Raw genomic sequence first — 41,720 nt, 5'->3', positions numbered from 1 at the left:
TACGAGAAGTACGGCGCCCGCGGTCTTCTGCGTGCCCGGGTACCCGGGCACGCGACGGCTCAGTGCGTCAGCGGCGGGCGCGGCGGCTGCGGGGCGTCCCCGGGCTCGTCCCTGATGACCTCACCCTGGACGACCTTGCCGTCGGGCTGGTGCATCCGGGCCTGCTGGAAGGCACCGCCCAGGGTGCCCGGGCGGGCCTCCCTGAGCTTGCGCTCGAAGGTGCGCTCGGCCGAGCGGCTCACGGCCTTCTGGACCGGCGGCAGCAGCAGGAGCAGGCCCACCGCGTCCGACACCAGGCCGGGGATCATCAGGAGCAGGCCGCCCAGCATCATCAGGCCGTTGCCCTCGCTGCCCGGCCGGGCCGCGTCGGGCATCTCACCGTTCTGCTGCTGTTGCAGCGCCTCGGAGAGCTTGCGGAAGGCCCGTCGGCCGGCCCGCTTGATGACGACCGAGCCGAAGACGATTCCCGCCAGCAGGACGAGGAAGACCACCAGAGCGCTGGTCGCCCCCGCCACCAGCGTGAGCAGCCAGATCTCCAGCACGAGCCACGCGGCGACGCCCAGCGGCAGGAACGTACGCAGCCGGGAGCGCTTGGGCCGGGCAGGGGGCAGGGGAGTCTGAGCGCCAGTCGTCATGCCTCCAGTGTGCCTGGCCCCGGCTCAGCACGGGATAAGGCCACCATCAGCTGTTTCTGTGCGCGGCTGTCCGGGAGCGGCGTGCGGCTACGGCTGCTTCGAGGGGCCTCCGCGGCCCGTGACCTTGCCGACCCGCTCCCCCACGCCCCACGCCGTGACGCGCCACAGCGCCTCGACGAGGATGTCGCGGCTCATCTTGGAGTCGCCGAGTTCGCGCTCGACGAACGTGATGGGCACCTCGACCACGTGGTAGCCGGCCTTGACCGCTCGGCGGGCGAGATCGACCTGGAAGCAGTACCCCTGGGAGGCGACATCGTCGAGGCCGAGGCCCTCCAGGGTCTCGCGGCGGAAGGCACGGTAGCCACCGGTGATGTCACGCAGCGGCAGGTCGAGCGCCAGCCGGGAGTAGAGGCTGCCGCCCCGGGAGATCATCTCGCGGGACTTCGGCCAGTTCACCACCCGGCCGCCCGGCACCCAGCGCGAGCCCAGCACCAGGTCGGCGCTCTTGAGGGCGGTGAGCAGACGGGGCAGTTCCTCGGGCTGGTGGGAGCCGTCGGCGTCCATCTCGATCAGCACGCCGTAGTCACGCTCCATGCCCCAGTGGAAACCCGCGAGGTAGGCGGCGCCCAGGCCCTCCTTGCCCTTGCGGTGCAGCACGTGGACGTGGTCGTCCTCCACGGCCAGCTCGTCGGCCAGCTTGCCCGTGCCGTCCGGGCTGTTGTCGTCGGCCACGAGCACGTGTGCCACCGGGACGGCCTTGCGTACCCGGCCGACGATGCCCTTGATGTTCTCCGCCTCGTTGTAGGTCGGGATGATCACCAAGGCCGTGCCGAGCGGGCCGAACTTCCTCACCCGGGCTCCTGCCGCGAGGGTTCCGTCGCCGTCGTTCACCACTGCCCCTTCATGTCCATACGCAGGGGTCCACCATAGTGGGCCCGGCCTGCGATGACGTGACAGGACGTTCGAATCGTGGCGTCGAATCCGCAAGACGCGGGGATGAGCGCGCCTCCGGGTGCGCGCGTACGGCGGATGGGGGCCCGGCGCCCTTCGGGCCGGCCTGGGATCCGCCGGCTGCGGATCGACCGAAAGCCGTTGTCTACTGAGCGCCCGGGCCCCACCCGGGTCACACCTTCCCGACCGGCCGGAACGTTCCCTCGGCGCTGCGCCGGCCTGAGCCTGGCTCCCAGTGGCGGTGCCCCGGTGCGGCACACCGTCCCTGACCCGGCGGCACCGCGGCGAGTGCTCGGACGTTCCCCGGTCGGGTGTCCGGTGGTGGACCCGGCCGAACCTACCGGCCCCCTGCGGCCGCCTGTCAACAGCCGTTCGACCTGCGCATCCTCCGGCATGCCCTGGTCAGAGCAGAGGATGCGCAGGTCGCGCGCCGGGGGCGCGGCGCACGGCCCTCATGCGCGCCACCCCCGTAGATCACTCGCCCGGCCGTACGAAGACCGTGCGTCCGCCCACCACGGTCCGCAGGCAGACGGGCAGGTCGTGGCCCGGAGTGAGGTCGGGCAGCCCCGGGGTGCCGGAGCGGGGATCCGTCGACCAGCGGGCGACGCGGTCGTCCGGGGCCTGGACGACGAGTTCGCCGGTGCGCCAGACGGCGTAGTCGGCGGGGGCGCCCGGGACCAGAACGCCCGCGTCGTCCCGTCCGACGGCCCGCCAGCCGCCGCGCGTGTGCGCCGTGAACGCGGCGCGCACGGAGACGCGGTGCTCCGGCGTGCGGTGGAAGGCGGCGGCCCGGACCGTGCCCCACGGGTCGAGCGGGGTGACCGGGCTGTCGGAGCCGAACGCGAGCGGGACACCGGCGCGCAGCAGGGCCGCGAAGGGGTTCAGAGCCCGCGCCCGCTCCTTCCCGAGCCGCTGCGCGTACATGCCGTCCTCGCCGCCCCACAGGGCGTCGAAGGCGGGCTGCACGGAAGCGGTGAGTCCGAGCTCGGCGAAGGCGGCGACGCTCTCCGGGGTGAGCATCTCGGCGTGCTCGACGCGGTGCCGGGCGGCCCGGATCCGGGCGAGCCCGAGCGTCTCGGCGGCGGCGCGCACGCCCTCCACCACGGCGTCCACGGCCGCGTCGCCGATGGCGTGGAAACCGGCCTGCAGACCTGCCTCGGTGCAGGCCTCGACGTGCGCCGCGACCGCGGCGGCGTCCAGGTAGGCGATGCCGGTGTGCCCGGCATCGGCGTACGGCTGGTGCAGACAGGCCGTGTGCGAGCCGAGGGCGCCGTCGGCGAACAGGTCTCCCGCGGCGCCGGCCGCGCCCAGCTCCCGCGCCTTGGCGACATCCTGCTCGGCCCAGTAGCCGACGACCCGCGGCCCGGGCTCCTCCCCCGCGAGGCGCAGCAGCCCGGTGAAGTCGTCCTCCGAGGAGATCTCCGGACCGGCGCACTCGTGGAGCGTGCCGATCCCGAGCGAGACCGCGCGGGCGAGGGCGGCGCGCTGCGCGTCGGTGCGCTGCCGCGGCGTCACGGCGGCGAACGCCGCGGCCCGTACGGCGTGATGGGCGTCTGCGGTGAGCGGACCGTCCGCACGGGTGACATCGGGAACGAGGTCGAGCAGGGCCGTCGTGACGATCGCCGAGTGGACGTCGATCCGGCTGAGGTAGAGAGGCCGGTGGCCGGTGGCCTCGTCGAGCTCGGCCCGCGTCGGGGGCCGGCCACCGGGCCAGCGGGCGGCGTCCCACCCGTGCCCGAGCAGCACCGGGTCGTCCGGACGGGCGGTGGCGAATTCACGTACGAGGGCGAGGGCGGCGTCCAGGGAGGGCGCGCCCGACAGATCGAGACCGGTCAGGGCGAGACCGGTGGCAGTGGTGTGCACATGCGCGTCCGTGAACGCCGGAGTGACCAGTGCCCCGTCGAGGTCGACGACCCTGTCGACCCCTTCCGCGAAGGCGTCAGCGGCCCCCTCGGACCCGACCCAGGCGATCTGTCCCCGCTCCACGACCATCGCGGTGGCGAACGGGTCGGCAGGGCTGTGCACCTCTCCGCGGCGCAGCAGAACGGTCTCGGGCGGGGTACGGGAGTCACTCATGAGCACAGTCTCACAGGCCCGCTGTAACGCCCTGCAAAGGGGCGAGGGGAGCCGCGCGATCAGCCGCACACGGCCCGCAGCCGCCGCTCCACCCGTCAGATCCTGGGCGGCCGTGCCTCGTACGGCGTGGACAGCACCACCGTCGTCCGTGTCGACACCCCCGCCAGCGACCGCAACCGCGCGAGCAGCTCCTCCAACTCGTGCGGCGTGGCGACCCGCACCTTGAGGATGTAGTTCTCGTCGCCCGCGACACTGTGGCACGCCTCGATCTCGGGCACGCCGGCCAGCCGGTCAGCGATGTCGTCCGGCGCACTGGGATCGAACGGTTTCACCGAGATGAAAGCCGTCATCGGCAGTCCCACGGCCTCCGGGTCGACGACCGCGGCATAGCCCCGGATGACGCCCCGCTGCTCCAGCCGCCGCACCCGCTGATGCACGGCCGACGTGGACAGCCCCGTGGCCTTGCCCAGGTCGGTGTAGCTCATCCGCCCGTCCTTGACGAGCAGCTGCACGATCTGTCGGTCCAGCTCCTCCATGGCGCAAGAACCTACAGTGCCGTTGATCTCCTCGGATACCTGAGCGGCCCAGGTCATGCCCGGTTCGTGATGTGGCCGGAAGCCGACGGCCGGCGGCCCGGGGGACAAACCCGCCGCAGTGGACACCCTCACGGGGCATGTGACGAACGCCACAGAGCTCGAACAGTCTCCGTAATGTTCTCGTGATTACCGCCCAGGGGGGACGGGAAGTGCTTGCTGTGGTCGAGGCCGCAGTGCCTGATACGGCCCAGTCCGAGGGGGAGAACCCAATGCAGAGTCTTAAGCGCCCTGGCCGCACCGCACCCAAGCGGCCGCAGCTCGTCGTCGAGCCCGAGCCGGAGGGTGTCGAACCCGACTCCTTCGACGACGAACTCGACGCCTACGACACGTTCGAGATGTTCCGGGTCGTCTGCCCGGACTGCGCGCAGTCCATCGCCCTGCTGGCGGACGAGGAGGTTCTGCCGGAGCACGCGCTGTGCGCCTCACCGTGGAACCCCTTCGGACTCACGGTCTGCGCCGGAACCGGTCGCAGGGCCTCCGACGCCCGCCCCGCGGACGAGTCCGTGGAACCTCAGGAGCAGGACACCGCCCTGCTGTTGACGCTCCCTCAGGGGCTCGACTGGCGGACCCAGCCCTTCTCGCACGTCGGCGGCCCGGGCTCGCGCCCCATCAGGGTGCCGGTCATGCGCCGCCAGGCGGCCTGAGCGCGGGCTCTCTCCGCCCGCTCGCCCCACTCCCGTAGCTGCCCCGCACCACGGCTCGCAGGAGCGCCGTGGTGCGGTTCAGTGCGCCCGGAACCGCGCGCGGCACTGAACGAACGCCCGATTCCACCATCCGGTGACCTGTCCGGGCCCTGCCGCGTTGCCCTGGTATGACCCCCATCTCCTCAGCGACCGGGCGTCAGCGCCTCCTGTACGTCCCGCCGCCCGCAGAATCGGTTCGGCCGGCTCCGCCCCGTTATCAGGACCCGCCGATCTACCGCGACCTGATGCGGACCTGGGCCGAGGGCGGCCGCACCCTGCCGGGCCGGCACGACCCGGAGTGGATGCGGCTCGCGGCCCCCTGGCGGGGCCTCGACCAGTTCAGCGTCCCTCTGGACCCACGAGATGGCGGGCGATGACCATCCGCTGGATCTGGTTGGTGCCCTCCACGATCTGCAGCACCTTGGCCTCGCGCATGTAGCGCTCGGCCGGGAAGTCGGCGGTGTAGCCGTATCCGCCGAGGATCTGCACGGCGTCGGTGGTGACCCGCATCGCCGTGTCGGTGCAGTGCAGCTTGGCCATGGCGGCCTGCCTCGCGAACGGGCGGCCCGCGTCCTTCAGCCGTGCCGCCGCGAGGTAGAGCGCGCGGCCCGCCTCGATCTGCGTCGCCATGTCGGCGAGCATGAACCTCAGTCCCTGGAAGTCGGCGATCGGCTTGCCGAACTGGCGCCTTTCGGCCGCGTAGGTCACTGCCTCGTCGAGCGCGGCCTGCGCCACACCGATCGCGCACGCCGAGATGCCGAGCCGGCCCGAGTCGAGCGACGACAGGGCGATCGCGAAGCCCTGCCCCTCCTCGCCGATGCGCCGGTCGTCCGGGACGCGGACGCCGTCGAAGTGGACCTGGGCGGTGGGCGAACCCTTCATGCCCATCTTCTTCTCCGGCACCGCGGCGCTCAGCCCCTCCGCGTCACCGGGCACCAGGAACGCGCTGATCCCGCGTGGGCCCTCCTCGCCGGTGCGGGCCATGACCGTGTAGAAGTCGGCGATCCCGCCGTGCGTGATCCAGGCCTTGGTGCCGGTGATCACCCAGCCGTCGCCGTCCCGCACGGCCTTGGTGCGCAGGGCCGCCGCATCCGATCCGGAGTGCGGCTCGGAGAGGCAGTAGGCACCGAGCAGGCCGCCGCCGAGCATCGCGGGCAGGTGCTCGACCTGCTGCTCCTTGCTCCCGTAGGCGGCGAGCGCATAGGAGGCCAGGGAGTGGACGCTGACACCGAGGCCGACGGTGAGGCGGGCCGCGGCGAGTTCCTCCAGCACCTGGAGGTAGACCTCGTAGGGCTGGTCGCCGCCCCCGTACTCGGAGTCGTAGGGCAGACCGAGCAGGCCGGAGCGCGAGAGCAGGGTGAAGAGTTCGCGCGGGAAGCGGCCGGCGTCCTCCTCCTCGGCCGCCTTCGGGGTGATCTCCTGCTGCGCGATGTCGCGGACGAGCGAGATCAGGTCCCGGGCCTCCTCCGTGGGCAGTTGTCGGTCCACCTGCTGCGGGGCGCGGTCGGGCATGGCGACGCTCTCCTCCCTGTCGGGCACTGGCGGACGGGCCCATGGGTGGGGGCGGCGCCGCCGGGTCGATCTGGTGCCTGGCCGATGCTTGCAGTCCCGGGTCTCGGAAGCTGCTGACCAGCGGCTGTGCGCTGTGAGTATGCCCGATCGGAGGCATCCCGTCACCAGTTAACGACCGCTTACTTCAAGAAATGGCCGAGCGCCTCCGGAGCGGCGAAATTGGTCCGAACCATTGACCCCACTGGTCTAGTCCTCCTACTGTTTCGCTCCACCGAGTTACCGCGTTCATGCCAATGGGCGCGCGCTCCCCCCTCTCCCCACGAGGAGGACACCGGATGCACACCCCCCACCGTTCCCGCTTCCGGGCCATCGTGTCCGCGGCCTGTTGCGCCGTCCTGGGCGCCGGTCTGCCGGCCGGCGCGGGCACCTCCGCCACCGCGGCGACCTCGGCTCAGGAGGCCGCCGCAGACTCGAAGGCCGCTCCCCGGCCCAAGACCCAACGTCACCGGCGGCAAGTGCGCCATGGGCGACGGCTACGCCGCCACCGACCGGGCCTACACCGCAGCCGAGTCCGTCGACGGCAGGGCGGACACCTGGGACCAGCCGCTGCGCGGCACCTTCAACCAGCTGCGCAAGCTGAAGTAGAAGCACCCGAACCTCAGGGTCCTGTGGTCCTTCGGCGGCTGGACCCGGTCGGGCGGCTTCGGGGAGGCCACCAGGAACCCGGCCGCCTTCGCCCGGTCCTGCTACGACCTGGTCGAGAACTCCCAGTGGGCGGATGTCTTCGACGGCATCGACATCGACTGGGAGTACCCGAACACCTGCGGCGCCACCTGTGACACCAGCGGCAAGGCGGCCTTCAAGAACCTGATGCAGGCGCTGCGCGCCACGTTCGGCGCGAAGAACCTCCTCACCGCGGCGATCACCGCCGACGCCGCCCCGGGCGGCAAGATCGACGCGGCGGACTACGCGGGCGCCGCGCGGTACGTCGACTGGTACAACCCGATGACGTACGACTTCTCCGGCGCCTGGGACGCCGCCGGTCCGACGGCCCCGCACTCGCCGCTGACCTCGTACTCCGGCATCCCGAGGGCGGCCAGCCACAGCTCGGCGACCGTCGCCAAGCTCAAGGGCCTCGGCATCCCCGCCTCGAAGCTGCTGCTCGGCATCGGCTTCAACGGCCGCGGCTGGACCGGCGTCACCCAGACGGCCCCCGGCGGCACCGCGACCGGCCCGGCGGCGGGCACGTACGAGCAGGGCATCGACGACTACAAGGTGCTCAAGGCCAAGTGCCCGGCGACGGGGACCGTGTCCGGCACGGCGTACGCCAGGTGCGGCAGCAACTGGTGGAGTTACGACACCCCGGCGACCATCGGCACGAAGATGACCTACAAGAACCAGCAGGGCCTGGGCGGCACGTTCTTCTGGGAGCTGAGCGGCGACACCGCGAACGGTGAGCTGATCAAGGCGATCAGGTAACGCGCAGAGCCGGGCGGGGCGGCGGACCGGTGACGGCGGACCGCCGCCCCCCGTTCATACGCCCCGGCGGGCGGGCTGCGGGGCGGGGTGGACGGGGTCGAGCTCCTCGATCGCGCGCAGGGCGCCGCCGAGGGTCTTCACCAGCAGCTCGCACATGGTGTCGCGGGGCAGTTCGGGGCGGTCGATCCATGCGAGCGTGGCGCCCTCGACGCTGCACACCCAGGCCAGCAGGCCCATCCGCGCCAGCGCGGTGACGTCGACACGGCCGTACGCACCCTCGGCGATGGTGGTCACGACGGCCTCGCGCACTCCGTCACGGATGGCGTGCACCTCGGTGTCGAAGCCGACGCCGCCGCTCACGATCGTGCGGTACGCGGCCTGGTTGTGCTCGGCGTAGCGCAGATAGCCGTCGATGGTGCGCTGGACCCGGTCGACCGGGGGCAGTTCGGGACCACTCGCCGCGAGGGTGAGCAGCTCGGTGACCGAGTCCTGGACGATGGCCAGGTAGTAGCCGCGCTTGGACTGGAAGTAGTAGTAGATCAGTCCCTTGGCGACGTGCGCCTGCCGGGCGATGTCGTCCATCGAGAGGGCGTCGTAGGAGGTGTCGGCGAACAACCTCCGCCCGATGGCGATGAGTTCGGCACGACGCGCCATCGAGCGCTCGGTGCCGCGGGCCCTGGGACGCGCGGCAGGCTGGGGGCTGATATTCAATTTCGACCCTGGTCTCAACGGGCGGGGCGGGACCTCCGCAGTATGGCAGGCCTCACTGCCGGTTCGTGGGTCAGGTCACAGCAGCCCGAGCTGCGTCACGAGCATCGCCAGGACCACGACGAGGACCCAGCCCATGACGTGCTCGACGATCTTCGGGCCGTCTTCCTGAGGGCCGCCGGTGCGGACGCGTGGAGCGGTGGCTGAGTGCGCGGTCATGGCTTCTCGCTGGGTCGGTCGTACGGAGGTGCTCCTCCCCCGGAGCTCCGTCCACCTTGCCACTGGAAGCGGCTTTTGCGGCCGAGAGCTTGGTCACACGCGGACGCCCACGGCCGCCAGCGCCTTGCGCTGGGCCGCGCTCGGGCGCGCCGGGAAGTACAGGTAGCAGACGCCGCCGGTGCCTGAGACGACCTTGCCGGAAGCGTTGTACCGCTTGGTCCTGAGCCAGATGTTCTCCCACTCGCGCCGCCGGTAGACGCGCCGTACGGCCTCGTTGCTCGCCGAGTAGGGATCGTTCGCGATCACGTCACCGCCGGCCGTGAAGCCGATGACGGTCATCAGGTGCCCGGCGGTGCCGTACCCGGCGCCGGTCAGCTCCTCCTTCAGGAACGACTGGGACGTTATGGCGGGGATGCCCGCGGCGATCAGCGTCTCCAGTTCGGTGAGCGAGCCGAGCCGGGTGACCACGCCCTGGAGGTCCTTGAACGTGGCCGCGTACGCGGCGTTGAACGGCCAGTTGCCGCAGCCCGCGTACTGGTAGTCGTAGGTGAACCGGGCCGCGTGGCACACCTGCGGGTCGGCGTAGGCGGGGTCGACCCAGGCCAGCTGCCCGTCGGTGAGCCGGCCGCCCCAGTACTCGATGATCATCTGGGAGGACGTCGGGCTGCACCAGGCCTCGCCGCCGTTGTCGTACTCGGGGTACTGGCCCTTGTGGATCTCCTGCGAGTAGCGCGGAACGGCCAGTTCCTTCGCGAGGCCGGGCGCGGACGCCGGGACGGTGAACCGGTCGGGCACGTCGGAGCCCATGGCCCCGAGCCGCCACACGGTGGGTGTGGCCTTGGTGCCGGGCTTGCGGTGGAGGGTCAGACGCAGCCGGTACGAGGTCAGGCGGAGGCCGGCCGCCGCGCCGTCGACCGCCAGGGTGTCGGTCCATACGGTGCTCTTGCCGTCGCTCTGGTCGTCGACCGAGGTGCGCCTGATGTCCTGGTCGCCGGCCGCCCAGCGGGCCATCACGTACCAGGGGGTACTGGTGCCGTCGGAGTAGGTGCCCTTGATCTCGACCTGGATCCAGGTGCCGGCCGGGGTGTGCGCGTTCCAGGAGACGATCGCCTCGGTCGCGGGGACGGCGAGCCGGTGGACGGGGGACGTCCAGGTGCCGTACTCCCACGCGGCGGTGGTGCCGGTGTGCGGATCCGTGTAGTCGGCGGTTCCGGCGGGCTTCGCGATCACCAGCCCAGGGCGCTCGCCCGCGACGGCCCGGGTTCCCTTGGCGGTACCGCCGCACCAGTCGCCGTACGAGACCCAGGCCCGGTTGTCGACGGTGCGGGCCGGGAGGGCCCGGGCGGGATCTGCGGTGTCGGTCGTCACGGGGGCCTCGGGGTCGGCGGCCGCCGGGCCCGCGCCCACGGTGACGGCGGCGACCGCGGCGGCCAGGACGATTCTGCGGGACGGCTGTTCGGCTCTGCGCATGGCGGGGACCCCCGGATGTCGGAGTCGGGCAGGGGCGGGGCAGGTCCGCGCACGGTCGGTCGCATCCGTGCGTGCGCCACATATGAGCACAGCCCGCCGTGTCCTGCCAGCACTTCGACGCGTGCCGCGCCCACCAATATTGGCGTCGACCAGTGGCGCCCCCCGGCGGACCCCGTCGTTAGAGTGCGGAGCGAGATGAATCCGCCCTTCCGCCCCGCACCGGGCCCCGCCGTCCGCGATCTGGCCACCCGGATCCGCCGCCTCTCCCCCTCCTGCGGCCCGGTCCGGCTCATCGGCGTCGACGGGCACGCCGGGTCCGGAAAGAGCACGTTCGCCGAGCAGTTGGCCGCGGCGCTGGACGGTGCGCCGGTGCTGCGCCTCGACGACATCGCCAGCCACGACGCGCTGTTCGACTGGACCGGACGGCTGCTGGACCAGGTGATCGAGCCGCTCTCCCACGGCCGGACCGCCCACTACGCCCCCTACGACTGGCGGACCCGCCGCTTCGGTCCGCCGCGTTCGCTGCCGCCGGTGCCGGTGCTCCTCGTGGAGGGCGTCGGCGCGGGACGCCGGGCGGTGCGCTCCCACCTGGCCCTGCTGCTGTGGATGGAGCTGCCGCGCGAGGAGGCCTGGGCGCGGGGACGGTCGCGGGACGGGGAGGAGCAGCGGGAGTTCTGGAACGGGTGGGTTCCGGCGGAGCGCCGGCATTTCACCGACGACCCCTCGCGGCCGTTCGCCGATCTCCTGGTACGGCAGCGAGATGAGGGATATGAGGTGCTCACGGGACCTGCTGGGAGCGTTGGACCGGACCAGCCCATCACGCACGGTGACGGACCGCCCGCAGTGTGCTGAACCTGTGAAGGGCCTTGCGGAACAAGTTGCCGGAGTGCTTCAACTCGGCTTGACCGTCGGGCCGTACAGGTCTTACGTTCTCAATGTGCGGCCTTCGAGGCCGCCCACAGACGCGAAGCCCCCGGTTGTTCCCCCGTGATCGGGGGCTTCGTTCTGTCTTCTTGGGGTTTTCGGGCCGCCGCGGGGTGACGCGTGCTCACCCTGGGTCACCGTGCGGGCGTGCGCCTTGCCCGCTCCCACCTCGCCGAACGGGCCGTGCGGCACCCTGCGGGGGCGCCGCCCCCGCAGGTACGATGCCCTCGTTGCGACCTACGGACGGTTGCTTCGCGCACTGTGCAACTCCGGTCCGTGGCACAGCGGTTCGAGCAGGGCAGCCGGCTGGGGGACGGCTCGTTGGCATACCGACGGGGGCACGGTTTGTGGGGGACGTGATGGACTTCGGCACGCAGGGCCCTCAGGCCCCGGCCGACCTCGCCTGGCTGCGAGGCGTGGACGCCTACACCATGGGCGCGTATCCGCAGGCGGAGGAGGAGTTCCGCGCCTCCGTGCGGATGGACTCCGGGATGGCCGACGGCTGGCTCGGGCTGCACGCGCTGCGCGTCGACACGACGACGGCGCTGCTCAGGATGTTCCGGCACCGGGACCGTTTCGGGGAGCAGCGCTCCCGCTACCGTCGCACGCTCAACTCCTGGTACTGGCTGGGCTGGTGGGTGCAGCCCGTGCTGGAGAGCCCCCGCGATCTGCTGCTCGCGCACGCCTCCCACTGGCTGGACGGCCGCCATGTCCCCGAACTGGACCGGGCGCTCGCCGGTCTGCCGCCGGTGGACACCGACCACCAGGTCCGCTTCCTGCACTCCTGCCGCGCCTACCTGGTCAAGGACTGGGAGCAGCTGGTCCGTCACACCGACCCGCTGCTCGACGATCCGATGCTCGGCATCGAGGCGGGCCTGTTCGGCGGCATGGCCCGGGTCCGACTGGAGATGTACGGCCAGGCCGAACCGCTGCTGTCCGCCGCGCTGATGCGCTGCCGCAGCGAGCAGCCCCAGCGCAAGGAGCTGCGCTACTGGCTGGCCCGGGCGCACGAGGGCACCGGCCGCAGCGCCGCCGCCCTCCCCCTGTACCGGGCCGTGCACCGCGTGGACCCGGCCTTCATGGACACCTCCGCCCGGCTCGCCGCCATAGCCGAGGGCGACGGATACGACGACGCCGCGGACCTCGCGGCGATCACGCTCACCGGCGCGGGCCAGGACGCCGTGGACGGTCCGGACGGGTTCGATCCGCTCTTCGGCATGGAGGGGCGCGACCTGAGACTGCCCGACCCCGAGCCGCTGCTCGCTCCCCTGCCGCCGGTGACCGTCCCGCCGGTCCGTGAGAGGGCCGGCCCGGCTCCCTCCCTGCCCGCCGGGCCCACCGACCCGGCGTTACTGGAGGAGGCACTGGCCGAACTCGAGCGCATGGTGGGCCTGGAACCGGTGAAACGCCAGGTCAAGGCGCTGTCGGCGCAGCTGAACATGGCCCGGCTGCGAGCCGGGCAGGGCCTTCCGGTCCAGCCGCCGAAACGCCACTTCGTCTTCTCCGGCCCCTCCGGCACCGGCAAGACCACCGTCGCCCGCATCCTCGGACGCGTCTTCTACGCCCTCGGGCTGCTCGGCGGCGACCATCTCGTGGAGGCACAGCGGGCCGACCTGGTCGGCGAGTACCTCGGACAGACTGCGGTGAAGGCGAACGAACTGATCGACTCGGCACTCGGGGGCGTCCTCTTCGTCGACGAGGCCTACTCGCTGTCCAACTCGGGTTACGGCAAGGGGGACGCGTACGGCGACGAGGCCCTGCAGGTCCTGCTGAAGCGCGCGGAGGACAACCGCGACCATCTCGTGGTGATCCTGGCCGGCTACCCGGAGGGCATGGACCGCCTGCTCGCCGCGAACCCCGGCCTGTCGTCCCGTTTCACCACCCGCGTCGACTTCCCCTCGTACCGGCCCCTCGAACTCACCGAGATCGGCAAGGTGCTCGCGGCGGAGAACGGCGACCTGTGGGACGAGGAGGCCCTCGACGAGCTGCGGTCCATCGCGGGGCACGTGGTGGACCAGGGGTGGATCGACGAGCTGGGCAACGGGCGGTTCCTGCGGACGCTGTACGAGAAGAGCTGCGCGTACCGGGATCTGCGGCTGTCCGTATACCCCGGGGTGCTGGGGCGGGACGATCTGGCGACGCTGCGGCTGCCGGATCTGATGCAGGCGTACGGGGAGGTGCTGTCCGGGCGGGGTCCGCAGGATCCGCCCGCACTGTGAGACACGGGTGTGGGGGCCGGGGCCGTGCCCCCAGTGCCTGGTGACCGGTCGTCCGGGCGTCGCGGGGCCGGCTGAGAGGCGCGGCGCCTCTCAGGGGTCCTTTCACTGTGCCGGACCACGCGACCTGATCGGACGCTCATAGTGAAAGGACCCCTCAGCCGGGCCCGAGCCGGACGACAGGCCCTATGTGGCCAGTACCTCCTCCGACGCCCCGCTGCTCCTGGGCTCGGCCAGCCTCACCTCGCGCACCTCCCGGTGCGCGGGATCCCGTACCTCTCCCACCAGCAGCTCCAGCACATCCTCCAGCGCGACCAGCCCGAGCACCTTCCCGGACCCGTCGGCCACCTGCGCCAGGTGCGTCGCCGCCCGCCGCATCACCGTCAGCGCGTCGTCGAGCGGCAGCTCGGACCGCAGGGTCGTCATGGGACGCCACAAGTGCTGCGGAACGGCCCGGTCCGAGTCCTCCAGGTCGAGGACGTCCTTGACGTGCAGGTAGCCCATGAACACGGCGTTGTCGGCGGCGACGGGGAACCGGGAGTAGCCCGTGCGGGCCGTCAGCTCGACGATCCGCGCGGGGGTGACCGAGGGGCTGACCGTCACCAGCGACTCGCGCTTCAGCAGGACGTCCGTCACCGGGCGCGAGCCCAGCTCCAGGGCGTCCTCCAGGCGTTCTGCCTCCTCGGGGTCGAGCAGGCCCGCCTGGCCGGCGTCCTCCACCAGCCGGTTGAGCTGCTCACTGGTGAACACGGCCTCGACCTCGTCCTTGGGCTCGACGTGGAAGAGCCGCAGGATGCCCTGGGAGCAGGCGCCGAGGGCGGCGGTGATGGGCTTGCAGAAGCGCGCGAACCAGACCAGGCCGGGGCTGAGCCACAGCGCGGCCTTCTCCGGCGCCGCCATCGCCAGGTTCTTCGGGACCATCTCGCCGATGACGAGGTGGAAGAAGACCACGGCGGCGAGGGCGATCACGTAGGTCAGCGGATGGATCATGCCTTCGGGCAGGTGGATCCACTCGAAGACCGGCTCCAGCAGATGCGCGACCGTCGGTTCGGCGACCGCGCCGAGGGTCAGCGAGCAGATCGTGATGCCGAACTGGGCCGCCGCCATCATCTGCGGCAGCCGCTCAAGCCCGTAGAGGACCTGCCGGGAGCGGGCGGTGCCGAGCGGTTCGATCTGGCTGCGGCGGACGGAGACCAGCGCGAACTCGGCGCCGACGAAGAAGCCGTTGGCGAGCACGAGCAGCGCCGCGAAGAGAAGCTGGAGCACGCTCACCGGGCGGCCTCCGCCATGGAGACCACCGGGGCGGTCCGCACCAGCCGGACCCGTTCCGCCCGGTAGTGGCCGACCTGGCGCACCGAGAGCCGCCAGCCGGGCAGCTCCGCCTTGTCGCCGATGGCCGGGATACGGCCCAGCAGGTCGGCGATCAGGCCCGCTACCGTCTCGTACGGGCCCTCGGGCACGTCGAGGCCTATGCGCCGCAGGATGTCGACCCGGCAGCTGCCGTCGACATCCCAGGCGGGCCTGCCGTCCTCCGGCGGCACGGCGGCCAGTTCGGGCAGGTCGTGTCCGTCGTGCTCGTCGCGGACCTCGCCGACGAGCTCCTCGACGATGTCCTCCAGCGTGACGACGCCGGCGGTGCCGCCGTACTCGTCGACGACGACCGCGATGGGCTGCTCGCTGCGCAGGCGGGCGAGGAGCGGCTTCACGGGCAGCGTCTCGGGGACGAGCAGCGCCGGGCGGGCGATGCGGCCCACGGGGGTGCGCAGCCGGTCCTGGACGGGCACGGCCAGGGCGTCCTTGAGGTGGGCCATGCCGACGACCTCGTCGATCTTCTCCCGGTAGACCGGGAAGCGGGACAGGCCGGTGGCGCGGGTCAGGTTGACGACGTCCTCCGCGGTGGCCGAGGACTGCAGGGCGCTGACCTTCACGCGCGGCGTCATCACGTGCTGCGCGGTGAGCCCGCCCAGCGACAGGGTCCGGACGAACAGATCGGCCGTGTCCTGCTCCAGGGCGCCGGCCCGGGCCGAGTGGCGGGCCAGGGAGACGAGTTCGCCGGGGGTGCGGGCGGAGGCCAGCTCCTCGGTGGGTTCGATGCCCAGGGCGCGCACCAGCCGGTTCGCGACGGCGTTGAGGCCTGCGATGACCGGGCGGAACAGCCGGGCGAAGACATGCTGCGGGCCCGCGACGAAGCGCGCGACCTGCAGCGGCCGGGACACCGCCCAGTTCTTGGGCAGCAGCTCGCCGATCACCATCTGCACGGCGGAGGCCAGCAGCATGCCGACCACGACCGTGACACCGGAGACGGCTCCCTCGGGGACGCCGATCGTGGTGAACGGGCCGTGCAGCAGCTCGGCCAGCGCCGGTTCGGCGAGCATGCCGACGACGAGCGAGGTGATCGTGATGCCCAGCTGGGTGCCGGAGAGCTGGAAGGACAGTTCCTTGAGTGATTCGACGACCCGGTGGGCGCGCCGGTCGCCCTCGGCGGCGGCCTTCTCGGCCTCGGGCCGCTCGACCGTCACGAGTCCGAACTCGGCCGCCACGAAGAATCCGTTGGCGAGAATCAGCAGGAACGCGGCTGCCAGGAGCAGCAGGGGGGTGTTCATGATGCCGCCGCCTCCGCACGGTCGCGGACCTCGGGAACGGGGTCCGCGCTATGTCGGCAGGGGGCGGCGCAGGTACTGCAGGACGATCCGTCCATCGCCGGAGGGGGTCACTCCTCGGTTAGCAGGAGCCTCTGCGCACCGGTCGGGGCAGCAGAGGCGGAGGCGCATCCGTCACGCCTCCGCCAACAGATTAATCAAGACACGGCCCGGTGCGGCAGTGGCGGCCACCCGGAGGATCCTCCGCGTCAGCCCTGAGGCCGCTCGGGATCCGCCGCGGAGCGGGCCTCGACGAGCGCTCGCAGGGCCCGGGCGTCGGCGATGGCACGTTGCTTGGCCAGGCCCAGTTGGATGCCCAGAGCAGGCAGGCTGGTGCCGTCGCTGAGGTTGAGGAACACCCAGGGGTCGCCGGGCCGGAGGGTCACCTGGAGGATCTCGGCCCACTCCAGCCGGCGCTTGTTCGTGAGATTGACGACAGTGACGCCGTCTTCATCGGCAACGACCTTGGGACGCGCCAGCAGGAGCAGTACGGCGTCCAGCAGGAGCGCCGTGAAGACGAAGCTGACGCGCTCGCCGGGGTTGAGCTGCTTCAGCAGTACCGCGACCGCCGTGATCACCGCGAAGAGGGCGACGGCCGCGGTGATCAGCACCACGCGGGTGCTGCCCGGCCGGAACGTGACGGGCAGGGTGGGCAGATCGGACATCGGATCGCGCCTCTCAGAGACGGCAGGCGTGGATGGCCGTGGTCAGGATGGCCCGGGCGCCGATGTCGTACAGGTCGTCCATGATCCGCTGGGCTTCCTTGGCCGGGACCATCGCGCGGACGGCGACCCAGCCCTCGTTGTGCAGCGGGGAGACGGTCGGGGACTCCAGGCCGGGCGTGAGGGCGACGGCCTTCTCCAGCTGCTCGACGCGGCAGTCGTAGTCCATCATCACGTAGGTCCGGGCGACCAGGACACCCTGGAGGCGGCGCAGGAACTGCTGCACCTTGAGGTCGTCGGCGTCCGCGCCGGTGCGGCGGATCACGACGGCCTCGGACTGCATGATCGGCTCGCCGGCGACCTCGAGGCCCGCGTTGCGCAGCGAGGTGCCGGTCTCGACGACGTCGGCGATGACCTGGGCGACGCCGAGCTGGATGGCGGTCTCGACGGCGCCGTCGAGGTGGACGACGGAGGCGTCGATCCCGTGCTCGGCGAGGTGTGCGGCGACGATGCCCTCGTAGGAGGTGGCGATCGTCTTGCCCGTCAGGTCCGCCAGGACGCTGATCGTGCCGGGCTTGGTGGCGTAGCGGAAGGTGGAGCGGGCGAAGCCGAGAGCGAGGATCTCCTCGGCTTCGGCGCCGGAGTCGATGAGCAGGTCACGGCCGGTGAGGCCGATGTCCAGCTGCCCGGAGGCGACGTAGATCGCGATGTCGCGGGGGCGGAGGTAGAAGAACTCGACCTCGTTCACCGGGTCGACGATCCGCAGTTCCTTGGACTCCCGGCGCTGCTGGTAGCCGGCCTCATGCAGCATCTCCGCCGCAGGGCCGGACAGGGAACCCTTGTTGGGGACGGCGATGCGCAGCATGAGGTCGGCTTCCTTTGCGTGGTGTCGTGCGGGAACGGGGTGCGGCTTACAGGTGGGCGTAGACGTCGTCGAGGGAGATGCCGCGGGCGACCATCATCACCTGGACGTGGTACAGCAGCTGCGAGATCTCCTCGGCGGCTGCCTCCTTGCCCTCGTACTCGGCGGCCATCCACACCTCGGCGGCCTCTTCGACGACCTTCTTGCCGATGGCGTGGACGCCCTTCTCGACCAGTTCTGCGGTGCGGGAAGTGGCGGGATCGCCCTGGGCGGCCTTGTGCTGGAGCTCGGTGAAGAGCTCCTCGAACGTCTTCTTGGACATGGTGACGCTCAGCCTATGCCACACGTGCCGTCCGTCAGCGCCAGGGTTCGGATACTGAGCGGAGGGTGGCCGCGGTCGCCACCGCCGCCGTCACCGCCTCGTGCCCCTTGTCCTCGTTCGAGCCCTCGATGCCGGCCCGGTCCAGGGCCTGCTCCTCGGTGTCACAGGTCAGCACGCCGAAGCCGACGGGGACGCCGGTGTCGACGGAGACCTGGGTGAGGCCCTGGGTCACGCCCTGGCACACATAGTCGAAGTGGGGGGTTCCGCCGCGGATGACGACGCCCAGGGCCACGATCGCGTCGTAGCCGCGGCCCGCGAGGACCTTGGCGACGACCGGGAGCTCCCAGCTGCCGGGGACCCTGAGCAGGGTCGGCTCGTCGATGCCGAGGTCGTGCAGGGCGCGCAGGGCGCCGTCGACCAGACCGTCCATCACCTTCTCGTGCCACTGTGCCGCGATGACGGCGACTCGGAGGTCACCCACATTGCGTACGGACAGTTCCGGTGCACCCTTGCCGCTCACGTCTCTCCCTCTGTGCTCTCTTACTGGTTGCCGCAGGCCGGCACGGTGGTCGTGTCCAGCCAGGGCAGGTCGTGGCCCATCCGGTCCCGCTTGGTGCGCAGGTAGCGGAGGTTGTGCTCGCCGGCGCTGACGGGCATCGGCACGCGGGCCGCGACCGCGATGCCGTGGCGGACGAGCGCGTCGGTCTTGTCGGGGTTGTTGGTCAGCAGCCGGACGCCGCGCACGCCGAGGTCGGCGAGGATCTGGGCGCCGGCAGCGTAGTCGCGGGCGTCGGCGGGCAGGCCGAGTTCGAGGTTGGCGTCGAGGGTGTCGCGACCGCGCTCCTGGAGTTCGTAGGCGCGCAGCTTGGACATCAGGCCGATGCCGCGGCCCTCGTGTCCGCGCAGGTAGACCACCACGCCCCGGCCCTCGTCCTGGATGCGGGCGAGGGAGGCGTCGAGCTGGGGGCCGCAGTCGCAGCGGGCCGAGCCGAAGACGTCGCCGGTGAGGCATTCGGAATGGACGCGGACGAGGACGTCCTGGCCGTCGCCGATCTCGCCGTGCACGAGGGCGACGTGCTCGACACCGTCGACGGTGGAGCGGTACCCGAACGCGGTGAAGGTGCCGTGGGCGGTGGGCAGTCGGGTCCTGGCCTCGCGGCGGACGGTGGGTTCGCTGCTGCGGCGGTAGGCGATCAGGTCCTCGATGGAGATGATCGTCAGGCCGTGCTTGCGGGCGAAGGGGATCAGCTCGGGCAGGCGCAGCATGGTGCCGTCCTCGCCGGCGATCTCGACGATCGCGCCGGCCGGGCGCAGGCCCGCGAGGCGGGCGAGGTCGACGGCGGCCTCGGTGTGTCCGTCGCGGGCGAGGACCCCGCCGGGCCGGGCGCGCAGCGGGAAGATGTGGCCGGGGCGGACGAAGTCGTCGGGTCCGGAGACGCCGTCGGCGAGCAACTGGAGGGTGGTGGCGCGGTCGGAGGCGGAGATGCCGGTGCTCACGCCGTGCGCGGCGGAGGCGTCGACGGAGACCGTGAACGCGGTCTTCATCGACTCGGTGTTGTCCTCGACCATCTGCGGCAGCTTCAGCCGGTCCAGCTCGTCGCCCTCCATGGGGGCGCAGATCAGGCCGCGGCACTCGCTCATCATGAAGGCGACGATCTCGGGGGTCGCCTTCTCGGCGGCGATGACGAGGTCGCCCTCGTTCTCCCGGTCCTCGTCGTCGACGACCACGACGGGGCGGCCGGCCGCGATGTCGGCGATGGCCTGCTCGACCGGGTCGAGCGCGAAGTCCTCGACACCGTCGGTGCTGTACAGGGCGGTTGCGGCGCTCATGCCGGCGCTCCTTCCAGGGTGGGCTGCACGGCCTGACGCGAGCGCAGCCACCAGTCGCGCAGGCCCCACAGGACGAGCGCGCCGTAGATGACGTAGACGAAGCCGGAGAAGGCGTAGCCGTTGGCGAAGTTGAGGGGCACGCCGACGAGGTCGACGAGCAGCCAGGCGAACCAGAACTCGACCATGCCGCGCGCTTGGGCGTACATGGCGACGATGGTGCCGACGAAGATGTAGGCGTCCGGCCAGGGGTCCCAGGACAGGGTCGGGTACGCCGTGAAGAGCAGCGCCACCGCGACCGTGCCGGCGGCGGCCGCCGCGGCCATCGCCGCGCGCTCGCGCCAGGTGGCGAACCGTACGGCGATGTGGCCGTCCTCGCCCTGCTCCTTGCCGCGCTGCCACTGCCACCAGCCGTAGAGCGCCACGAGCATGACGACCGCCTGCTTGCCCGCGCTGCCGGTCAGATGGCCGAAGAAGGCGCCGAAGAGGATGAGGCCGGCCAGGAACTGCACGGGCCAGGTCCAGATGGAGCGCCGCCAGCCGAGGGCGAGGGCGGCCAGGCCGAAGAGATTGCCGACCATGTCGGACCAGAGGATGTGCTGGCCGAAGAGGACGAACGCCTCGGAGTTCAGCGTGTTCACCCGGCCGCCCCCCACGCGCGGTCGCCCAGCATCCGCTCGACGTACTTGGCGATGACGTCCACCTCGAGGTTGACCGGGTCGCCGGGCTGCTTGTGGCCGAGCGTGGTCAGGGCGAGGGTGGTGGGGATGAGGCTCACCGTGAAGTGGTCGGGTCCGGCGTCGACGACCGTGAGGCTGATGCCGTCGACCGTGATGGAGCCCTTCTCGACCACGTACCGGGTGAGGTCGGCGGGGAGGGAGATCCTCACGAGCTCCCAGTGCTCGGACGGCTTGCGCTCCAGGATCTCGCCGGTGCCGTCCACATGGCCCTGCACGATGTGCCCGCCGAGGCGTTCGCCCACGGCCATGGGGCGTTCGAGGTTGACCCGGGAGCCGGGCTTGAGGACGCCGAGGCTGGAGCGGTTCAGGGTCTCGGCCATGACGTCGGCGGTGAACTCGTCGTCCTCGTGGTCGACGACCGTGAGGCAGACGCCGTTCACGGCGATCGAGTCGCCGTGCTTGGCGCCCTCGGTGACGACTGGGCCGCGCAGGCGGAAGCGACAGGCGTCGTCGAGGGTCTCGACGGCGGTGACCTCGCCCAGCTCTTCGACGATTCCGGTGAACACTTCCCGGGTCCTCCTGCCTCTTCGGGCACGGACTCCGGGGCTGTCGATGACGACAGGAAGTACGAGCAGGGACATCGGGGACGACGCCGGACGGAGTCCGCCCCGAGGACGGACTTCTGGGCGGCGCGCACGAATGCCCGCTCGCCGCGCACTGCCTCCCATCCGGACTTTAACCGTCGGTCCAGGAATTTCACCTGGTCAACCGGTCGCTGGAGGCGACCGGGTCGCGGACTGTAACCGCCGGTTCGGACTTTCACCGACCCCGGAGTGCGCTGCTACTGGTACACGGCCAGTGTGCCACGCCTGATCGACGTTCAGAGGGGCGAAGCGTGTGGGCTGCCTCACAGACCGTGTCGCGCCCCTTCCCGAGCGCGACCGGCACCCCGGCCGCCCCGCGGGTCCAGCCCCTTGGACCCGGCATTGGTACACACCTATTGACGATGTGGTCTAGTCCTTTCTAGGGTCATCGCCAGAGTCGGCTCGCCCCCACTGACCGGCCCGGCGGCGGTGACGACGGCCCTTGCCCGCCGTCGGGCCTTCCCACGCCGTGCACACGGCGTTCTGGCAGGGTGAGTCGTATGACCACCACGACCGCCGACGAGTTCGAGAGCCACCGGCGCCGGATGTTCTCGCTCGCCTACCGGCTGCTGGGCTCCGCCGAGGAGGCCGAGGACGCGGTCCAGGACGCGTACCTGCGCTTCAGCGGAGCCGACCGGGCCGGGATCGAGCAGCCGTCGGCCTGGCTCGCCAAGGTCGTCACGAACCTCTGCCTGAACCGGCTGACCTCCGCGCGGGCCCGCCGCGAGCAGTACGTAGGGACCTGGCTGCCCGAGCCGGTGGTCACCGGGGACGGCACGCTCGGGCCGCTGGAGTCGGCCGAGCAGCGGGACGCCGTGTCGATGGCGATGCTGACGCTGCTGGAGCGGCTCACACCGACCGAGCGGGCGGTGTACGTACTGCGGGAGGCGTTCGGGTACGGGCACCGGGAGATCGCCGGGGTGCTGGACCTGAGTGAGGCGAACTGCCGTCAGCTGTACCGGCGTGCCGTGCGGCGGGTGGGTGAGCCGCAGGCCCGGTTCGAGCCCGCGTCCGAGCAGCAGGAGGAGCTGGTCGCGTCGTTCATCACCGCGGCCCGCGAGGGTGATCTGGCCGGGCTGGAGAAGCTGCTCGCGGCCGAGGCGACTTGGTGGAGCGACGGCGGCGGCAAGGTCACCGCGGCGCGTTGGCCGATCGAGGGCGGGCAGAGGATCGCCCACTTCCTGGCGGGCGGGGGCCCGAAGTTCGCGGCGGGCCTGGACTTCACGCCGGTGGAGGTCAACGGAGCGACCGGGCTGGCCACCTGGTCCGGCGACACCCTGGTGGGGCTGGCCGTCTTCGAGGTGCGCGACGGGCTGGTCACGGGGGTGCGGGCCGTGGTCAACCCGGAGAAGCTGGCGTTCGCACGGCGTCAGCTCACCCGGACGTAGGACCGCCGGGCGCGTCTGTCACATTCCGCGGGGGCTGTTCGGTCCTAGCTGGCGTGGGGCGCTCCGTCCGGGAGCGCCGGGCGTCCGAAGGGACTGAACAGCATGACCACGATCCTGGTGACCGGCGGTACGGGAACGCTCGGCCGGCTCGTCGCCGAGCGGCTGCGCGCGGACGGGCACGAGGTGCGGGTGCTCAGCCGGCACAGTGAGCCGTACGCGGTCGATCTGCGCAAGGGCGGTGCCGGGCTGGACGCGGCGGTCGCCGGTGTGGACACGATCGTGCACTGCGCGTCGTCGCAGAAGGGCGACGAGGAGGCGGCGGCGCAGCTGATCAGGGCGGCACGCGGGGCGCGTGTGCCCCACCTCGTGTACATCTCCATCGTCGGCGTCGACCGGGTGCCGTTCCGCTATTACCGGAGCAAGCTCGCGGTGGAGCGGCTTGTCGAGGAGTCGGGGCTCGGCTGGACCGTGCTGCGGGCGACCCAGTTCCACGACCTGCTGGTCATGCTGTTCCAGGGGCTGTCGAAGCTGCCGGTGCTGTTCCTGCCGGCCGGCCTGCGGGACCAGCCGGTCGAGGTCGCCGAGGTCGCGGACCGGCTGGCGGGACTGGCGGCGGCTGCGCCGGCGGGGCGGGTCGAGGACATGGGCGGGCCCGAGGTGCGGACGTTCGAGTCGCTGGCCCGCGCGTATCTGAAGGCGTCCGGGCGACGGCGGGCGGTGGTGAACGTGCCGCTGTGGGGGGCGGCGTACCGGGGCTTCCGGAGTGGGGGGCATCTGACGCCGGAACAGGCCGTGGGCACCGGGTCCTTCGAGGAGTACCTGGCGAGGCGGTTCGGGAGCGGCCCGCTGCGGGCGGGGAGCGGTCGGGGCGGGGAGGGCCGGCCGTCTGCGTAGACACCCGGAGGGAGCGGGGGGCGGTGGCCCGGGGCATAGGCGCCGGGGGGAGCGGGGGCCCGGGGGCTTGGGCACCAGGGGCAGGGCGAGAAGCCGCGGCCCGGGGACCTAGACACCAGGGGCAGGGCGAGAAGCCGCGGCCCGGGAGCCCAGGCACCAGGGGCAGGGAGGGAAGCCGCGGGCAAGGGCGCACCAGGGTGTGACGGCCAGGGCGCCGCGTCCTACCAGCCCGGGGAGGGCTGTGGCAGCCGCTCCCCCGGCGTGAACAGTTCCTCCTGGGCGCGGTCCCGCGCCGTGAGCAGCGCGCCGCGCAGGACCGCGCCGCCGCCCAGGCCGGTCGTACGTACCTCCGTCGGCAGCGGTGTCATCCGGGCGATGCGGTCCTGCACGCGGGCGGCGAGTTCCTCGCCGCCGGCCCGACCGACCTCACCCCCCAGCACCACACACCCTGGGTCCAGGATCGCGACGACCGAGGCGACTCCGACGGCCAGGCGATCGGCGAGGGCGTCGAGGAAACGGGCGGCGGGGGCGAGGCCTGTGGGCGGGTGCTCATCGGGAGATCCGGGCGCCGGGCCGGCCGTGGCGTCCTCCGCCCGGACCTGAACCACCGCCCCCCGCACCACGCCGACCGCCGCCCGCACGACCCCCGCCTGCGCCACCTCCTGCCCCGGCTCCACCGGCACCCCGCACTCGGCAGCGAGTTCCATGACCGCCGCCGCCGAGGCCAGGGAGTGGAAGCCCCCCTCGCAGTCCGTCGAGGACGGCAGCGCGGTCGTACCGGGGACGGGGAGGAAGCCGATCTCGCCGGTGCCGCCGGAGGCTCCGCGGCGCAGCGCGCCGTCGAGGACCACGGCAGCTCCCGTTCCGTGGCCCAGCCACAGCAGGACGAACGTGTCGCGGTCCCGGGCCGCCCCGTCGCGCTGCTCGGCCAGTGCCGCGAGGTTGGTCTCGTTCTCCACGCTGACGCGGGCTTCGGGCAGGCGCTCCTGGAGGGTGGCCACGAGGCGGCGGTGCCACTCGGGCAGTCCGGAGGAGTCACGCAGCTCGCCGCTGGCCGGGTCGATCAGGCCCGGGGCTCCGATGCCGACGGTGTGCATCCGGTCGGCGCCGGCCTCCTTCACCACGCGCTCGACCAGCGCCACCGCCTGCTCCACGGCGGGCCCCGTGCCCGTGTCGTCCCCGATGGGCACGGACGCCTCGGCCAGTACCCGCCCGACCAGGTCCGCGACGGCCACGGCGACGCCCTCGGTACGAACGTCGAGGGCGGCCAGGTGCGCGCGGTCGGAGACGATGCCGTAGACCTTCGCGTTGGGGCCGCGCCGCTGCTCCCCCGCCTCGCCGACCACCGTGATCAGCCCGGCGGCGGTGAGCCGTTCGACGAGGTCGGCGACGGTCGGCCGGGACAGACCGGTCAGCTGTTTCAACTGCCCTGCCGTCAACGGGCCTTCCTGCTGGAGCAGACGCAGGGCGAGCCGGTCGTTGATGGCCCGGGCGGTGCTCGGGGATGCGGGCATGCCGGGATCCTTCCAGATCGGTGGAGCCGTCGACCGTGCCCCACCGAAAATCCTCTTATTATCAGGCAGGGTTCCTGATAGTTTACGCCCGCACCGGAGACGAGCCCGGCAGAGACCTGGAGGGGGACCGCAGAATGGGCAACGTGGTCGACGAACAACGCGAGGTGAAGCGGTCCCGGTACGCCGTGGCCGCCGTCTTCGCCGTGCACGGCGCCGTCACCGGCTCGTTCGCCACCCGGGTGCCGTGGATCCAGGACCACGCGGGCGTCAGCGCGGGCCAGTTGGGGATCGCGCTCGCCTTTCCCGCGCTCGGCGCGTCCGTCGCGATGCCGCTGGCCGGCAGCGTCAGCCACCGCTTCGGTGCCCGCAACGCGCTGCGCGGGCTGATCGCCCTGTGGACACTGTCGCTGGTCCTGCCCTCCCTCGCCCCGAACCTCCTCACGCTCTGCCTGGCGCTGTTCGTGTACGGCGCGACCGCCGGCATGGCCGACGTGGCGATGAACGCGCTGGGCGTCGAGGTCGAGAACCGGCTCGGCCGGTCGATCATGTCCGGACTGCACGGCATGTGGAGCGCGGGTGCCCTGATCGGCTCGGCCGCCGGCACGCTCGCCGCACACCTCGGCTCGGACGCCCGGCTGCACCATGTGCTGGCCGCCGCGGTCCTCACCGTCGTCGGCGTGCTGTCCTGCCAGTGGGTGCTCGACCTGCAGCCCGCCGAGGACGAGGAGCCGCCGCCGCGGTTCGCGCTGCCACCCCGGTCGGCGCTGCTCATCGGCGCGATCGGGTTCTGCGCGGTGTTCGCGGAGGGCGCGAGCCTGGACTGGTCGGCGCTCTATCTGCGCGAGCAGCTGGAGACCTCGGCCGGGCTCGCCGCGGCGTGCACCACGGGCTTCACGCTCACCATGGCCGTCGCCCGGCTCGCCGGCGACAAGGTCGTCGACCGCTTCGGTGCCGTGCGGACAGTACGGGCGAGCGGTGTGTTCGCCGTCCTCGGCGGGCTGCTGATCGTCGTCGCGGACCATCCGGCGGTGGCCATGAGTGGGTTCGCGCTGATGGGGCTGGGCATCGCCGTCGTCGTGCCGCTGTGCTTCGCCGCGGCGGGCCGCAGCGGCTCCAACCCGAGCCTGGCCATCGCGGGCGTCGCGACCATCACGTACACCTCCGGGCTGATCGCGCCGAGCGCGATCGGCATGCTGGCGCAGGCGACCAGCCTGATGGTGTCGTTCTGCCTGGTGACGGCGCTGTCGTGCGGCCTCGTGGCGTTCGCGGGTGTGCTCCGCCCCGGCGAACGGTCGAAGACCAGCCTGCCGGAGGCGGCGGTGCCCGGCCCGCGCCCCTGACCGGAACCGCGACGCTCCTGGTCGGCCCCGGTCGGCCTTCGCCCCGGCCCACTTGCAGACCCGGGCACCGCTGCCGGACGAGGGCACCTCCTCCTACGACGACGCCAAGTCGTAGGCGTACGACGCCGTGAACATCCCCGGTCTGCCCTTGCAGCCGTCCGACTCCCCCGGCAGCTTCACCCACAGGTAGGCGTCGATCCGGGACTCTCCGGTGCCGAGGGTGGGTGCCCGGCCGAGCTTGCGGCCCGCCGGGTCGCACCACTCGCCGTCCGCCGGGGCGCCGTTGCCGTTGCGGCTGGTGTCGATGACGGCACCGAGGCTCGCCGGTCCGCCGAGCGCGTCGAGGACCCGCCGGTCGTAGGCGACCTCGTCGGCGGTGGTGTGGAAGTTGGAGACGTTGCTGAAGATCCCGTCGGAGGAATCGGGCGAGGCGGCTCCGGCCTGCCGCAGCCAGCCGGCCTGCTTGCCGGGCGCGTTCCAGCCCGAGTGCCCCGCGTCGAAGTACACACGGGTCCGGGCGTTGGCGGCCTTCAGCACGCGTCCGGCCCGGGCCAGCGAGGCGAAGCGGTCCGCGCGTGCACCGGCGGAGAGGCACTCGGACTGGGCGACCGAGTCCGGCTCCAGGACGACGATGACCTCACCGGAGCCCAGCCCGGCCGCGAACCGGTCGATCCAGGCGTCGTACGCGTCCAGGCCGGGCGCCCCGCCCTGGGAGTGGCCGCCGCAGTCCCGGCCGGGGATCGCGTACGGCACGAGGACGGGCACCCGGCCGAGCGCGGCACCGCCCGACGTCACCGCGGCGACCCGGGCGGTGACGGTCTGCGGGGAGTAGTCGGCGAACCAGACGGCGGCGGGCTGCTCGGCGATACGGGACGCGATGACCGCGTGCCGGGGGTCGCCGGAGTGGGAGCGGACCCATTCGAGCACCTGGGAGTCGGGGTGGCGGTGGAGCCGTCCGGTCACGGTGGGGGTGCGCTCCCGCTTCTTCTCGGTCTTCGACGGCGTGGGGATCCGCGTCCGGTGAGCGGACGGGGACGGCGAGGGCGAAGCGGACCCGGTGGAGGCCGCCGCGGTCGGCGACGGCACGGCCGGCAGGGGCGCCAGGCGGGGCGAGGCCGACACCTCGGGGGGCCCCGCCTCGTCCGAGGCCCGTCTGTCGTCGAACGCCGAGAGGACACCTGCGACCGCACCGGCCGCGACGACGAGCGAGGCCGCCACGACCATCGCGCCGCGCCGGGCGGCACGCCTGCGCCCGGCCCTGCGGGCGGCCAGGCGCCGGGCACGCGAGCCTGACACGCTGCTGCTCCCCCTCCCCCTGCGGCGGGCGGTGTTCCCCCGTTTCGGGGAAGCGCCGGGCCCGCCGGTACTCCCGTCAGCCTAGAGCTGCGACTCTGCCCGCATGCCGCGATGCGAACAACTCCCCCCAGCCGTGGACACTCCGGTCGACGCCGTCATCTCCCGTATGCGCGCCCTCGACGAGGCCCTGCACCCGCGGGACGGGGTGGCGGTCTTCAACCGCGTCTACCTCACCGTGACGGAGGCGGTGGACCGGTACGTCGACAGCGGGCGGTTCCCGGACGCCCACGCCGCGATCACGCTGGACGTACGGTTCGCGCAGCGGTATCTGGCGGCCGTCGAGGCGGTGGCGGACGAGCGGCGCCCGCCCGCCTGCTGGCGGCCGCTGTTCCAGTTCCGCCGCCACCCCGGGGTACGGCCGTTGCAGTTCGCGCTGGCGGGCATCAACGCGCACATCGGGCACGACCTCGCACTGGCCGTCGTGGACACCTGCCGTACGCTCGGCTGCGCACCCGTCGATCTGGAGAACGAGTTCGACCTGGTGGGCGATCTCCTCGTCTCGCTGGAGGAGCGCATCCGCGAAGATCTGATGCCGGGACCCGACCTGTTCCGGATCGCCGACCCACTGACCCACCTGCTCGGCTCCTGGAGCCTGGACCGCGCCCGGGACGCCGCGTGGACGGCGGCCCGGGCCCTGTGGGCCCTGCGTGAACTCCCCGACGTCGCCGATGAGTTCACCGAACGCCTGGACACGGCGGTGGGCTTCGCGGGGCGCATGCTGCTCACGCCCCTGACCGAGCCGCCGCTCCGGCGCTAGTCCTCCGCTAGTCCTCCGGCAGTTCGACGGGGGCGATCTCGTCGTAGACGTCGCCGGGGCCCGGGTTGGTCGGGTCGGTCGTGCCGCCGAGGTGGTGCATGACCCCCCAGACCGCGTTGAGGGCGGTCTGGATGGCGCCCTCGGCCCAGCCTGCCGTCCAGGAGATGTCGTCGCCGGCGAGGAAGATGCCGCGCTTGTCCTCGGGCAGCCGGTCCTGCATGAAGTGCGTGAACAGGCGCCGCTGGTAGCGGTAGTGGCCGGGGAGGTTGGCCTTGAAGGCGCCCATGAAGTAGGGCTCGTTCTCCCAGGAGACCGTCACCGGATTGCCGATGATGTGCTGCCGGATGTCGACCTTGGGATAGATCTCGCCGAGCGACTTCAGCATGACCTCCATCCGCTCGTTCGCGGACAGCGGCAGCCACTTCAGGCTGTCGTCGCACCAGGTGTAGGAGAGGCAGATGACGGCGGGCTTGTCCGGGCCGTCGTCGAGCAGGTAAGTGCCGCGCGTCATGCGGTCGGTGAGCGTCATCGACATGACGTCCCGGCCGGTCGGATTTCCCCTGTCGTCGACGGCCTCGTCCAGCCAGAACGGCCGGTCGACCGGCACGAAGAGCTTGGAACTCTCCATGTAGTGGGTGCGCTCGATCGCCGTCCAGTGGTCGATCGGGAAGAGCGAGTCGTCACAGGCGATCTTCGACAGCAGCATCCAGGACTGGGCGGTGAAGACCGCCGCCTGGAAGGTGCGGATGTCACCGTCCGCGTCGGTCACCGTGATGCGGTTGCCGGCGGTGCGGTGCAGCCGGGTGACGGCCGGACGGGGTTCGCCGCCCTCGTGCAGGGACGCGAGCGAGGTTCCCTGGGGCCAGTGGACGATCTTCTGCGGCTCGCGCTCCCACAGGCGCAGCGGCAGCTGCTGGGAGCCGCCGACGATGCCGCGGTGGTGGTCGTCGGCCTCGGTGTAGACGACGCGCAGGATCTCGAGGATGGAGTTGGGGAAGTCGGTGTCCCAGCCGCCCGTGCCGAAGCCGACCTGGCCGAAGATCTCGCGGTGCCGGAAGGACTTGAACGCCTCGGAGTCGCAGAGGAAGCCGTAGAAGGTCTGGTTGTCGAGCTTCTCGACGAGCCGGGACCAGATCTCGCGGATGCGCGGCACGTCCCGCTCACGCAGGGCGCGGTTCATGTCGGAGAAGTCGGCGCCTTCCTCCAGGCACCGGTTCCAGGCCTCGGCGACGTCCCGGTACACCTGGGGCAGGTCGTCGATCGTCTCGGCGTAGTGCGACTCGCCCTTCAGGTCGACGATGGTCGACGGGGTCGCCTCGGAGAGGGGGTTGGGGAACGGTCGCGTCTGCAGACCGACCAGGTCGATGTAGTGCTGGAGGGCCGTGGAGGACGGCGGGAAGCGCATCGCGCCCATCTCGGCGGTGAGGGACTCGTCGCAGCCGTCGAAGCCCACCGTCCGCAGCCGGCCGCCGATCTGGTCGGCCTCGTACACGACCGGCTTCAGGCCCATCTTCATCAGCTCGTACGCGGCGACGATGCCGGACAGGCCACCGCCGACGACCGCGACCTCCGTGCCGTGCTCCGTCGCGGGTATCTGCCCGAGGCCCGCCGGGTGGGCGAGGAAGTCGTCGTACGCGTACGGGAAGTCCGGGCCGAACATGGTGATCGGCGGCTGCTGCGCGTCTGCGTGCTCGACGGCGTTGGGCACGGTGGACGTCATGGGGTACGGACTCCTTGCACGGGGACGAACGGGCGGTTCAGCGGGCGTTGTCAGACGAGCGGCCGGTAGAGGCCGGGCCGCCGGTCGAGCAGATACGGGTTTGTCTCGCGCGAGGCGGCGAGGAAGGCCGGATCGACGTCGGCGATCACGAGGTCCTCGCCGCGTCCGGCCCGGGTGCGGGCGACCCCGTCGGGCCCGGCGAGCGTGGACAGCCCCACGAACTCGAACTCGCCCTCCCGGCCGGCCCGGTTGACGTACGCGACGTACATCTGGTTCTCGAAGGCGCGCACCGGGATCATCGACTCGGCGACGAACTGGAACGGGTGCATCTGCGCGGTCGGGACGACGAGCAGGTCGGTACCGGCGAGGGCGTGGGCGCGGACGTTCTCCGGGAACTCCACGTCGTAGCAGATCAGGATGCCGACCCGGAGGCCGTCGATGTCGGCCTGGACGAGCGGCTGGTCACCGGCGGTGAAGTGGTCGCGCTCGAAGCAGCCGAAGAGGTGCGTCTTGCGGTAGTTCGCGAGACGTGTGCCGTCGGCGGAGATCAGCTGGGCGGAGTTGAACACGGCGTCGCCGTCGCGCTCGGGGTATGCGTAGACGATCGTCAGGCCGTGGCTCGTCGCGATCTCGGCGATCGCGTCCGCGCAGTCGCCGTCGGCGGGCTCGGCCAGACGGCCGATGTCGTCGCCTATCGCGTACCCGGTCAGGAACATCTCCGGCGTCACGAGCAGCCCGGCGCCCGCGGCGGCGGCCCGGCCCGCGGCCTCGTCGAGGACCTTGAGGTTCTCGACGGTGGAGCCGGGGCGGCCGGAGCTCTGGAGCAGGGCGGTGCGCATGGGTGTTCCTCACCGGGCGGAGGGGTGGTTGGAGGGGCCACGTAGACGGTACGGGCGGCTGACCAGGGCGGACAAGAAGGAGCCGTTGCGCGCCGGTGAACGGTTCGTTGCGTGCGTCCGGGGGTGGACGGCGATTCGTTGCGCGCTGTGCGTCGTAGCCCGGCTCCTCCCCGGAGCCATGGTCCGTCCCGGCTCTCCCGCCGCGCGGTGGAGACGGGGTCCCGCCCCGAGGGCGATGTCCGTTCCCTGCCGGGCCGGCCACGGTGTGCTGTCCGCCCGGCCGTCTCCGGCGTCATCACCGAGTCGGACCGGCCGGGCGCGGAGGGCAAACGGGTCGGCGACACCGTCCACGGCCCGGACCGCCACGACCGGCTCGGGTCCAGCTGGGCGGCCACGGGCAGCCGGCCCCGCCGGGAGACGGGCGACTTCACGGTCGTGCCCTGGCAGCCCGAGCCCCAGCCAGCACCAGCGCTGTCACGAGGTAGGGCAGCGCGAGTACCGCGAAGACGGTGCTGTGCGCCATGTCCGTGCCGAGCAGCGCGTACACGCCGAAGGTGGCGACCGTCGCCAGCTCGGTGCCCAGGCTCGCCACGGAGGTGAGCGTGGCCCGGCGGGACTCGTCGATGCGGTGCTGGAGACGGACGTCGGCGAGTACCTCGGCCAGCTGGAACCCGGCGAAGGCGAGGCTCACGAGAGCGATACCGGCCAGGGAACGGGCCGCGGCACCGACGGCCAGGACGAGGGCGGCACCCGCGAGCAGTGCCGCCAGCCCGGCCGTGCCGAGGCGCTCGGCCGGTCCTGCCAGGAGGCTGCCGACGGTGACGCCCGCCCAGATCAGCATGATCAGGCAGGGCACCGTCGCCTCGGCGACACCGAGGTCCCGGACCAGCAGCGGGGTGTACTCGTCGAGCGCGCCCCACACCGCGGCCACGGCCGGGACCAACAGCAGAGCGCCCAACACCGCACGGTCCCCGCGGAGCTCGGCGAGTCCGGTCCGCAAGGTCGTCGCCCCGCTCTCCTCGGCGCTCTCCGGCCGCGCCCGGTGTTCCGGGAACCGGGTCGCGGCCAGGGCGGTCAGCACGCAGGCCAGGAAGCTGGCGGCACCGACAGCCTCATGGCCTCCCCGGCCGAAGACGGGCCCCGCGAGGCCGAGGGAGGCCACGGTGCCCAGGAGCCGGGCGGCCCGGGCCCGGCCCATGACCCGCGCGTACCGGTCGGCGGCGCCGAGGTGGTCCAGTTCGTCGTACACCAGTGCCTCCAGTGCACCGGAGCCGAGCGCTCCGCCGGCGCCCCACAGGACGAAGCCGGCCGCGAAGGCCCCGTACGACGGGACGGCCACCCACAGCGCGAAGCCGGCCGCGGTGAGCAGCGGGCCGATCCACAGCAGCCGGCGGCGCGACGTGGCGTCGGCCCAGACACCGGAGGGCACTTCCAGCACCACCGAGGTGATGGACCACAGGGCGAACAGGGAGGAGATCTGCCAGAGCGACATCCCGGTGTCGGCGAACAACAGCGCGTACACCGGGTAGAGCAGGACGAAGTCGTCGAGGAACGCGTAGCCGTACAGCGTGGTCGTCAGCCGCCGGACACCGGCGGCGGGCACGCGTGCGGGTGAGAGTGTCATGAGGCCTTCCCGGAGGGACGGATCGGACGCCGGAGATACGGCGTCCGAGGCGGTCCTCGGGAGGCACGGCTGGTGGATCAATGTCGCCAGGTCATGACACCCAGGCTAGAGGTGCCGCCCGCAGCGGGCCACAGACCTACGTGGGCGAACCCGACGAGAAGCGGCGCAGCAGCGGCGAGAGCACGAGCACGGACTTGGTCCGCTCCACGAACGGCTCCCCGGCGATCCGCTCCAGCACGCGCTCGAAGTGACGCATGTCGGAGGCGAAGACCTGGGCGATCGCGTCCGCGTCCCCGGTGACGGTGGACGCGGCCACGACCTCCTGGTAGCGCTCCAGGCCGTGCTGGATGGTCTCCGGGGAGGTGTTCCCGCGGCAGTAGATCTCGACGAACCCCTCGGTCTCCCAGCCGAGGGCGCCCGGGTCCACGCGTACGGTGAAGCCGGTGATGGCTCCGGTGGCCCGCAGCCGGTCCACGCGCCGCTTCACGGCGGGCGCGGACAGGCCGACGAGCCCGCCGATGTCGGCGTAGGAGCGGCGGGCGTCCTCGGCGAGGGCGTGCACGATGCGTTCGTCGAGATCGTTCAGCACAGTGGGTTGATCACTTTTCGGATGGCGCGAGTCGGGAACGGCGGTAGCCGTACCCGAAGTAGAACACGAGCCCGGCGGCCATCCAGACACCGAAGACCACCCAGGTCACGGTCGACAGACTGCCCATCATCCAGAGGCAGAAGGCGAAGCCCAGCGCGGGCAGGACCGGCGAGAGCGGCACCCGGAACGTGCGGGGCAGGTCCGGCTTGGTCCGGCGCAGCACGACGACGGCCACGTTGACGAGCGCGAAGGCGAACAGGGTGCCGATGCTGGTGGCGTCGGCGAGCTGCCCGAGCGGGATCGCGGCGGCCAGGACGCCGCAGAACAGCGACACGATCAGGGTGTTGGCACGGGGAGCGCCGGTCTTCGGATGGACCCTGGCGAACACCTTCGGCACAAGACCGTCGCGGGACATGGCGAACAGAATGCGGGTCTGGCCGTACAGCACGGTCAGCACCACGCTCGCGATGGCGATGACGGCGCAGAACGCCAGCAGCGTGCCCCAGAAGGACTGCCCGGTGACCTCGCGCATGATCTGGGCGAGGGCGGCCTCGGAGTCGGTGAAGTTCTTCCAGGGCTTGGCGCCGACCGCGACGGCCGCGACCAGGACGTACAGCGCGGTGATGATGACCAGCGACAGCATGATCGCGCGCGGCAGGTCGCGCTGGGCGTTCTTGGCCTCCTCACCGGCGGTGGAGGCGGCGTCGAAGCCGATGTAGGAGAAGAACAGCGTGGCACCTGCCGCGCTGACCCCGGCCATCCCCAGCGGCATGAAGTTCTCGTAGTTGCCGGAGCGGAAGCCCTGGACGCCGATGGCGCAGAACAGCACCAGTGCGGCGATCTTCACGATGACCATGACGGTGTTGGCGCGGGCGGACTCGCGGGCGCCACCCAGCAGGAACGCCATCGCGAGCAGCACGACGATCAGTGCCGGCAGGTTGAACACGCCACCGTCGCCCGGCGGGGCGGACAGGGCCGCCGGGATGGTGACGCCGACGGTCCCGTCGAGCAGTTCGTTGAGGTACTCGCCCCAGCCGACCGCGACGGCGGCGACCGACACGCCGTACTCCAGGACCAGGCACCAGCCGCATATCCAGGCGATCAGCTCGCCCATCGTTGCGTACGCATACGAGTACGAGGAGCCGGAGACCGGGATGGTGCCGGCCAGTTCGGCGTAGGACAGGGCCGAGAACAGGGCGGTGAGGCCGGCGATGACGAAGGAGAGGGTGACGGCCGGACCCGCCTTGGGGACGGCCTCGCCGAGGACGACGAAGATGCCGGTGCCGAGGGTGGCACCGATGCTGATCATGGTGAGCTGCCACAGCCCGAGGGTGCGGCGCAGCGACCCTCCCTCACCCTGGCCACCCTCCGCGACCAGGCGTTCCACGGGCTTGCGGCGCATGAGGCGGGCACCGATGCCGGGGGGCGCGGGGGCGGCTGTCTGGCCTGGGTTCTGCGGGGGTGCGCCTTGGTCGAGCACGCGCTGGCTCCTTATCGCTACCGGTCAGGGCGGCAGGGACCGAGGGCAACCCTTGAGCAGGGACCCACCGAGCGGAGTCCCCGCCACGCCACGTACGAGGCGACAGCCTACGAGCAACGGCGTTGCTGTCGAAATGCAGCAACCTTGCGCATCAGTGCAAGATCATTGCGTTCCCCGGGACAGGGCGGATGTTCGTTGCGGAGCGGCTGTGGAGCGTTGCACCGGGAGCGGTCAGAGGACCCTGACCAGGACCGCGCAGGGTTCGGCCCCGCTCCCGCAGGGGCCGTCGGGGTGGTGGGCAGGCATGCCCACCGGGCGCAGAGCGCCGCCGCGCGGGCAGTGCCGTCCCCCTCGACGCCGGAGCCCATGACGTCGATCCCGCGCCGCGCTCTGCGACGGCGTGCAGCGCTCCAGCACGTCGGCGTCCCGGCTCTGCGCTCGGCGATCTCCCCAGGCCGACGGCGAGGACCCCGCAGGCCCCCGACTCCTGTCGGGGGCCTGCACGGGGCGTGGGGCGCGTCAGCTCCAACTGGCGTGCAGCGGCTTGCCCTCCGCGTAGCCCGCGGCGCTCTGGACGCCGACGATGGCCTTCTCGGCGAACTCCTCCAGGGAACCGGCACCGGCGTAGGTGCAGGAGGAGCGGACGCCCGCGATGATCGAGTCGATCAGGTCCTCGACGCCCGGGCGGGCCGGGTCGAGGAACATGCGGGAGGTGGAGATGCCCTCTTCGAACAGCGCCTTGCGGGCGCGGTCGTACGCCGACTCCTCCGAGGTGCGGTTGCGCACGGCCCGGGCGGACGCCATGCCGAAGGACTCCTTGTAGGCGCGCCCCTGGGCGTCGTGCTGGAGGTCGCCCGGGGACTCGTAGGTGCCCGCGAACCAGGAGCCGACCATCACGTTGGACGCGCCGGCCGCGAGGGCCATGGCCACGTCGCGCGGGTGGCGGACGCCGCCGTCGGCCCAGACGTGCTTGCCGTACTTCTTCGCCTCGGCGGCGCACTCCAGGACGGCGGAGAACTGCGGGCGGCCGACGCCGGTCATCATGCGCGTGGTGCACATGGCGCCGGGGCCGACACCGACCTTGACGATGTCCGCGCCGGCCTCGATCAGGTCGCGCACACCCGCGGCGGCGACCACGTTGCCCGCGACGATCGGCACCTGCGGGTCGAGGTCGCGCACCAGTTTCAGGGCGCTGATCATCGACTCCTGGTGGCCGTGTGCCGTGTCGATGACGAGCGCGTCGACGCCCGCGTCCAGCAGCTCCTGGGCCTTGCCCGCGACGTCGCCGTTGATGCCGACGGCGGCGGCGATGCGCAGTCGTCCCCGGGCGTCGGTGGCCGGCGTGTAGAGCGTGGCGCGCAGGGCGCCCTTGCGGGTCAGGATGCCGGCGAGGGTGCCGTCCCGGTTGACCGCGGGGGCGTAGCGGCGGTTGGCGTGGTCGAGGGTGCTGAAGGCCTCGCCCGGGTCCTTGTCCGCGTCGATGAGCAGCAGGTCCCGGGACATGACCTCGGCGAGCTGCGTGAAGCGGTCGACGCCGGAGAGGTCGGAGTCGGTGACCACGCCGATGGGCTTGTGGTGGTCGTCGACGACGACACCGGCGTTGTGCGCCCGCTTGGGCAGCAGCCCCAGCGCGTCCGCGACCGTCTGGTGCGGCGACAGGATGATCGGGGTGTCCAGCACCAGATGGCGGCTCTTCACCCAGGAGACGACCTCGGTGACCACCTCGATCGGGATGTCCTGGGGTATCACCACGAGGCCGCCGCGGCGGGCCACGGTCTCGGCCATGCGGCGGCCGGCGATGGCGGTCATGTTGGCGACGACGAGCGGGATGGTGGTGCCCGTGCCGTCCGGGGAGCTGAGGTCGACGGCCTGCCGCGAGCCCACCGAGGAGCGGCTCGGCACCATGAAGACGTCGTCGTACGTCAGGTCGTACCCGGGCTGGATGTCATTGAGGAAACGCACGTGCTGCACATCCCAGTCGATCAGAGGTGACCCCCGGACCGGCCGGCCAGGGGGAAAGAGCACGTACTTCATTGTCCCATGCGGAACGCCCCAACCACCCCCAGCGGATCATCCAGGCTGGTCAGGGGGCCTCTCGGAGGATTCTCCAAGACCGAGGGTCACGAACAGCCCCGGGCCCCGGTCCGTGGCCTCGGCGAAGATCTCCTCGGCGACCTGCCACTCCTCGGGCCGCGTCCCGGCGTACTTCCGCCAGCCCCGGACGACGACCAGCAGCCCCCGCTCCCCGGCCTCCTCCGGCCAGAGGGCAGGGTCGGCCAGGCAGTCGGCGAGGGCGTCCCAGTTGCGGCCGAACCAGTCGGGCAGGCCCAGGTCACGGGCGCAGCGGTCCATGAGACCCGCCTTGTCCGTGACCCCGTCCAGGTCCAGGACGACCACGATCCGGCCCGCCGGGTCGTGCACTCCGTGCGCCTGGCCGGCCACCCGTCAGACTCCGTCCGGGTCGGACCGGTTGAGCGCGGACTTCGGCGCCGGGCCGGCCGTCATCAGGTAGTCCGCGGCCGAGGTGTCGGTCACCAGGCTGGTGACGAGCCCGGACCGCAGCACCGCGTCGATCGCGGGCCCCTTGCGCTGCCCGCCGGCGATGGCGACGACCTCGGGGATGCGGCGGAGCTGGTGGGCCTTCACCGTGATGCACCGCTCGCCCAGGTCCCGGCCGACCCGGCGGCCCTCGGCGTCGAAGAGGTGCGCGGACATCTCGGCGGCGACACCGAGGGAGGCGTAGTGGGAGCGCTCCTCGTCACTGAGCATGTCGTGCACCGTGGAGATGCCCGGCTCCCAGGAGCCGATGGAGACGCAGGCGACGGTGACCTTGTCGAAGTGCTCGAAGGCCCGGGCGATGCCCGTCTGGTTGCGCAGTGCCGTGGCCGTGGCCGCGTCGGGCAGCAGCATCGGGGCGTAGATGGGGTGGGCGTCGCCGCCGGACACCTGGGCGGCGCGGCGGACGGCCTCGACCGAGCCGCGCTCGGCGGTCCCGGCGTCGTACACGCCGGTCAGCTGCACCACCGTGCACGGGGGCAGCCGGTCGAGCGCCGCCGCCATGTGGATGGTGGAGCGGCCCCAGGCCAGGCCCAGCACATCTCCTTCGTTGACCAGTTCGCCGAGCAGGTCGGCGGCCACCTCTCCCAGGTTCTCGGGGTCGGGTGTCTCCTCGGCCTCGGCCGGGGACTCGACCACGACAGCGTGCCTGAGGCCGTAGCGGGCGCGGAGCGCGTCCGAGCGCTCGGCGTCCAGCTCGGCCGGCACACGGATCTCGATGCGTACGAGATCCCGTTCGAGGGCGGTCTCCAGGACCCGGGCCACCTTGAAGCGGCTGACGCCGAACTCCTCCGCGATCTGGATCTTGGACTTGCCCTCGAGGTAGAAGCGGCGGGCCATGGCCGCCGCCTGCACCAGCTCAGCGGGTCCCATCCGCATGGCTGACCGGCCCGCCGACATACCCGACACGGCGTTCTCCTCACTGCTGTTCACACTCTGGATTCGCCGTTCATCCTCGCAGATGTGGCGCGGTTGATCAGCCCTGGTGAGAGCCGTTCACTTTGCTGTGGCTCAGTGGTTGCAGGCCCAGGAGGCCTTCGCCGTCGCCGCCTCCGCCTGGGTGCGTAGTGCACGTACCGCCTCGGCCGGGTCGTTTGCCCCGTAGACCGCCGATCCGGCCACGAAGACGTCGGCTCCGGCGTCCGCGCACCGCTCGATGGTGGAAGCGGAAACTCCGCCGTCGACCTGGAGCCAGAGCTCCAGTCCGTGCTTGCTGATCAACTCGCGGGTGCGGCGAATCTTCGGAAGCATGATGTCGAGGAAGGCCTGTCCCCCGAAGCCCGGTTCGACCGTCATGATCAGCAGCATGTCGAGCTCGGGGAGCAGGTCCTCGTACGGCTCGATCGGGGTCGCGGGCTTCAGCGCCATGGAGGCGCGGGCGCCCTTGGCACGGATCTCCCGGGCGAGCCGGACCGGGGCGGCGGCGGCCTCGACATGGAAGGTGACGGAACCGGCCCCCGCTTCCACGTACTGGGGCGCCCACCGATCGGGGGCCTCGATCATCAGATGGCAGTCCAGCGGGGTGTCCGTCGCACGGGCCAGCGACTCCACGACCGGCACGCCGAGCGTGAGGTTCGGGACGAAATGGTTGTCCATGACGTCGACGTGGAGCCAGTCGGCTCCTGCCACGGCCTTCGCCTCGTCCGCGAGGCGGGCGAAATCTGCGGACAGGATGCTGGGGTTGATCTGCGCGGCCATGTCCGTAGCCTATGTGCTGCGCCGGCCTTGAACCGTAGGGGCCCCGAAAAGCCGGCCTTTCCGCTCGACCGCGCGCTGTGTGCGGCGCGGAGGGGGTCGCCATGAAGCAGGGCATCGCACATCTCGTCTGCGGGCGGCGGGCCAAGTGGCTCGTGCTGGTCTTCTGGGTGGCCGTGCTGTTCATCGCCGCGCCGTTCGCCATGAAGCTCACCGACGCGCAGGACAACGACGCCGCGTCCTGGCTGCCGGGATCCGCGGAGTCGACGCAGGTGCTGCAGATCTCCGAGGACTTCCGGCCGGAGCAGATCCCGGCGGTGGTGATCTACGCGCGGGAGAGCGGCCTGACGGAGCAGGACCGGGCGGAGATCGCCGAGGACGTGACGCAGCTCAAGCAGTTGCGTGACCACGGCATTCTCGGTGAGCAGACGCGGGGACCGGTGTTCGACCGGCAGGCCGATCCGCGGGCGGCGCAGGTCTTCGTGCCGATCATGATGGACGAGGAGGGCTGGGAGCGGATCTCCCCCGCAGTGGAGTCCATCCGGGACGACGTCGGTACGGGCGGCGACGGGCTGGCCGTGCACATCACGGGTCCGGGCGGCACGTCCGCGGACTTCGCGGAGGCCTTCGAGGGCATCGACTCGACGCTGCTGTTCGCGGCGATGACCGTTGTCATCGTCATGCTGCTCATCACCTACCGCAGTCTGACCCTGCTGCTGGTCCCTCTGGTCTCCGTGGTCTGTGCCCTGCTCGCCTCCCAGGCGCTGATCTACCTGCTGGCCGAGCACGCGGGGCTGACGGTGAACGGCCAGAGCGCCGGCATCCTCACGGTGCTGGTCTTCGGCGCGGGGACGGACTACGCCCTGCTGCTGGTCGCCCGCTACCGGGAGGAGCTGCGCCGGCACGAGGACCGGCACGAGGCGATGGCCCTGGCGCTGCACCGCGCCGGGCCCGCGGTGCTCGCCTCCGGCGCGACGGTCGTGCTGAGCATGCTGGTGCTGCTGGCCGCCGAGATGAACTCCACGAGCGGCCTGGGCCCGGTGGCCGCGATCGGCGTCGCGGTCGCCCTGCTGGCGATGATGAGCCTCTTCCCCGCCCTGCTGGTGGTCTTCGGCCGGTGGATCTTCTGGCCGGTGATCCCGCACTACGGCACGCCCGACCCGACCGAGCGCGGCATCTGGGCGCGTACGGGCCGCCGTATCGCCCGCCGCCCGCGGATGACCTGGGGCGTCACGGCGATCGCGCTGGCGATCTGTTCGCTGGGACTGATCCAGCTGCGCGCGGAGGGCATCGGCAACGCGGACGCGTTCACCGGGAAACCGGACTCGATCACCGGTCAGGAGGTGTCGGCGCGCTACTTCCCCGCGGGCAGCGGCGATCCCCTGGTCATCATCAGCAACCAGGCGCAGGCCGAGCAGGTGGGCCGCGCGGTCGCGACGACGCCGGGCGTGGTCCCCCAGTCCCTCGGTCTGCCACCCGGCGCGAAACCGGCCTTCGAGGGCAGAGTCCTCTTCGAGGCCACCATGACCGCGCCGTCGGACAGCGAGGCGGCCAAGCAGACGGTGGAGCGGGTCCGGGACGCCGTGCACGCGGTGCCGGACGCCGACGCCCAGGTGGGCGGCGGTACGGCGGCCCTGCTGGACATGGACAAGGCGACCGCGCACGACAACATGCTGATCATCCCGCTGGTGCTGGTGGTCGTGCTGATGATCCTCTGCGTGCTGCTGCGCGCCCTCGTCGCCCCGCTGCTGCTGATCGGCACGGTGATCCTGTCGTTCGCGGCGGCGCTCGGCCTCAGCGCGCTCGCGTTCCGGTACGTCTTCGACTACGCGGGCGAGGCGACCGACTTCCCGCTGTTCGTCTTCGTGTTCCTGGTCGCCCTGGGCATCGACTACAACATCTTCCTGACCACGCGCATCCGCGAGGAGGCGACCCGTCAGGGCACCAGAGCGGGCGTGGTCACCGGCCTGGCCGCCACCGGCGCGGTCATCACCTCCGCCGGTCTGGTCCTGGCCGGCACGTTCGCCGCCCTCGGCACCCTGCCGATGGTCGCCTTCGCCGAGATCGGCTTCGCGGTAGCCCTCGGCGTCCTCATCGACACGTTCATCGTGCGCTCGGTCCTCGTGACGTCGCTGTTCCTGGACATCGGGCCGAAGGTGTGGTGGCCGCACCGGCTGGCGCGGGAGGACGGCGGTGCTTCGGCCCGGGAGAGCGTCAGTGCAGGTTCTCGAATCCGCTGACCAATCGCCCCTCACCTCAGCGGTGAGGCCGCGGACGCCGTCTCGATGCTGTCCACGATCGCCCGGCCCGCGCGAGCGCCCGGCGGAACCATGGGTACTGATCCGGCAACACCTGAATCGGTGTGAAGGGTGCCTCTGCTCAGCAGCAGGCAGCTCGTCCGGTCTCACGGCAGCGTGGTAGGGGCCGCCCGCCTCAAGACCAGGGCCAGGTACGCAACCTTGCCGGTGGATCGCTGTACCGGCGGCGTTGTGCGGCAGGCGAGACGGGTTCCGGCTCAGAGAACCGTGACACGTGCTGTGCCAGCCGCTCGATCAGGAGCGGATCAAACGTTTCGCGCTGGACAACGAACTCGATCACCTGCCCATCGGCGACATCGCCTCGGTCGCGCTGGACGAGTGGCTCACCGCCCGCGGGTTCTGAGCCCGACTGCAGTGCACGAGGGGCGGTCACCCCGCGCCGGGGTTCGGCAGCCTCTCGATACGCCCTGGCCTTCGGCGGCAACTTCTACGCCATCCTGCCCCTGGAGCGGTTCGGCCTGCCCTGCGGCATGTACGGGCTGACCGCACGGAGACCGATCCGCCGTCCCGGTGCCGGCGGGGGCGGGACGGTGGATCGGGCGGCC

The 41,720-nt window shown here is 71.8% G+C and carries 38 protein-coding genes, 1 pseudogene and 1 riboswitch; of the genes and pseudogenes, 11 read left to right on the top strand and 28 right to left on the bottom strand.

Annotated features, from left to right (window positions below; all coding sequences use genetic code 11):
- Positions 1-59: 59 nt before the first annotated feature.
- The 4 genes from fxsA to ACFU3E_RS32835 all read right to left on the bottom strand — a co-directional run bounded on the left by fxsA (position 60) and on the right by ACFU3E_RS32835 (position 4,198).
- Positions 60-635 carry an FxsA family membrane protein gene (fxsA, locus tag ACFU3E_RS32850; RefSeq protein WP_384166619.1) on the bottom strand — a complete coding sequence of 192 codons (576 nt, stop codon included), beginning with the start codon at positions 633-635 and terminating at the stop codon, positions 60-62.
- An 87-nt stretch (positions 636-722) separates the two neighbouring features.
- Positions 723-1,526 carry a polyprenol monophosphomannose synthase gene (locus ACFU3E_RS32845; RefSeq protein WP_384166616.1) on the bottom strand — a complete coding sequence of 268 codons (804 nt, stop codon included), beginning with the start codon at positions 1,524-1,526 and terminating at the stop codon, positions 723-725.
- Positions 1,527-2,060: 534 nt separating this feature from the next.
- Entirely contained in the window at positions 2,061-3,662 is a 1,602-nt protein-coding gene (locus ACFU3E_RS32840; RefSeq protein WP_384166613.1) for an amidohydrolase, read from the bottom strand.
- Positions 3,663-3,757: 95 nt separating this feature from the next.
- Positions 3,758-4,198, bottom strand: coding sequence for an Lrp/AsnC family transcriptional regulator (locus tag ACFU3E_RS32835; protein ID WP_004002750.1), 441 nt, complete (start codon positions 4,196-4,198; stop codon positions 3,758-3,760).
- 269 nt (positions 4,199-4,467) lie between these two features.
- Here ACFU3E_RS32835 and ACFU3E_RS32830 point away from each other — a divergent pair, with 269 nt between their 5' ends.
- Together ACFU3E_RS32830 and ACFU3E_RS32825 are read left to right on the top strand one after the other, a co-directional pair.
- A complete protein-coding gene (locus ACFU3E_RS32830; RefSeq protein ID WP_384166609.1) occupies positions 4,468-4,902 on the top strand; it encodes a hypothetical protein in 435 nt (144 codons plus the stop codon).
- 167 nt (positions 4,903-5,069) lie between these two features.
- Positions 5,070-5,318, top strand: coding sequence for a hypothetical protein (locus ACFU3E_RS32825; protein ID WP_078615159.1), 249 nt, complete (start codon positions 5,070-5,072; stop codon positions 5,316-5,318).
- Here ACFU3E_RS32825 and ACFU3E_RS32820 read toward each other — a convergent pair.
- Complete coding sequence (locus tag ACFU3E_RS32820; protein ID WP_384166606.1) at positions 5,281-6,453, bottom strand: acyl-CoA dehydrogenase; 1,173 nt, start codon at positions 6,451-6,453, stop codon at positions 5,281-5,283. The genes ACFU3E_RS32825 and ACFU3E_RS32820 overlap by 38 nt on opposite strands.
- Positions 6,454-6,788: 335 nt before the next feature.
- On the opposite strand from ACFU3E_RS32820, the pseudogene ACFU3E_RS32815 reads away from it, so the two are divergent.
- Positions 6,789-7,932: pseudogene (locus ACFU3E_RS32815) on the top strand (glycoside hydrolase family 18 protein).
- A gap of 54 nt (positions 7,933-7,986) precedes the next feature.
- Here ACFU3E_RS32815 and ACFU3E_RS32810 read toward each other — a convergent pair.
- The 3 genes from ACFU3E_RS32810 to ACFU3E_RS32800 form a co-directional block, all read right to left on the bottom strand.
- The gene (locus tag ACFU3E_RS32810; RefSeq protein WP_384166603.1) at positions 7,987-8,643 is read right to left on the bottom strand and encodes a TetR/AcrR family transcriptional regulator; all 657 of its coding nucleotides are present in this window, start codon (positions 8,641-8,643) and stop codon (positions 7,987-7,989) included.
- A gap of 75 nt (positions 8,644-8,718) precedes the next feature.
- Positions 8,719-8,859, bottom strand: coding sequence for an SCO1431 family membrane protein (locus ACFU3E_RS32805; RefSeq protein ID WP_384166600.1), 141 nt, complete (start codon positions 8,857-8,859; stop codon positions 8,719-8,721).
- Between the two features lie 93 nt (positions 8,860-8,952).
- Positions 8,953-10,329, bottom strand: coding sequence for a peptidase C39 family protein (locus ACFU3E_RS32800; protein WP_384166598.1), 1,377 nt, complete (start codon positions 10,327-10,329; stop codon positions 8,953-8,955).
- A gap of 195 nt (positions 10,330-10,524) precedes the next feature.
- On the opposite strand from ACFU3E_RS32800, the gene ACFU3E_RS32795 reads away from it, so the two are divergent.
- Positions 10,525-11,181 carry a uridine kinase gene (locus tag ACFU3E_RS32795; RefSeq protein WP_384166596.1) on the top strand — a complete coding sequence of 219 codons (657 nt, stop codon included), beginning with the start codon at positions 10,525-10,527 and terminating at the stop codon, positions 11,179-11,181.
- A 431-nt stretch (positions 11,182-11,612) separates the two neighbouring features.
- Positions 11,613-13,472 carry an AAA family ATPase gene (locus tag ACFU3E_RS32790; RefSeq protein ID WP_384166592.1) on the top strand — a complete coding sequence of 620 codons (1,860 nt, stop codon included), beginning with the start codon at positions 11,613-11,615 and terminating at the stop codon, positions 13,470-13,472.
- A 183-nt stretch (positions 13,473-13,655) separates the two neighbouring features.
- Here ACFU3E_RS32790 and ACFU3E_RS32785 read toward each other — a convergent pair whose 3' ends face one another.
- The 9 genes from ACFU3E_RS32785 to ACFU3E_RS32745 form a co-directional block, all read right to left on the bottom strand.
- A complete protein-coding gene (locus tag ACFU3E_RS32785; protein ID WP_384166589.1) occupies positions 13,656-14,741 on the bottom strand; it encodes a hemolysin family protein in 1,086 nt (361 codons plus the stop codon).
- Positions 14,738-16,072: a hemolysin family protein gene (locus tag ACFU3E_RS32780; protein WP_384166586.1), complete on the bottom strand. Its 1,335-nt coding sequence runs from the start codon at positions 16,070-16,072 to the stop codon at positions 14,738-14,740. Before ACFU3E_RS32780 ends, ACFU3E_RS32785 begins: the two co-directional genes overlap by 4 nt.
- 245 nt (positions 16,073-16,317) lie before the next feature.
- Positions 16,318-16,773, bottom strand: coding sequence for a PH domain-containing protein (locus ACFU3E_RS32775; RefSeq protein WP_384166583.1), 456 nt, complete (start codon positions 16,771-16,773; stop codon positions 16,318-16,320).
- Between the two features lie 13 nt (positions 16,774-16,786).
- A complete protein-coding gene (hisG, locus tag ACFU3E_RS32770) occupies positions 16,787-17,635 on the bottom strand; it encodes an ATP phosphoribosyltransferase (protein ID WP_384166580.1) in 849 nt (282 codons plus the stop codon).
- Positions 17,636-17,681: 46 nt separating this feature from the next.
- Positions 17,682-17,954, bottom strand: coding sequence for a phosphoribosyl-ATP diphosphatase (locus ACFU3E_RS32765; RefSeq protein ID WP_003988914.1), 273 nt, complete (start codon positions 17,952-17,954; stop codon positions 17,682-17,684).
- Between the two features lie 34 nt (positions 17,955-17,988).
- Complete coding sequence (ribH, locus tag ACFU3E_RS32760; RefSeq protein WP_384166577.1) at positions 17,989-18,474, bottom strand: 6,7-dimethyl-8-ribityllumazine synthase; 486 nt, start codon at positions 18,472-18,474, stop codon at positions 17,989-17,991.
- 20 nt (positions 18,475-18,494) lie between these two features.
- On the bottom strand, positions 18,495-19,784 hold the full coding sequence (locus ACFU3E_RS32755) for a bifunctional 3,4-dihydroxy-2-butanone-4-phosphate synthase/GTP cyclohydrolase II (protein WP_384166574.1): 1,290 nt from the start codon (positions 19,782-19,784) through the stop codon (positions 18,495-18,497).
- On the bottom strand, positions 19,781-20,422 hold the full coding sequence (locus tag ACFU3E_RS32750; protein ID WP_384166571.1) for a nicotinamide riboside transporter PnuC: 642 nt from the start codon (positions 20,420-20,422) through the stop codon (positions 19,781-19,783). The genes ACFU3E_RS32755 and ACFU3E_RS32750 overlap by 4 nt, the downstream gene beginning before the upstream one ends.
- Entirely contained in the window at positions 20,419-21,027 is a 609-nt protein-coding gene (locus ACFU3E_RS32745; protein ID WP_384166568.1) for a riboflavin synthase, read from the bottom strand. Before ACFU3E_RS32745 ends, ACFU3E_RS32750 begins: the two co-directional genes overlap by 4 nt.
- Positions 21,028-21,171: 144 nt before the next feature.
- A riboswitch (FMN riboswitch) is annotated at positions 21,172-21,302 on the bottom strand.
- Positions 21,303-21,605: 303 nt separating this feature from the next.
- Between ACFU3E_RS32745 and ACFU3E_RS32740 the strand changes: the two genes are divergently transcribed.
- Both ACFU3E_RS32740 and ACFU3E_RS32735 read left to right on the top strand, forming a co-directional pair.
- A complete protein-coding gene (locus ACFU3E_RS32740; protein WP_384166565.1) occupies positions 21,606-22,493 on the top strand; it encodes an RNA polymerase sigma-70 factor in 888 nt (295 codons plus the stop codon).
- Positions 22,494-22,595: 102 nt separating this feature from the next.
- Positions 22,596-23,387, top strand: coding sequence for an SDR family oxidoreductase (locus tag ACFU3E_RS32735; RefSeq protein WP_384166562.1), 792 nt, complete (start codon positions 22,596-22,598; stop codon positions 23,385-23,387).
- Positions 23,388-23,608: 221 nt separating this feature from the next.
- On the opposite strand, the gene ACFU3E_RS32730 is transcribed toward ACFU3E_RS32735, so the two are convergent.
- Positions 23,609-24,901 (bottom strand): ROK family transcriptional regulator, encoded by a 1,293-nt coding sequence (locus ACFU3E_RS32730; RefSeq protein ID WP_384166559.1) that lies wholly within the window; start codon positions 24,899-24,901, stop codon positions 23,609-23,611.
- Between the two features lie 134 nt (positions 24,902-25,035).
- Between ACFU3E_RS32730 and ACFU3E_RS32725 the strand changes: the two genes are divergently transcribed.
- On the top strand, positions 25,036-26,241 hold the full coding sequence (locus tag ACFU3E_RS32725) for an MFS transporter (RefSeq protein WP_384166556.1): 1,206 nt from the start codon (positions 25,036-25,038) through the stop codon (positions 26,239-26,241).
- A gap of 93 nt (positions 26,242-26,334) precedes the next feature.
- Here the strand turns inward: ACFU3E_RS32725 and ACFU3E_RS32720 are convergent, their stop codons facing one another.
- A complete protein-coding gene (locus ACFU3E_RS32720; RefSeq protein ID WP_384166621.1) occupies positions 26,335-27,465 on the bottom strand; it encodes a glycoside hydrolase family 6 protein in 1,131 nt (376 codons plus the stop codon).
- Positions 27,466-27,640: 175 nt separating this feature from the next.
- Here ACFU3E_RS32720 and ACFU3E_RS32715 point away from each other — a divergent pair, with 175 nt between their 5' ends.
- The gene (locus ACFU3E_RS32715; protein WP_384166553.1) at positions 27,641-28,354 is read left to right on the top strand and encodes a DUF5995 family protein; all 714 of its coding nucleotides are present in this window, start codon (positions 27,641-27,643) and stop codon (positions 28,352-28,354) included.
- A gap of 7 nt (positions 28,355-28,361) precedes the next feature.
- On the opposite strand, the gene ACFU3E_RS32710 is transcribed toward ACFU3E_RS32715, so the two are convergent.
- From ACFU3E_RS32710 to rpe, 9 genes are all read right to left on the bottom strand, one after another.
- The gene (locus ACFU3E_RS32710) at positions 28,362-30,074 is read right to left on the bottom strand and encodes a flavin monoamine oxidase family protein (RefSeq protein WP_384166550.1); all 1,713 of its coding nucleotides are present in this window, start codon (positions 30,072-30,074) and stop codon (positions 28,362-28,364) included.
- A gap of 50 nt (positions 30,075-30,124) precedes the next feature.
- The gene (locus ACFU3E_RS32705; RefSeq protein WP_384166547.1) at positions 30,125-30,913 is read right to left on the bottom strand and encodes a carbon-nitrogen hydrolase family protein; all 789 of its coding nucleotides are present in this window, start codon (positions 30,911-30,913) and stop codon (positions 30,125-30,127) included.
- Between the two features lie 427 nt (positions 30,914-31,340).
- Complete coding sequence (locus ACFU3E_RS32700; RefSeq protein WP_384166544.1) at positions 31,341-32,537, bottom strand: MFS transporter; 1,197 nt, start codon at positions 32,535-32,537, stop codon at positions 31,341-31,343.
- Positions 32,538-32,673: 136 nt separating this feature from the next.
- The gene (locus tag ACFU3E_RS32695; RefSeq protein WP_384166541.1) at positions 32,674-33,126 is read right to left on the bottom strand and encodes an Lrp/AsnC family transcriptional regulator; all 453 of its coding nucleotides are present in this window, start codon (positions 33,124-33,126) and stop codon (positions 32,674-32,676) included.
- A 10-nt stretch (positions 33,127-33,136) separates the two neighbouring features.
- On the bottom strand, positions 33,137-34,606 hold the full coding sequence (locus ACFU3E_RS32690; protein WP_384166538.1) for an amino acid permease: 1,470 nt from the start codon (positions 34,604-34,606) through the stop codon (positions 33,137-33,139).
- A 519-nt stretch (positions 34,607-35,125) separates the two neighbouring features.
- Positions 35,126-36,568, bottom strand: a complete 1,443-nt coding sequence (locus ACFU3E_RS32685) for a GuaB1 family IMP dehydrogenase-related protein (protein ID WP_384166535.1) — start codon at positions 36,566-36,568, stop codon at positions 35,126-35,128.
- Between the two features lie 108 nt (positions 36,569-36,676).
- A complete protein-coding gene (locus ACFU3E_RS32680; RefSeq protein ID WP_384166532.1) occupies positions 36,677-37,048 on the bottom strand; it encodes a barstar family protein in 372 nt (123 codons plus the stop codon).
- Between the two features lie 3 nt (positions 37,049-37,051).
- Positions 37,052-38,095, bottom strand: a complete 1,044-nt coding sequence (locus ACFU3E_RS32675) for a sugar-binding transcriptional regulator (RefSeq protein ID WP_384166529.1) — start codon at positions 38,093-38,095, stop codon at positions 37,052-37,054.
- A 78-nt stretch (positions 38,096-38,173) separates the two neighbouring features.
- On the bottom strand, positions 38,174-38,860 hold the full coding sequence (rpe, locus tag ACFU3E_RS32670; RefSeq protein WP_384166526.1) for a ribulose-phosphate 3-epimerase: 687 nt from the start codon (positions 38,858-38,860) through the stop codon (positions 38,174-38,176).
- A 101-nt stretch (positions 38,861-38,961) separates the two neighbouring features.
- On the opposite strand from rpe, the gene ACFU3E_RS32665 reads away from it, so the two are divergent.
- A complete protein-coding gene (locus tag ACFU3E_RS32665) occupies positions 38,962-41,097 on the top strand; it encodes an MMPL family transporter (protein WP_384166524.1) in 2,136 nt (711 codons plus the stop codon).
- 292 nt (positions 41,098-41,389) lie between these two features.
- A complete protein-coding gene (locus ACFU3E_RS32660) occupies positions 41,390-41,518 on the top strand; it encodes a hypothetical protein (protein WP_384166521.1) in 129 nt (42 codons plus the stop codon).
- Positions 41,519-41,720 lie beyond the last annotated feature (202 nt).

Origin of the sequence: Streptomyces sp. NPDC057424 (assembly GCF_042803315.1) — a bacterium.
Classification (GTDB): Bacteria; Actinomycetota; Actinomycetes; order Streptomycetales; family Streptomycetaceae; genus Streptomyces.
This window is presented reverse-complemented; position numbering and strand designations above follow the sequence as displayed.

Excerpts from the sequence above, each read along its gene's own strand:
- ACFU3E_RS32765 (WP_003988914.1), bottom strand. The coding sequence starts at position 17,954 with ATGTCCAAGAAGACGTTCGAGGAGCTCTTCACCGAGCTCCAGCACAAG.
- ACFU3E_RS32805 (WP_384166600.1), bottom strand. The coding sequence starts at position 8,859 with ATGACCGCGCACTCAGCCACCGCTCCACGCGTCCGCACCGGCGGCCCT.
- ACFU3E_RS32720 (WP_384166621.1), bottom strand. The coding sequence starts at position 27,465 with ATGGTCGTGGCGGCCTCGCTCGTCGTCGCGGCCGGTGCGGTCGCAGGT.
- fxsA (WP_384166619.1), bottom strand. The coding sequence starts at position 635 with ATGACGACTGGCGCTCAGACTCCCCTGCCCCCTGCCCGGCCCAAGCGC.
- ACFU3E_RS32820 (WP_384166606.1), bottom strand. The coding sequence starts at position 6,453 with ATGCCCGACCGCGCCCCGCAGCAGGTGGACCGACAACTGCCCACGGAG.
- ACFU3E_RS32825 (WP_078615159.1), top strand. The coding sequence starts at position 5,070 with ATGACCCCCATCTCCTCAGCGACCGGGCGTCAGCGCCTCCTGTACGTC.
- ACFU3E_RS32730 (WP_384166559.1), bottom strand. The coding sequence starts at position 24,901 with ATGCCCGCATCCCCGAGCACCGCCCGGGCCATCAACGACCGGCTCGCC.
- ACFU3E_RS32715 (WP_384166553.1), top strand. The coding sequence starts at position 27,641 with ATGCCGCGATGCGAACAACTCCCCCCAGCCGTGGACACTCCGGTCGAC.
- ACFU3E_RS32835 (WP_004002750.1), bottom strand. The coding sequence starts at position 4,198 with ATGGAGGAGCTGGACCGACAGATCGTGCAGCTGCTCGTCAAGGACGGG.
- ACFU3E_RS32725 (WP_384166556.1), top strand. The coding sequence starts at position 25,036 with ATGGGCAACGTGGTCGACGAACAACGCGAGGTGAAGCGGTCCCGGTAC.
- ACFU3E_RS32830 (WP_384166609.1), top strand. The coding sequence starts at position 4,468 with ATGCAGAGTCTTAAGCGCCCTGGCCGCACCGCACCCAAGCGGCCGCAG.
- ACFU3E_RS32665 (WP_384166524.1), top strand. The coding sequence starts at position 38,962 with ATGAAGCAGGGCATCGCACATCTCGTCTGCGGGCGGCGGGCCAAGTGG.
- hisG (WP_384166580.1), bottom strand. The coding sequence starts at position 17,635 with ATGCTGCGCATCGCCGTCCCCAACAAGGGTTCCCTGTCCGGCCCTGCG.
- ACFU3E_RS32780 (WP_384166586.1), bottom strand. The coding sequence starts at position 16,072 with ATGAACACCCCCCTGCTGCTCCTGGCAGCCGCGTTCCTGCTGATTCTC.
- ACFU3E_RS32800 (WP_384166598.1), bottom strand. The coding sequence starts at position 10,329 with ATGCGCAGAGCCGAACAGCCGTCCCGCAGAATCGTCCTGGCCGCCGCG.
- ACFU3E_RS32790 (WP_384166592.1), top strand. The coding sequence starts at position 11,613 with ATGGACTTCGGCACGCAGGGCCCTCAGGCCCCGGCCGACCTCGCCTGG.
- ACFU3E_RS32775 (WP_384166583.1), bottom strand. The coding sequence starts at position 16,773 with ATGTCCGATCTGCCCACCCTGCCCGTCACGTTCCGGCCGGGCAGCACC.
- ACFU3E_RS32705 (WP_384166547.1), bottom strand. The coding sequence starts at position 30,913 with ATGCGCACCGCCCTGCTCCAGAGCTCCGGCCGCCCCGGCTCCACCGTC.
- ACFU3E_RS32840 (WP_384166613.1), bottom strand. The coding sequence starts at position 3,662 with ATGAGTGACTCCCGTACCCCGCCCGAGACCGTTCTGCTGCGCCGCGGA.
- ACFU3E_RS32740 (WP_384166565.1), top strand. The coding sequence starts at position 21,606 with ATGACCACCACGACCGCCGACGAGTTCGAGAGCCACCGGCGCCGGATG.
- ACFU3E_RS32710 (WP_384166550.1), bottom strand. The coding sequence starts at position 30,074 with ATGACGTCCACCGTGCCCAACGCCGTCGAGCACGCAGACGCGCAGCAG.
- ACFU3E_RS32795 (WP_384166596.1), top strand. The coding sequence starts at position 10,525 with ATGAATCCGCCCTTCCGCCCCGCACCGGGCCCCGCCGTCCGCGATCTG.
- ACFU3E_RS32755 (WP_384166574.1), bottom strand. The coding sequence starts at position 19,784 with ATGAGCGCCGCAACCGCCCTGTACAGCACCGACGGTGTCGAGGACTTC.
- ACFU3E_RS32700 (WP_384166544.1), bottom strand. The coding sequence starts at position 32,537 with ATGACACTCTCACCCGCACGCGTGCCCGCCGCCGGTGTCCGGCGGCTG.
- ACFU3E_RS32735 (WP_384166562.1), top strand. The coding sequence starts at position 22,596 with ATGACCACGATCCTGGTGACCGGCGGTACGGGAACGCTCGGCCGGCTC.
- rpe (WP_384166526.1), bottom strand. The coding sequence starts at position 38,860 with ATGGCCGCGCAGATCAACCCCAGCATCCTGTCCGCAGATTTCGCCCGC.